At 72.4% G+C, this 53,723-nt stretch carries 56 protein-coding genes and 1 riboswitch (1 of these 57 running past the window's edge); of the genes, 28 read left to right on the forward strand and 28 right to left on the reverse strand.

Translation table 11 applies throughout. The features are described 5' to 3' along the window. Positions 1-84, forward strand: the final stretch of a protein-coding gene (locus tag ACIBF7_RS08285; RefSeq protein WP_148031817.1) for a hypothetical protein. The gene continues 657 nt to the left of window position 1, outside the view; the window shows 84 of its 741 coding nt (coding positions 658-741); its start codon lies beyond the left edge, outside the window; the stop codon is at positions 82-84. An 8-nt stretch (positions 85-92) separates the two neighbouring features. Here the strand turns inward: ACIBF7_RS08285 and ACIBF7_RS08290 are convergent, their stop codons facing one another. Beyond that, positions 93-980, reverse strand: coding sequence for a LysR family transcriptional regulator (locus ACIBF7_RS08290; protein WP_397196748.1), 888 nt, complete (start codon positions 978-980; stop codon positions 93-95). A gap of 72 nt (positions 981-1,052) precedes the next feature. Between ACIBF7_RS08290 and ACIBF7_RS08295 the strand changes: the two genes are divergently transcribed. The 3 genes from ACIBF7_RS08295 to ACIBF7_RS08305 all read left to right on the forward strand — a co-directional run bounded on the left by ACIBF7_RS08295 (position 1,053) and on the right by ACIBF7_RS08305 (position 2,946). Next, positions 1,053-1,439, forward strand: a complete 387-nt coding sequence (locus tag ACIBF7_RS08295) for a RidA family protein (protein WP_148031819.1) — start codon at positions 1,053-1,055, stop codon at positions 1,437-1,439. Between the two features lie 43 nt (positions 1,440-1,482). Further along, on the forward strand, positions 1,483-1,869 hold the full coding sequence (locus ACIBF7_RS08300) for a VOC family protein (protein ID WP_271280548.1): 387 nt from the start codon (positions 1,483-1,485) through the stop codon (positions 1,867-1,869). Between the two features lie 72 nt (positions 1,870-1,941). After that, the gene (locus ACIBF7_RS08305; protein WP_397196749.1) at positions 1,942-2,946 is read left to right on the forward strand and encodes a LacI family DNA-binding transcriptional regulator; all 1,005 of its coding nucleotides are present in this window, start codon (positions 1,942-1,944) and stop codon (positions 2,944-2,946) included. Between the two features lie 21 nt (positions 2,947-2,967). Here the strand turns inward: ACIBF7_RS08305 and ACIBF7_RS08310 are convergent, their stop codons facing one another. The 3 genes from ACIBF7_RS08310 to ACIBF7_RS08320 form a co-directional block, all read right to left on the reverse strand. Beyond that, positions 2,968-3,342, reverse strand: a complete 375-nt coding sequence (locus ACIBF7_RS08310; protein WP_271280550.1) for a DoxX family protein — start codon at positions 3,340-3,342, stop codon at positions 2,968-2,970. 105 nt (positions 3,343-3,447) lie between these two features. Next, positions 3,448-4,341, reverse strand: coding sequence for a D-alanyl-D-alanine carboxypeptidase family protein (locus ACIBF7_RS08315; RefSeq protein WP_397196750.1), 894 nt, complete (start codon positions 4,339-4,341; stop codon positions 3,448-3,450). 12 nt (positions 4,342-4,353) lie between these two features. Beyond that, a riboswitch (cyclic di-AMP (ydaO/yuaA leader) is annotated at positions 4,354-4,487 on the reverse strand. 108 nt (positions 4,488-4,595) lie between these two features. Beyond that, positions 4,596-5,036, reverse strand: coding sequence for a hypothetical protein (locus ACIBF7_RS08320; RefSeq protein WP_271279139.1), 441 nt, complete (start codon positions 5,034-5,036; stop codon positions 4,596-4,598). A gap of 220 nt (positions 5,037-5,256) precedes the next feature. Between ACIBF7_RS08320 and ACIBF7_RS08325 the strand changes: the two genes are divergently transcribed. Continuing rightward, on the forward strand, positions 5,257-6,708 hold the full coding sequence (locus tag ACIBF7_RS08325; protein ID WP_397196751.1) for a family 43 glycosylhydrolase: 1,452 nt from the start codon (positions 5,257-5,259) through the stop codon (positions 6,706-6,708). Between the two features lie 13 nt (positions 6,709-6,721). Here the strand turns inward: ACIBF7_RS08325 and ACIBF7_RS08330 are convergent, their stop codons facing one another. Next, positions 6,722-7,306, reverse strand: a complete 585-nt coding sequence (locus tag ACIBF7_RS08330) for a TetR/AcrR family transcriptional regulator (protein WP_397196752.1) — start codon at positions 7,304-7,306, stop codon at positions 6,722-6,724. Positions 7,307-7,451: 145 nt separating this feature from the next. Here ACIBF7_RS08330 and ACIBF7_RS08335 point away from each other — a divergent pair, with 145 nt between their 5' ends. The 4 genes from ACIBF7_RS08335 to ACIBF7_RS08350 all read left to right on the forward strand — a co-directional run bounded on the left by ACIBF7_RS08335 (position 7,452) and on the right by ACIBF7_RS08350 (position 10,812). Further along, positions 7,452-8,396, forward strand: coding sequence for a chlorophyllase (locus tag ACIBF7_RS08335; RefSeq protein ID WP_271279136.1), 945 nt, complete (start codon positions 7,452-7,454; stop codon positions 8,394-8,396). 143 nt (positions 8,397-8,539) lie between these two features. Beyond that, complete coding sequence (locus tag ACIBF7_RS08340) at positions 8,540-9,034, forward strand: signal peptidase II (RefSeq protein WP_148031827.1); 495 nt, start codon at positions 8,540-8,542, stop codon at positions 9,032-9,034. Between the two features lie 75 nt (positions 9,035-9,109). Continuing rightward, entirely contained in the window at positions 9,110-10,054 is a 945-nt protein-coding gene (locus ACIBF7_RS08345; protein ID WP_397196753.1) for an ATP-binding cassette domain-containing protein, read from the forward strand. Further along, positions 10,051-10,812, forward strand: a complete 762-nt coding sequence (locus ACIBF7_RS08350) for an ABC transporter permease (RefSeq protein ID WP_219545854.1) — start codon at positions 10,051-10,053, stop codon at positions 10,810-10,812. The genes ACIBF7_RS08345 and ACIBF7_RS08350 overlap by 4 nt, the downstream gene beginning before the upstream one ends. On the opposite strand, the gene ACIBF7_RS08355 is transcribed toward ACIBF7_RS08350, so the two are convergent. Beyond that, positions 10,796-13,954, reverse strand: a complete 3,159-nt coding sequence (locus tag ACIBF7_RS08355) for a BTAD domain-containing putative transcriptional regulator (RefSeq protein WP_397196754.1) — start codon at positions 13,952-13,954, stop codon at positions 10,796-10,798. The genes ACIBF7_RS08350 and ACIBF7_RS08355 overlap by 17 nt on opposite strands. A 152-nt stretch (positions 13,955-14,106) precedes the next feature. Between ACIBF7_RS08355 and ACIBF7_RS08360 the strand changes: the two genes are divergently transcribed. Beyond that, on the forward strand, positions 14,107-15,303 hold the full coding sequence (locus ACIBF7_RS08360) for a cytochrome P450 (RefSeq protein WP_397196755.1): 1,197 nt from the start codon (positions 14,107-14,109) through the stop codon (positions 15,301-15,303). 15 nt (positions 15,304-15,318) lie between these two features. Here ACIBF7_RS08360 and ACIBF7_RS08365 read toward each other — a convergent pair whose 3' ends face one another. From ACIBF7_RS08365 to ACIBF7_RS08380, 4 genes are all read right to left on the reverse strand, one after another. Next, positions 15,319-15,957 (reverse strand): GNAT family N-acetyltransferase, encoded by a 639-nt coding sequence (locus ACIBF7_RS08365; RefSeq protein ID WP_271279132.1) that lies wholly within the window; start codon positions 15,955-15,957, stop codon positions 15,319-15,321. Positions 15,958-16,020: 63 nt separating this feature from the next. Beyond that, on the reverse strand, positions 16,021-16,782 hold the full coding sequence (locus tag ACIBF7_RS08370; RefSeq protein WP_397196756.1) for an ABC transporter permease: 762 nt from the start codon (positions 16,780-16,782) through the stop codon (positions 16,021-16,023). Then, complete coding sequence (locus ACIBF7_RS08375; protein ID WP_397196757.1) at positions 16,779-18,305, reverse strand: ABC transporter permease subunit; 1,527 nt, start codon at positions 18,303-18,305, stop codon at positions 16,779-16,781. Before ACIBF7_RS08375 ends, ACIBF7_RS08370 begins: the two co-directional genes overlap by 4 nt. Further along, complete coding sequence (locus tag ACIBF7_RS08380; RefSeq protein WP_271279129.1) at positions 18,302-19,225, reverse strand: ATP-binding cassette domain-containing protein; 924 nt, start codon at positions 19,223-19,225, stop codon at positions 18,302-18,304. Before ACIBF7_RS08380 ends, ACIBF7_RS08375 begins: the two co-directional genes overlap by 4 nt. A gap of 388 nt (positions 19,226-19,613) precedes the next feature. Here ACIBF7_RS08380 and ACIBF7_RS08385 point away from each other — a divergent pair, with 388 nt between their 5' ends. Both ACIBF7_RS08385 and ACIBF7_RS08390 read left to right on the forward strand, forming a co-directional pair. Then, positions 19,614-21,104, forward strand: a complete 1,491-nt coding sequence (locus ACIBF7_RS08385) for a sensor histidine kinase (protein ID WP_397196758.1) — start codon at positions 19,614-19,616, stop codon at positions 21,102-21,104. A gap of 112 nt (positions 21,105-21,216) precedes the next feature. Further along, the gene (locus ACIBF7_RS08390) at positions 21,217-21,855 is read left to right on the forward strand and encodes a response regulator transcription factor (RefSeq protein WP_364236478.1); all 639 of its coding nucleotides are present in this window, start codon (positions 21,217-21,219) and stop codon (positions 21,853-21,855) included. A 7-nt stretch (positions 21,856-21,862) separates the two neighbouring features. Here ACIBF7_RS08390 and ACIBF7_RS08395 read toward each other — a convergent pair whose 3' ends face one another. Continuing rightward, entirely contained in the window at positions 21,863-22,837 is a 975-nt protein-coding gene (locus tag ACIBF7_RS08395) for an aldo/keto reductase (RefSeq protein WP_271279127.1), read from the reverse strand. Between the two features lie 90 nt (positions 22,838-22,927). Between ACIBF7_RS08395 and ACIBF7_RS08400 the strand changes: the two genes are divergently transcribed. From ACIBF7_RS08400 to ACIBF7_RS08410, 3 genes are all read left to right on the forward strand, one after another. Next, positions 22,928-23,560 carry a TetR/AcrR family transcriptional regulator gene (locus tag ACIBF7_RS08400; RefSeq protein ID WP_148031838.1) on the forward strand — a complete coding sequence of 211 codons (633 nt, stop codon included), beginning with the start codon at positions 22,928-22,930 and terminating at the stop codon, positions 23,558-23,560. Between the two features lie 94 nt (positions 23,561-23,654). Next, positions 23,655-24,551 (forward strand): alpha/beta hydrolase, encoded by an 897-nt coding sequence (locus ACIBF7_RS08405; protein ID WP_397196759.1) that lies wholly within the window; start codon positions 23,655-23,657, stop codon positions 24,549-24,551. Positions 24,552-24,605: 54 nt separating this feature from the next. Continuing rightward, positions 24,606-25,088 (forward strand): GNAT family N-acetyltransferase, encoded by a 483-nt coding sequence (locus tag ACIBF7_RS08410; RefSeq protein ID WP_219545843.1) that lies wholly within the window; start codon positions 24,606-24,608, stop codon positions 25,086-25,088. Here ACIBF7_RS08410 and ACIBF7_RS08415 read toward each other — a convergent pair. Then, entirely contained in the window at positions 25,069-26,241 is a 1,173-nt protein-coding gene (locus ACIBF7_RS08415) for a hypothetical protein (RefSeq protein ID WP_397196760.1), read from the reverse strand. The two genes, ACIBF7_RS08410 and ACIBF7_RS08415, sit on opposite strands and share 20 nt — an antisense overlap. A 50-nt stretch (positions 26,242-26,291) precedes the next feature. On the opposite strand from ACIBF7_RS08415, the gene ACIBF7_RS08420 reads away from it, so the two are divergent. Together ACIBF7_RS08420 and ACIBF7_RS08425 are read left to right on the forward strand one after the other, a co-directional pair. Further along, positions 26,292-26,855 (forward strand): TetR/AcrR family transcriptional regulator, encoded by a 564-nt coding sequence (locus ACIBF7_RS08420; RefSeq protein ID WP_219545841.1) that lies wholly within the window; start codon positions 26,292-26,294, stop codon positions 26,853-26,855. Between the two features lie 28 nt (positions 26,856-26,883). Beyond that, a complete protein-coding gene (locus ACIBF7_RS08425) occupies positions 26,884-27,780 on the forward strand; it encodes an SMP-30/gluconolactonase/LRE family protein (RefSeq protein WP_397196761.1) in 897 nt (298 codons plus the stop codon). A 4-nt stretch (positions 27,781-27,784) separates the two neighbouring features. Here ACIBF7_RS08425 and ACIBF7_RS08430 read toward each other — a convergent pair whose 3' ends face one another. Together ACIBF7_RS08430 and ACIBF7_RS08435 are read right to left on the reverse strand one after the other, a co-directional pair. Next, complete coding sequence (locus tag ACIBF7_RS08430; protein ID WP_397196762.1) at positions 27,785-28,516, reverse strand: TetR/AcrR family transcriptional regulator; 732 nt, start codon at positions 28,514-28,516, stop codon at positions 27,785-27,787. A gap of 38 nt (positions 28,517-28,554) precedes the next feature. Beyond that, positions 28,555-29,118: a GPP34 family phosphoprotein gene (locus ACIBF7_RS08435; protein WP_397196763.1), complete on the reverse strand. Its 564-nt coding sequence runs from the start codon at positions 29,116-29,118 to the stop codon at positions 28,555-28,557. 107 nt (positions 29,119-29,225) lie between these two features. On the opposite strand from ACIBF7_RS08435, the gene ACIBF7_RS08440 reads away from it, so the two are divergent. Together ACIBF7_RS08440 and ACIBF7_RS08445 are read left to right on the forward strand one after the other, a co-directional pair. Then, complete coding sequence (locus ACIBF7_RS08440) at positions 29,226-30,062, forward strand: alpha/beta fold hydrolase (protein WP_397196764.1); 837 nt, start codon at positions 29,226-29,228, stop codon at positions 30,060-30,062. Next, positions 30,055-30,618: a TetR-like C-terminal domain-containing protein gene (locus ACIBF7_RS08445; protein WP_271280327.1), complete on the forward strand. Its 564-nt coding sequence runs from the start codon at positions 30,055-30,057 to the stop codon at positions 30,616-30,618. The genes ACIBF7_RS08440 and ACIBF7_RS08445 overlap by 8 nt, the downstream gene beginning before the upstream one ends. Here ACIBF7_RS08445 and ACIBF7_RS08450 read toward each other — a convergent pair. Continuing rightward, positions 30,615-31,508 carry an NAD(P)-dependent oxidoreductase gene (locus ACIBF7_RS08450; RefSeq protein ID WP_397196765.1) on the reverse strand — a complete coding sequence of 298 codons (894 nt, stop codon included), beginning with the start codon at positions 31,506-31,508 and terminating at the stop codon, positions 30,615-30,617. The genes ACIBF7_RS08445 and ACIBF7_RS08450 overlap by 4 nt on opposite strands. Positions 31,509-31,585: 77 nt before the next feature. Here ACIBF7_RS08450 and ACIBF7_RS08455 point away from each other — a divergent pair, with 77 nt between their 5' ends. Continuing rightward, positions 31,586-31,939: a helix-turn-helix domain-containing protein gene (locus tag ACIBF7_RS08455; protein ID WP_219545834.1), complete on the forward strand. Its 354-nt coding sequence runs from the start codon at positions 31,586-31,588 to the stop codon at positions 31,937-31,939. Between the two features lie 283 nt (positions 31,940-32,222). Here ACIBF7_RS08455 and ACIBF7_RS08460 read toward each other — a convergent pair whose 3' ends face one another. Both ACIBF7_RS08460 and ACIBF7_RS08465 read right to left on the reverse strand, forming a co-directional pair. Further along, complete coding sequence (locus ACIBF7_RS08460) at positions 32,223-33,275, reverse strand: response regulator (protein ID WP_397196766.1); 1,053 nt, start codon at positions 33,273-33,275, stop codon at positions 32,223-32,225. After that, positions 33,272-34,591, reverse strand: a complete 1,320-nt coding sequence (locus tag ACIBF7_RS08465) for a sensor histidine kinase (protein WP_397196767.1) — start codon at positions 34,589-34,591, stop codon at positions 33,272-33,274. Before ACIBF7_RS08465 ends, ACIBF7_RS08460 begins: the two co-directional genes overlap by 4 nt. A gap of 111 nt (positions 34,592-34,702) precedes the next feature. On the opposite strand from ACIBF7_RS08465, the gene ACIBF7_RS08470 reads away from it, so the two are divergent. The 4 genes from ACIBF7_RS08470 (at position 34,703) to ACIBF7_RS08485 (ending at position 38,567) form a co-directional block, all read left to right on the forward strand. Next, positions 34,703-35,386, forward strand: coding sequence for an ABC transporter ATP-binding protein (locus ACIBF7_RS08470; RefSeq protein WP_397196768.1), 684 nt, complete (start codon positions 34,703-34,705; stop codon positions 35,384-35,386). Further along, entirely contained in the window at positions 35,383-36,111 is a 729-nt protein-coding gene (locus tag ACIBF7_RS08475) for an ABC transporter permease (RefSeq protein ID WP_397196769.1), read from the forward strand. The genes ACIBF7_RS08470 and ACIBF7_RS08475 overlap by 4 nt, the downstream gene beginning before the upstream one ends. A gap of 181 nt (positions 36,112-36,292) precedes the next feature. Continuing rightward, positions 36,293-36,766 carry a hypothetical protein gene (locus ACIBF7_RS08480; protein ID WP_364236503.1) on the forward strand — a complete coding sequence of 158 codons (474 nt, stop codon included), beginning with the start codon at positions 36,293-36,295 and terminating at the stop codon, positions 36,764-36,766. Between the two features lie 313 nt (positions 36,767-37,079). Then, the gene (locus ACIBF7_RS08485) at positions 37,080-38,567 is read left to right on the forward strand and encodes a serine/threonine-protein kinase (RefSeq protein WP_397196770.1); all 1,488 of its coding nucleotides are present in this window, start codon (positions 37,080-37,082) and stop codon (positions 38,565-38,567) included. A 4-nt stretch (positions 38,568-38,571) separates the two neighbouring features. Here ACIBF7_RS08485 and ACIBF7_RS08490 read toward each other — a convergent pair whose 3' ends face one another. The 4 genes from ACIBF7_RS08490 to ACIBF7_RS08505 form a co-directional block, all read right to left on the reverse strand. Continuing rightward, on the reverse strand, positions 38,572-39,444 hold the full coding sequence (locus tag ACIBF7_RS08490; protein WP_397196771.1) for a hypothetical protein: 873 nt from the start codon (positions 39,442-39,444) through the stop codon (positions 38,572-38,574). Positions 39,445-39,922: 478 nt separating this feature from the next. Further along, positions 39,923-41,026: a type IV toxin-antitoxin system AbiEi family antitoxin domain-containing protein gene (locus ACIBF7_RS08495; RefSeq protein WP_364236510.1), complete on the reverse strand. Its 1,104-nt coding sequence runs from the start codon at positions 41,024-41,026 to the stop codon at positions 39,923-39,925. 314 nt (positions 41,027-41,340) lie between these two features. Further along, the gene (locus ACIBF7_RS08500) at positions 41,341-41,934 is read right to left on the reverse strand and encodes a DUF6461 domain-containing protein (protein ID WP_397196772.1); all 594 of its coding nucleotides are present in this window, start codon (positions 41,932-41,934) and stop codon (positions 41,341-41,343) included. A gap of 604 nt (positions 41,935-42,538) precedes the next feature. Then, a complete protein-coding gene (locus ACIBF7_RS08505) occupies positions 42,539-43,738 on the reverse strand; it encodes an MFS transporter (protein ID WP_397196773.1) in 1,200 nt (399 codons plus the stop codon). Positions 43,739-43,942: 204 nt separating this feature from the next. On the opposite strand from ACIBF7_RS08505, the gene ACIBF7_RS08510 reads away from it, so the two are divergent. Both ACIBF7_RS08510 and ACIBF7_RS08515 read left to right on the forward strand, forming a co-directional pair. Continuing rightward, positions 43,943-44,434, forward strand: coding sequence for a hypothetical protein (locus ACIBF7_RS08510; protein WP_397196774.1), 492 nt, complete (start codon positions 43,943-43,945; stop codon positions 44,432-44,434). Positions 44,435-44,453: 19 nt separating this feature from the next. Then, positions 44,454-44,690, forward strand: a complete 237-nt coding sequence (locus ACIBF7_RS08515; protein WP_364236517.1) for a DUF4342 domain-containing protein — start codon at positions 44,454-44,456, stop codon at positions 44,688-44,690. Between the two features lie 12 nt (positions 44,691-44,702). Here ACIBF7_RS08515 and ACIBF7_RS08520 read toward each other — a convergent pair whose 3' ends face one another. Together ACIBF7_RS08520 and ACIBF7_RS08525 are read right to left on the reverse strand one after the other, a co-directional pair. After that, complete coding sequence (locus ACIBF7_RS08520) at positions 44,703-45,611, reverse strand: RNA polymerase sigma factor RpoD/SigA (protein WP_222708962.1); 909 nt, start codon at positions 45,609-45,611, stop codon at positions 44,703-44,705. Positions 45,612-45,706: 95 nt separating this feature from the next. Continuing rightward, positions 45,707-46,540, reverse strand: a complete 834-nt coding sequence (locus ACIBF7_RS08525; RefSeq protein ID WP_397196775.1) for a universal stress protein — start codon at positions 46,538-46,540, stop codon at positions 45,707-45,709. Positions 46,541-46,719: 179 nt separating this feature from the next. Here ACIBF7_RS08525 and ACIBF7_RS08530 point away from each other — a divergent pair, with 179 nt between their 5' ends. Together ACIBF7_RS08530 and ACIBF7_RS08535 are read left to right on the forward strand one after the other, a co-directional pair. Further along, complete coding sequence (locus ACIBF7_RS08530; protein ID WP_148031863.1) at positions 46,720-47,361, forward strand: response regulator transcription factor; 642 nt, start codon at positions 46,720-46,722, stop codon at positions 47,359-47,361. Between the two features lie 52 nt (positions 47,362-47,413). Beyond that, entirely contained in the window at positions 47,414-47,863 is a 450-nt protein-coding gene (locus ACIBF7_RS08535) for a pyridoxamine 5'-phosphate oxidase family protein (protein WP_148031864.1), read from the forward strand. Here ACIBF7_RS08535 and ACIBF7_RS08540 read toward each other — a convergent pair. The 5 genes from ACIBF7_RS08540 to ACIBF7_RS08560 form a co-directional block, all read right to left on the reverse strand. Next, a complete protein-coding gene (locus tag ACIBF7_RS08540; RefSeq protein WP_148031865.1) occupies positions 47,811-49,499 on the reverse strand; it encodes a GAF domain-containing sensor histidine kinase in 1,689 nt (562 codons plus the stop codon). The two genes, ACIBF7_RS08535 and ACIBF7_RS08540, sit on opposite strands and share 53 nt — an antisense overlap. A gap of 80 nt (positions 49,500-49,579) precedes the next feature. Next, the gene (locus ACIBF7_RS08545; RefSeq protein ID WP_219545820.1) at positions 49,580-50,107 is read right to left on the reverse strand and encodes a hypothetical protein; all 528 of its coding nucleotides are present in this window, start codon (positions 50,105-50,107) and stop codon (positions 49,580-49,582) included. A 127-nt stretch (positions 50,108-50,234) separates the two neighbouring features. Next, entirely contained in the window at positions 50,235-51,221 is a 987-nt protein-coding gene (locus ACIBF7_RS08550; protein ID WP_148031867.1) for an Acg family FMN-binding oxidoreductase, read from the reverse strand. Positions 51,222-51,307: 86 nt separating this feature from the next. Further along, positions 51,308-52,267 (reverse strand): cytochrome d ubiquinol oxidase subunit II, encoded by a 960-nt coding sequence (gene cydB, locus ACIBF7_RS08555; RefSeq protein ID WP_219545818.1) that lies wholly within the window; start codon positions 52,265-52,267, stop codon positions 51,308-51,310. A 10-nt stretch (positions 52,268-52,277) separates the two neighbouring features. Beyond that, positions 52,278-53,651 (reverse strand): cytochrome ubiquinol oxidase subunit I, encoded by a 1,374-nt coding sequence (locus ACIBF7_RS08560; RefSeq protein WP_271278798.1) that lies wholly within the window; start codon positions 53,649-53,651, stop codon positions 52,278-52,280. Between the last annotated feature and the right edge of the window lie 72 nt (positions 53,652-53,723).

A 53,723-nucleotide genomic window follows, 5' to 3' on the forward strand; every position in this document is an offset into this window, starting at 1 on the left:
GCTCACTGGGCCGGGCAGGGCCACAAGGCCGGCAAGCCGGGCGCGTGCAACACGTGGAAGGCGCCGTCCGCCAAGGTCGCGTGACCCCCTCGTCAGGGCAGCGTCGCCAGGAAATTGGCGACCACCGGGTTCGGGTCGTCACGGCGCCAGGCGGCGGCGACGCGGGTGCGGGCCGTGCCGGGCGTGATCGCGCGGAAGGCGACCCCGGCGAGCCGGACGCGCCGGATGCTCGCCGGGGCCAGCGACACGCCCAGCCCGGCCTCCACCAGGGCGCACACGGTCAGCCATTCCACCGCGTGCCGGCCGATCCGCGGGGTGAAGCCCGCGCCGGCGCACAGGTCCGTGATCTGGTCGTACAGGCCCGGCCCCGCCGCGCGGGGCAGGAGCACGAACGGCGAGTCCGCCAGCCGCGCCAGCGGGACGGACCGGAGGGACGCCAGCGGATGAGCGGACGGCAGGACGGCGACGAACGGCTCGGTCAGCACCGTCGCGAAGCCGAGCTCCGCCTCACCGGAGTGCGGCTCGCGCAGCAGGCCGACGTCGATCGTCCCGTCGTGCAGGGCGGCGAGCTGCGGGGCCGTGGTCATCTCGCGGATGTCGGGCCGCACCTCGGGGAACCGTTCCAGGAAGGCGCGCAACAGGCCGGGCAGCACGGTCAGCGCCAGTGAGGCGGCGAACCCGATCCGCAGCCGGCCGGTCCGCCCGCTTCCCGCGTCCCGCGCGGCGGCGAGCCCGGCCGCGACGCCGGCGAGGGCCCGCTGGGCGGCCGGCAGCAGCTCCCGGCCCGCGGCGGTGAGGGAGATCCGGCCCGGCTCGCGGTGGAAGAGCGGGTGGCCGACCCTCTCCTCCAGGCGGCGGATCTGCTGGCTCAGCGGCGGCTGCGCGATGCCGAGGCGGACGGCCGCGTGGCCGAAGTGGAGTTCCTCGGCGAGCACGGCGAACGCGTGCAGGTGGTGCAGCGGAAGCTCGGGACGGTCCATACGCCCAGAGATATCAGTCCATGGGTCCACGCGTCTTCGACGTATCGCCGCCGATCACCTATCGTGCCGCGCATGACAGAGCGACGCGCCATCCTCAGCGGTTCGGTCTTCGAGGAGCAGATCGGCTACGCCCGCGCCGTGGTGGACGGCGACTGGGTGCACGTGTCCGGGACGACCGGCTTCGACTACGCCACCATGACGATCTCCGGCGACGTGGTGGAGCAGGCCGAGCAGTGCCTGCGCAACATCGGGTCGGCGCTCGCCGAGGCGGGGTGCGGCTTCGGCGACGTGGTCAGGGTGCGTTACCTGCTGCCCGACCGCGCCGACTTCGAGCCCTGCTGGCCCGCGCTGCGCCGCTGTTTCGGCGAGGTCCGCCCGGCCGCGACGATGCTGGTCTGCGGGCTCGCCGACCCGCGCATGAAGATCGAGATCGAGGTGTACGCGCGCCGTCCGTCCTGAACGGCGGCGCCTGATCCGGCGCCGGCGGGGAACGGTCCGGGTCATGGAAGTGCTGAGCAGCCGCGTACTGCTGCGCCCCGGTGACCTGGAGCGCAGCCGCCGTTTCTACGCCGATACGCTCGGCCTGGCCGTCTACCGGGAGTTCGGCCCGCCGGACCATCCCGGCGTGGTCTTCTTCCTCGGGCAGGGGTTCCTCGAACTGTCGGGGCACTCCGGCGGACCGGCGGGCGAGCGCATGATGCTGTGGTTGCAGGTCCGCGACGTGGGCCGGGAGGAGGAGCGGCTGCGGCGGGCGGGCGTCACCGTGCTGCGCGAGGCCAGGCGGGAGCCGTGGGGGCTGGTCGAGCTCTGGATCGCCGACCCCGACGGGCACCGGATCGTGCTGGTGGAGGTGCCGCCCGAGCATCCGCTGCGGCGCGATCCGCGCTGAGACGCGGTCTCTCGGGGGCGCCCGTAGCATTGATACGGTTCAAGCGCCGCCGCACTTCATGACCGAGGAACGATGCCGAGCATCAAAGACGTCGCCCGACTCGCCGGGGTTTCCGTCGGCACCGTGAGCAACGTGCTCAACCGGCCCGAGATGGTGGCCAGGGAGACCCGCATGCGAGTGGAGGCGGCGGTGGCCCAGCTCGGCTACGTGCGCAACGGGTCCGCCCGCCAGCTACGGGCCGGGCGCAGCACGACGATCGCCGTGGTCGCGCTCGACCTGACCAACCCGTTCTTCATCGACGTGCTGAACGGCGTCGAGACCGCCGCGCAGGACGTCGACGTCAACGTGATGGTGGTCAACAGCAGCAAGGACGCCGCCCGGGAGGCGCGGCTGCTGCGCATGTTCGAGGAGGAGCGCCCGCTGGGCGTGCTGATCACCCCGGTGAACGCCTCGGGCCAGCGGGAGCGGCTGGGCGGGCTGATCTCCCGGGGCATCCCTGTGGTGACGTTCGACAGCTCGTCGCGCCACTCCTACGGGTGCGCCGTCTCGGTGGACGACGTGCTCGGCGGCCGGCTCGCCGGTCGGCACCTGCTCGACCGGGGTCACCGGCGGATCGCCTTCGCCGGCGGGCCGTTCCCCGTCCGCCAGGTGGAGGACCGCCACCACGGCCTGGCCGGCGTGCTGGGCCCGGACAGCGAGCTGACCGTGATCCCGCTGCCGGACCTCACCGTCGCCACCGGCCGCCAGGCCGGCAAGGAGCTGGCCAGCCTGCCCCGCGAGGAGCGGCCCACCGCCGTGTTCTGCGCGAACGACCTGGTGGCGATGGGCGTGCTGCAGGAGCTCACCCAGCGCGGCCTGCGGGTCCCCGCCGACGTGGCGATTCTCGGGTACGACGACATCGACTTCGCCGCGGCGGCGGCCGTGCCGCTGTCGTCGATCCGCCAGCCGCGCGAGCAGCTGGGCCGCACCGCGGCGCTGATGCTGCTGGAGGAGGCCAACAGCCCCGGCGGCCACGAGCACCGTCACGTGGTCTTCCAGCCTGACCTGGTGGAGCGGGTCTCGACGGCGCACCCGTGAATCCCGGGCCGAGCTGTCACGTCAGAAGGCATGGGGGCCGAAGCGGCCCCAGGCCACGAACGCGGCCAGGACGAGCAGCACCACGTTGACGGCGATCGCCGGATGCTCCCCGCGCCGGCCGTGCGTGACCGCGGCGCCGATCATGACGATGACCAGCCCGGCCGCCGCCAGCGGGGTGAGGATCGGGACGACGCCGAACGTCGCGGGCAGGATCAGCCCGAGCGCGGCCAGCACCTCCAGCCCGCCGATGGCCTTGACCGCGCCGGCGGAGAAGTCCTCCGTCCAGGCCAGGCCGGCGGCCGCGAGCCTCTCCTTGGGTTGCGCCAGCTTCATCAGCCCGGCCACACCGAACACGGCGGCCAGCAGGCCCGCGACGATCCACAGTGCGAGGTTCATGGGGGGTCCCGTTCTCACGCGGCTTGAAATGTTCAACAGGACCCTAGGGGGTGCGGCGGTCCGTCCGTGCGAGCGGCCCTGGCCGGGCCGCTCGTACGGAGACCGCTATCGCTGTGCGGCCGCGGCGCCGGCCCAGCCGAGCAGGGCCTCGGCGGTCTGGAAGCGGCGGCTGGAGCTGGTCTCGCCGAGGAGGACGCCGACGAGCCGGCTGCCGCCCCGATCGGCGGCGAAGGCGAGCGTGTAACCGGCGGCGCGGGTGTAGCCGGTCTTGACGCCGAGCGCGCCGGAGGTGCCGAGCAGGCGGTTGGTGTTGCGCCACGAGTACGAACGGCGCTCGGAGGTCGCGGGGACGGTGTGGTACTGGGTGGAGGTGACCTTCTCCAGGGTCGGGTTCTCCAGCACCTTCTGGGCCAGGCGGACCTGGTCGCGGGCGGTGGAGTGGCCACCGCCGCCGTAGGGCATGCCGTCCGCGTTGACGTACAGCGTGTCGTTCATGCCGAGCTGCCGGGCGGTGGCGTTCATCGCGGCCACGAACTCCTCGACGCCCGGCCCGTACGTGCGCGCGAGCGCGTGCGCGGCGTCGGCGCCGGAGGGCAGCATGAGCGCGTGCAGCATGTCCTCGACGGTCAGCGTGTCGCCGGCGCGCAGGTGGGCGACCGCGGCGCCGCCCCTGGCGGCGTAGCCGACGTCGGCGGTGGTGACCTCGACCTTGTCGGTGGGCTCGGCCCGCTGGAGCACCACGTACGCGGTCATCATCTTGGTGAGGCTGGCGACCGGCCTGCGCAGGTCGGCCTCCTTGCTGAAGTGGACCTGGCCGGTGGTGGCGTCGACCAGGTGGGCGGCCGTGGCCAGGACGGCGGGGGCGGCTTCGGCCTGCGCGGCGTCGACGGGGGTGGCGACCGGCGGGGCGGCGTGGGCGGCGGTGCTGCCGGCGGTCAACGCCGCGGCGGCGACGGCGAGGCTGATCAGCGCTCCGCCGAACCGGTGGGTGACGTTCATCTGAGGGCTTGCTCCTAGCTTCCATGCCGCCTACCGGGTTAGCTGACGGGTTCGGGCGTGGAAGTGCCCTACGGCGCGTGGTGCGCCGATTCACCCCAAGGGGAATGGGTCCCCGGCTCCGCGAACGGATTCGGCGGCCGTGCGCTCCCCGGGGGTGGGGCACGCACGGTCTGGGCAAATGAAGCCTCAACGTAATGCAATCTGACAAACGTCGCAACTCACCACAATTCGGATTTGACCGGCGCTATCGCCGGTCACGCTCCCGGCCGGACGACCATCAGCACGACCACGGCCGCCCAGACCAGGTTGTAGAAGCCGGCGAGCATGGACAGCGCGCGCAGCCGGCTCCCGTCGTCCGGGTCGCGCAGCGCGTCCCGCTGGCGCGGGTAGATCTGGGTGGCCAGCAGGACGGCCGCGACGCCGGTCAGCGCCATCGAGGCGACGATCCAGAGCTCCCCCATCCGGCCCTGCGCGAGGGCCATCACGATGCCGACGGCGGGCACCACCAGACCGAACAGGCTGTAGCCGCGGGTGATGCGGTGCAGGGCGGCGGCCACTGCCGGGCTGCGCTCGCCCTCGCCCGGCGGGCCCGCCACGGGGGCGTAGCGGGGAAACAGGCTCGCGGCCACGGCCGAGCCCCCGACGAACACGATGGCCGCCAGGACGTGCACGGACAGCAGGACGTGATCCCTCACGTTCGATCCTCCAACCTTCAGGGTTACTGAAGCTTAGCGGAAGCTTCAGTAACCCTGAAGGATGACCCTCGCTCCGGGCCGCCGGTGGAGGCGCCCTTGACGGTCGTGGTGTTGGCGTTAACACTTGGCACACACCTCTCCACCAGCAAGTGAGCACGACGAAGCAACCAGTTGTGTTAGCGCTAACACAACTGGTCGACCCCACCCCCGAGGAGTCCTCGTGTTGGCTTCCCTGCCGGGCACGCCGCGCCGGATCCTGACGCTCGCCGTCGTCACGATCGTCCTGTCAGCCCTGTTCACGACCGGCCGCGCCCAGGCGGCGCCCGGCCCGTCCTTCACCAACCCCGTCGTCCCGACGCCCAACAGCGCCGACCCGACGCTGGTCTTCCACAACGGCTTCTACTACTACGTCGCCACGACGTGGAACTCCGACGTGGTCATGCGCCGCTCGGCGACGATCGCCGGGCTGCGCAGCGCGCCCGAGCAGGTCGTCGTACGGACCGGCGGCAACACGATGTGGGCGCCGCACCTGGAGATGGTCGGGAGCCGCTGGTACCTGTACTACTCGGTGGAGCAGGGCAGCCTGCCCCGCCGCACCCATGTCGCCGAGAGCGCCGGGTCCGACCCGATGGGGCCCTACACCGTCCGCGGGGTCGTCAACCTGATGCCCGACAACGGATGGGCGATCGACGCCAGCCTGCTCAAGCTCGACGGCAACCTCTACATGACGTTCTCGGCGTTCGCGTCCGACGGCCTGCAGTCGCTGTTCATCGCGCCGATGTCGAACCCGTGGACGGCGAGCGCGTTCGGCAGGCGGATCTCGGCCCCGACCCTGGACTGGGAGCGTCAGAACGGCGCCGTCAACGAGGGCTCCTTCGCGCTGCAGCGGGGCGGCCGCACCTTCCTGACCTACTCGGCCAGCCACTGCAACGGCCCCAACTACAAGCTCGGCATGCTGGAGTACCGCGGCGGTGACCCGCTGTCGGCGGCGTCCTGGACCAAGTTCGCCAGCCCGATCTTCCAGCGCAACGACGCGAACGGCGTCTACGGCCCCGGTCACCATTCCTTCTTCACCTCGCCCGACGGCACCGAGACCTGGATCGCCTACCACGCCAACTCCTCGTCGAGCCAGGGCTGCGGCACCACCCGCACCACCCGGGTGCAGAAGATCTCCTGGAACGCCGACGGCACGCCCGACCTCGGCGTCCCCGTCTCGACCTCGACCGTGATCCCCGGCCCCTCGGGCGAGCCCACCCCTGCCACGGCGCGGATCCGCAACCGGCACAGCGGCCTCTGCCTGGACGACTACAACTGGGTGACCACGCCGGGCGCGGAGGTCCGCCAGTGGACCTGCAACGGCCTCGCCACGCAGGACTGGCAGATCACCCCGGCCGCCGACGGCTACTCCACGATCACCAACCGGCACAGCGGCCTGTGCCTGGACAACTACAACTTCGGCACCACCCCAGGTTCCGAGGTACGCCAGTGGACCTGCAACGGCCTGGCCGTCCAGCAATGGCGCGTCACGTCCGTGGGAGGCGGCTACTCCACCCTCACCAACCGGCACAGCGGCCTGTGCCTGGACAATTACAACTTCGGCACCGCCCCGGGCTCCGAGGTGCGGCAGTGGACCTGCAACGGCAACAACGCCCAGCAGTGGACCGTCTCCTGACCTGGAGAGGCCCTTAGTCGAGGCGCAGCCCCGCGACGAGGAGCCCGACCATGCGGCGGGCGTCGTAGCGGGGATCGCCGGCGCCGACGCAGAGGTTCCCGATGCCCCGCATGAGTTCGAGGGCGTCCTGGCCGGGGCGGATCTCGCCGGCGGCGGCCGCCGCTTCGAGCAACCGGGCGCACACGGGCACGAGCCGGTCGAGGAAGTAGGCGTGCAGGGCGTCGAAGCCGGCGTTGTCGGACTGGAGGACGGCGGCGAGCCCGTGCTTGGTGACCAGGAAGTCCACGAAGAGGTTGATCCAGCGCTCCAGGGCGGCGTACGGCGTGGCACTGGTCGCCAGCAGGGCCGGACCGGCCTCGGCGCAGGCCTCGACCTGGTGCCGGTAGACGGCGATGATCAGATCCGCCCGCGTCGGGAAGTGGCGGTAGATCGTGGCCGTGCCGACGCCCGCCTTGGCCGCGATGTCGCGTATCGGCGCGTCGACGCCCGACGTGACGAAGACCTCTCCGGCCGCGTCGAGCAGGTTCTTCTCGTTGCGCCGGGCGTCCGCCCGTTTGGGCCGGGCCGCGCGCCCCGCGCCCCGCTCGCCGTCGTTCATCGCGCCGTGCCTCCGGTGTTGCTAAACGGGACAGTGTCCCGTATCGTCAAACGGGACGCTGTCCCGCTTTCTTCATGATGCCAGAGCGGGCGCCCGCCGGCCAACCACGCCGGCCACTTCACCCACGAACGAGGAAGACCTTCTTATGAGCCGATCAGTCATCGCGCCCGCACACGCGGCCCAGGGCGCGCCCATCCCGGTCCTCTCGGCGCGGCCGGTGGTGCTGCCGGCCCCTGGCCGGGGTGAGGACCTCCAGGTGCGCGTGTCCGCGCCCGCCGCCGGGCGCGACCTGCCGATCATCGTCTTCTCGCACGGCTTCGGCTGGTCGATGGACGGGTACGACCCGCTGGCCGGCTTCTGGGCCGCCCACGGCTTCGCGGTGGTCCAGCCCACCCATCTCGACTCCAGGACGCTGAACCTTCCGCCCGACGATCCCCGTACACCGCTGATCTGGCGGTTCCGGGTCGAGGACCTGAAGCGCGTACTCGACCACCTCGACCTGGTCGAAGCCGCCGTCCCCGGCCTGAGCGGGCGTCTGGACCGGAGCCGCGTCGCCGTGGCCGGGCACTCCTGGGGCGCCCAGACGGCGAGCATGCTGCTGGGCGCGCGGATCGTCGATCCCGAAGGCGGGCCGGGACAGGACCTGTCCGACCCCAGGGTCAAGGCGGGTGTGCTGCTCGCGGCACCCGGCCGGGGCGGCGCCGACCTGACGCCGTTCGCCGCCGAGCACATGCCCTTCATGAACCCGGACTTCAGCCACATGACCACACCGGCCCTCGTGGTCGCGGGCGACCGGGACCAGTCCCATCTGAGCGTCCGGGGGCCGGACTGGTTCACCGACCCGTACACCTTGAGCCCGGGCGGCAAGAGCCTGCTCACGCTGTTCGGGGCCGAGCACGGGCTCGGCGGCATCGTCGGCCGCGACGTCACGGAGACGACGGACGAGAACCCCGAACGGGTCGCCCTGATCCAGCGGCTCACCACGGCCTACCTGCGCAGCGCGCTCGACCCGGAGGATTCCGGCTGGACGGCGGCGCGCGCGGCGTTGCTGGAGAGCGCCGACCCGCTGGGTCGCGTCGACTCCGACTGAAGCCCCGCCCGCCGGCCCTCCTCGTCACCCCGGCCGTATCGGGCGTCTCCCCCTCGCGTGGCCGCTAGATTGGGCGAAACGGTCATCGGATGGCGAGGTCGAAGGTGCCGATCGGACGAGGGTCCCGGGAGCCGGGACGGGGCATGCGGCCCTACGGATGGATGCTGGTGCTCGCCGCGGCGGTGCTCGCCGTGGACCAGGCGTCCAAGCTCTGGGCGGTCTCGGCGCTCTCCGGCGGCGAGCGCGTCACGGTGATCCCGGAGCTGATCCAGCTGCGGCTGCTGTTCAACCCCGGTGCCGCGTTCTCGATAGGGGCCGGCGCGACGTGGGTGTTCACCCTGACGGCGGCCGCCGCCGTCGCCGGCATCCTCTACACCGGGCGGCGGCTGCGCTCGCCCGCCTGGACCGTCGTGCTGGGCGCGCTGCTCGGCGGCGCCACCTCCCATCTGCTCGACCGCCTGTTCCGCCCGCCGGGCTTCGCTCAGGGTCATGTCGTCGACTTCATCGACTACGGCGGCCTGTTCGTCGGCAACGTCGCCGACATCGCGCTGACCGCCAGTTGCGTCGTCCTCATGGTGCTCACCGTGCGCGGCATCCCCCTGGCCGGCGCGGACGCCGGGGAGCGCCCGAGCTCGTAGCCGGGCGGGCCGTGTCAGCGGCCGCGTCAGCCCGGCGACGGCCCCGTGTCAGAGCGGCCGGCGATGGTGGGCGCCATGAACGATTCAGCCATCGCCGCCTCCGGGCTGCGCAAGGCGTACAAGGACAAGGTCGTGCTCGACGGCGTCGACCTGGACGTCCGGACCGGCACGGTCTTCGCCCTGCTGGGGCCCAACGGCGCCGGGAAGACCACGACGGTGCACGTGCTGACCACGCTGCTGGCCCCCGACGCCGGGAAGGCCGTCGTCGCCGGGCACGACGTGGCCACGGAGACCAAGGCGGTGCGCGCGGCCATCGGGGTCACCGGGCAGTTCGCCTCGGTCGACGACCTCCTCACCGGCGAGGAGAACCTGCTGATGACGGCGGACCTCCTGCACCTGCCCAGGGCGGAGGGCAGGAGGATCGCCGGCCGGTTGCTCGACCGGTTCGACCTGGCCGGATCGGCGGGCAAGCTGGTGGCGTCCTACTCGGGCGGCATGCGCCGCAAGCTGGACCTGGCCATGACGCTGGTCGGCAAGCCGCGGATCATCTTCCTGGACGAGCCCACCACGGGACTCGATCCGCGCAGCCGCCGCACCATGTGGCAGATCATCAGGGAACTCGTGGCCGACGGCACGACCATCTTCCTGACCACTCAGTATCTCCAGGAGGCCGACGAGCTCGCCGGCCGGATCGCCGTGCTCGACCAGGGCCGGCTGGTCGCCGAGGGCACGGCCGACGAGCTCAAGCGCCGGGTTCCGGGCGGTCATGTCCGGCTGCGGTTCACCAGCCGGGAGGAACTCGACGCCGCGGCGCGGGTCCTGCCCGGGTCCACGAGGGACGACGAGGAGCTGACCTTGCGGGTGCCCGGCGACGGCGGGGTGCGGTCGCTCCGGGCGCTGCTCGAACGGCTCTACACGCATGCGGTGGAGGTCGGCGAACTGTCGGTGCACACGCCGGATCTGGATGACGTCTTCTTCGCCCTCACCGGGCACGGGAACAAGGAGGTCAGTGCCCGATGAACGCCTTCTCGGCTTTCCTGGCGGACTCCGCCACCATGGTGCGGCGCGACTTCAGGCACACGATGCGCAATCCGCTGACGCTGTTCAACGCCGTGTTCGTGCCGGTGTTCGTGATGTTCCTCATGGTCCACGTGTTCGGCGGCGCTTTCGACGTCGGGGCCGACTACGTCGACTACGCGACGCCTGGATTGATCATCATGACCATCGGCTACGGCATCGGGCCCACCGCGACCGCGGTGAACTCGGACATGACGACCGGATTCATCAACCGGCTCCGCGTCATGGACGTGTCCAGGGCCGCGGTGCTGAACGCGCACGTGATCGCGATCATGCTGCGGACCATGGTGGCCATCGCGATCATCATCGGGGTGGCGGTGCTGCTGGGATTCCGGCCAGCGGCGAGTCTCCCGCAGTGGCTCGGCGCGATCGGCATCGTCGCCTTGACGGTGCTCGCGATCGGCTGGCTGACCGTCGCGTCCGGGCTCGCCGCTAAGACACCGGAAGGCGCGGGACTCGCCGGGGTCCCGCTGATGCTCCTTCCCTTCCTGAGCAGCGCCTTCGTGCCGGCCGAGACGATGGGGCCGGGTGCGCGGCAGTTCGCCGAGTACCAACCGTTCACCTCGATCATCGAGACCCTGCGCGGGCTGCTGTCCGGCACGCCGTCGGCGGGCCCGGCCATCACGGCGGTCGCCTGGTGCGCCGGGCTCACGCTGGTGGGCTACCTGTGGGCGCGCAGGACGTTCACGAAGCGAGCGTGATCCCGGCCAGCTCGCGCCAGTCCTGCCGCTGACCGGCACGGAACGCCTCGGCGAACACGGTCTCGCCGAGGCGGCTCCGCGTGGCCGCGGCGATCCTGGCGGCGTCCGGCTGCGAACGGTCCGGCGTGCCGCGCACGCCGTCGCTCGCCGCCAGCAGCCGCACGGCCTGTTCGTACTCCCCCTGGCGCAGCGCGAGGTCCGCGATCCCGATCAGCATCTCGGCGATCATCGGCGGGTGCGGGTGCTCCGTGGCCGCGGCCGCGCGGAACGCCTCCCTCCGGTGGGCGCGGGCCTCCTCGATGTCCTCGGTGAGGTAGCCGTACAGGTGCATGGTCATGGCGTGGACCGAGCCGGGCATGCCCGGCTCGCCCATCACCGCCCGCACCGTGGCCAGGTGCTCGTGCGCCTGGCCCGGCTCGCCGCGCCAGCGCGCCAGCTGCGCCTTCGACAGCGCCAGCTCGGCGAGGGCGTCCGGCCAGACGATCCCGCCCGCGCACCGCTGCGCCTCCGCCATGGCGGACGCGCTGGACCGCTCGTCGCCGAGCAGCCAGTACAGCTGGGCCTGCCGCGCCCGCACGCCGACCACGTCCTCGACGGCGCCCACCTCGGTCAGCGCCCCGACGACCTCCTCGTGATGCTCGCAGGCGCGGGCGAACTCGCCGCGGGTGGCGAGCCGGTCGGCCAGGAAGGTCAGCGCCAGCGCGATGCCCATCCGGTCGCCCAGCGCGCGGAACTCGGCGAGCGCGGTCTCGGCGTCGAGGTCCACGTCGGTCTCGTCGCCGCCGAGCGTGAGCCGGAACCGGCCCCGGGTGAGCCTGGCCTGCGCGCGCACCCACGGATCGGCGCCGGCGATGAGCGGCTCGAACGCGGGCATGAACTCCGCCGGGCCCCGCAGCGTCCGCTCCAGCAACTCGACGAAGCCGAGCAGCGGGCGGCGGGACCCGCTGCGCCGGGCCAACCGGTGCGCCTCCTGGATCCACTCCCGCGCCTGATACTGGTCACCGCCGATCCCGGCGGTCACGAACATGGTCACGATGAGGTACGCCATCGCCCGCACCTCGTCGGACACCTCGCCGGGCAGCGAGGCCGCCGCGACGCTCAGCTCGGCGCCCTCGGCTCGGTGCCCGCCGAGATACCAGAAGTAGCCCGCGGCCGCGACCAGCCGCATCGACTCCTGGGCCCATCCCCCGGCGATGGCCCGGCGCAGGGCCGCGGTGATGTTGTCGTGCTCGGCATCGAGCGTGGCCAGCCATTCCAGCTGCCCGGCCCGGCGCAGGTGCGGATCGGCCGTCTCGGCCAGCTCGGTGAAGTACGCGAGGTGCGCCCGCCGCGCCGGCTCGGTCTCCCCGGCTTCGGCCAGCCGGTAGGCCGCGTACTCCCTGATGGTGTCGAGCATCCGGTAGCGCATCGCGCCCCCGCCGTCGGCGAGCAGCAGCGACTTCTCGATCAACGCGGTCAGCACGTCGAACACCTGCTCCCCGCCGGACGCCTCGTCCCCGCACACCCGTACGGCCGCTTCCAGGCTCGCCCCGCCGGAGAACACCGAGAGGCGCCGGAGCACGCGTCGCTCGGCCTCGCTCAGCAGGTCCCAGCTCCAGTCGACGACCGCGCGCAGCGTCTTGTGCCGGGGGAGCGCCGTCCGGCTGCCGCTGGTCAGCAGCCGGAACCGATCGTCCAGCCCGCGTGCCAGCTGATCGACGGACATCGTGCGCAGCCGCGCCGCGGCGAGCTCGATCGCCAGCGGCATCCCGTCGAGCGCCCGGCAGATCCGCGCCATGGCCGGCAGGGCGGCCGCGTCGGCGCCGAGGTCCTGGCGCACCAGGCGCGCGCGGTCGCGCAGCAGCCGCACCGCGGGCGAGGACCCGATCTCGGCCGGGTCCGCCCGCTCGGCGGGCAGCGCGAGCGGCTCGACCTGCCACAGCACCTCCCCCGTGATCCCGAGCGGCTCCCTGCTCGTGGCCAGGATCCGCAGGCTCCGGCACTCCCCCAGCAGCCGATCGGCGAAGGCCGCGGCCTCCTCGATCACGTGCTCGCAGTTGTCCAGGATCAGCAGGATCGCGCGCTCCCGGACCGCGGCGATGAGCCGGTCCGTCCGGTCCCCGCCCCGCACGCCGCCGAGCAGGGCCTGTTCGCGCAGGCCGAGCGCGGTGAGCGCGGCCTGCGCCAGCTCACCGCCCGCCCGCACCGGGGCCAGCTCGACCAGCCACGCCCCGTCCGGCAGCTCGGCCAGCATCGTCCGCGCGGTCTCCGCGGCCAGCCTCGTCTTGCCCGAGCCGCCCGGCCCGGTCAAGGTGACCAGCCGGTGCCTGACGGCCAGGGCGGCGACCGCGGAGACGTCCTCGTCCTTGCCGACGAAGCTCGTCAGCTCGGCGCGCAGGTTGGTCCTGCGCTGCTCCGCCCGCTCGCCCACCTCGCCGCGGAGCAGCGCGACGTGCAGCGCGGACAGCTCGGCCGACGGGTCGGCGCCGAGTTCCTCGGCCAGCCGCTCACGCGTCCGCTGGTAGACGGTCAGCGCCTCGGGCGTGCGCCCCGCCTCGGCGAGCGCCCGCATCAACGCCGCCACGAACCCCTCGCGCAGCGGGTACGCGGCGACCAGGTCGGTCAGCTCGGAGACCAGCTCCGAGCCGCGGCCGAGGCGGATGTCCGCGTCCACCCGGTCCCCGAGCGCGGCCACGTGGAGCTCGTCCAGCCGCCTGACGGCGGCGTCGAACAGCTCGCTGTCCCGCAGCGCGAGGTCCGCCATCGCCGTGCCGCGCCACAAGGCCAGGGCCGTGCGCAGCAGCTCCGCCCGGGCCGCGGGCTCGGCGGCACGGGCCTGACCGGTCAGGCGCTCGAACCGGCACGCGTCCACAGCATCGGGGGCGACGGCCAGCCGGTAGCCGCCGGAATCCGCCTCGATCACCCCGTCGGGTAACACCCTGCGCAGCCGGGACACCAGCGCCTGCAGGGCGTTCACCGCGTCCGCGGGCGGTCGCCGCCCCCAGATCCAGTCGACCAGTCTCGTACGGGGGACGATCCGGCCGGGTTCGAGGGCGAGCGCGGCGAGCAACGCGCGCAGCCGGACCCCGGGGACCTCCACCAGGGCACCGTCGGGGTTGCGGACCTCGAACGGCCCGAGCAGTCCAACTCGCACAGGGGTCATTGTGCCGAACCCCGGCGGCGTCCCGGACCGCCGGGGCGACGGGACGCGGTGTCGTGTCAGCGGCGGCGTCAGCACGGTGACGGCCCGCTGTCAGGGCGCCCGGCGAAGGTGGACGCGTTGAGCGTTCGACCACGACACCAAGGCGGATGACCATGGAACACACCGTCACCACGATGCCGACCGCGCGCCGGCCCGGATGTCCCTTCGACCCGCCCGGCGAGCTGATCCAGGCCCGCGAGCACGGCCCGATCAGCCGCTTCACCTTCCCCGGGGGCAGGCCCGGCTGGCTGATCACCGGATACGACCTGGTCAGGTCGGTCCTGGCCGACGCGCGGTTCAGCTCACGCAAGGAGCTGATGCTCCACCCGTCCATCGACATCAGCGGCATGGAGATCCCTCCCGCGCCGCCCGGCGAGTTCCTCCTCATGGACGAGCCGCAGCACGGGCGCTACCGGAAACCGCTGGTGGGCAAGTTCACCGTGCGGCGCATGCGGCAGCTCACCGAGCGCGTCGAGCAGATCACCGCCGACCATCTGGACGCCATGGAGAAGGCCGGGCCGCCGGTGGACCTGGTGACGGCGTTCGCGAAGCCCATCCCCACCATCGTCATCTGCGAGCTGCTGGGCGTGCCGTACGAGGACCGGGGCTCCTTCCAGGAGCAGGTCGACTCGTTCCTCAGCGGGGAGACGAGCGACGAGGACATGATCGCCGCCTACACCGCGACCCAGCGCTATCTCGGGGAGCTGGTGGCCGCCAAGCGCGCGAACCCGACGGACGACGTGCTCAGCGACCTCACCGACGGCGACCTGACCGACGAGGAGCTGCGGGGCATCGCTCTCATCCTGCTCGCGGCCGGGCTCGACACCACCGTGAACATGCTGGCGCTGGGCACCTTCGCGCTGCTGCGCAACCCGGCGCAGCTGGCCGCGCTCCGCGCCGACCCCGCGCTCACCGACCGGGCCGTGGAGGAGCTGCTGCGGTATCTGAGCGTCGCCAAGACGTTCATGCGGACGGCGCTGGAGGACGTCGAGCTGGGCGGCCGGACCATCGAGGCCGGGACGACGGTCATCCTGTCGTACAACACCGCCAACCGCGACCCCGAGCGCTTCGCCGATCCCCACGTGCTGGACCTGGGGCGGGAGGCCCGCGGGCATCTGGCGTTCGGCCACGGCATCCACCAGTGCCTGGGTCAGCAGCTGGCCCGCGTCGAGATGCGGGTCGCCTTCCCCGCGCTGGTCACCCGCTTCCCCACGCTGCGCCTGGCCGTGCCGCCGGAGGAGGTCGGGCTGCGCCCGGAGACCGCGGACATCTACGGGCTGAAGAGCCTGCCGGTCGCCTGGGACGTGTGACCCGCGAGGCGCGCGTCAAGGGCTCCACACCATCGTCCGCTGGTGGACACGCGCGCCCCGGTGGCGCAGGCCCGGCACCAGGGGCGCGGGGCCGTGCGCGGTGAAACCGGCCCGCTCGAAGAACCGCACCGCCCGGGTGTTCTCCACCAGCGTCTGCAGGTGGCAGCCCGGCGATCCCGCCTCCTTGAGCCGCCGCTGCCACGACTCCATGAGCCCCTGGGCGGCGCCGGTGCCGCGGGCTTCAGGGGCGACGTTGATGTGCAGGTGGGAGGGCCAGCGCGGGTCCTCGAAGTCGCCAGGGGCCGGCTGCCGGCGGATCGCCGCCCCGGCCGCGTCGAGCATGGCGTGGGCGAAGAAGGCCGCCGGGCCGCGCCGCAGGTAGAGCCGGTGCCTTCTGATCGCCCGCGTCATCCGCTCGCTCTCGCCGGGGAACGCCGCGCCGTCCAGGCAACCGGTCAGGTAGCCGACGAGGACGCCCCGGTCGGCGGCGAGGAACAGCGAGTCCGGCTCCCGGTCCATGTAGGGCTCCAGGTAGATGTCACGCTCGGACTCCGCGTGCCCCCACAGCGAGCCGGTGGGCGACCCCTCCCCCGCGCGCGCGAACAGCTCGCGCAGCTCGGCTCGATCGTCTTCCCTGAACGTCCGGATCTCCATCGGCACTCCTCAAAACTGTGTATGCCGTACAGAGTAATCGATGGCGCCGGTCGGCGACGCGGATCACGACGCGTCGCGGGCCCGCAGCAGCAGCCCGCCGGCCAGCAGCGCCGCCGCCGACCAGGCCGCGAGCACGCCGAGACCCGCCCAGGGCGGGATCGGCAGGCTCGCCACGTTCACGGTGGTCTGCACGGCGAGGCCGGCGTTCATCGGCGCCAGGCTCCACAGGACCCGGTGCCAGCCCGGATCCGACACCATGTGCGCCAGCAGCGGGAACAGGTAGAGCAGCCCGAGCACGGCCGCGATCGACGCCGCCGGATCGCGGACGGCCATCGCGATCCCCACGCCGAGCAGCGCGACCAGCGCGAGGTAGAGCACCGAGCCGGCGGCCGCGCGCAGCGTCGGTCCGTCGGCGAGTGACAGTGCCGGGTAGCCGCGGCCGGGCAGGATGAGCCGCCCGGCCAGCGCCGACGCGAGGACGGCGACGGTCCCCGCGACCGCGGTCAGCCCGGCGACGACGGCCGCCTTGGCCGCCAGCACCCGCCCGCGGCGCGGTATCGCCGTCAGGGTGGTGCCGATCATGCCGGTGCCGTACTCGCCGCCGACGGCCAGCACCGCCAGCAGGGCGACGCATGCCTGGCTCGCCTGGAGTCCGCTGAACGTGAGCTTGACGGAGTCCTGCGCGCACCGTCCCCAGGGGCAGGTCAGCGTGGCGGCCAGGGCGGCGCCCACGGCCACCGTCAGCACGGCGGCGAGCAGCAGCAGCGGGCCGGTCCCCGCCACGGTGCGCAGCTTGGTCCACTCGGCATGCAGCGCCCGGTTCACGCATCCCTCCTGTTCAGCCTCACCACGGCCAGGCCGAGCGCGAGCGCGGCGTAGCAGCACAGCACGCCCAGCCCGGCCCACGGCGGCAGCGGGTAGTAGCCGCCCTGCGGCACGTAGAAGTCGAGCACCTGCGGATACTCGGGGATGCTCTGCTGGACGGCGAACGCGGCGGCGGGCGTGACCCGCAGCAGCCACAGCGACAGCTCGACGGGCAGCACGGAGGCGGTGGCCAGCACGTGCGGCAGCAGGATCATCGCCAGCGCGGTGACGACCGCCGCCGCGCTGCGCCTGAACAGCGTCCCGAGCGCCAGCGCCAGCACGGCGGACACGGCCAGCAGCGCGGCCACTCCCGCGATCACCCGCACCTCGGTGAGCGCGGGCACCGGCAGCACGTGGTTGCCGTTGCCCCGCAGCAGATGCTTGCCGACCGGCATCGCGACCGCGCTCGCGGCCAGCCCGGCGGCGAACACGACCGCGCCGATCACCAGAGCCTTGGCCGCGAGCACCCGGCCCCGGCGCGGCGAGGCCGCCAGGGTGACGCGGACGAGCCCGCGCCGGTACTCGGCGGTCACGAACAGCACCGCCACGACGACCACCACCACCAGCGCGAACAGCACCCCGGTCAGCGTCAGCTCCACCGCCATGCCGCCGTCGGTGCCGACCGGCGCGATGTCGCCGCTCCCGACCACGGTGAACGTGCCGCCCGACTCCACGGCGCTGCCCGGGTGGTGGACCTCTCCGGGGTTCGTGCCGGGCGTGGGGCTCACGTCGGTGTGCCGCCACGCCCCGGGCGCCGCGCCCTCGACCTTCACCTGGTCGAACACGGCGGTGGTCTCGGTGAAACGCATCTGCTCGATCAGCCCGCCCAGATCGGCCTGCTTCACGGTCAGGTCACCCGGCGAGGCGGCGAACATGCCGATCTCCACCTCGGCGGGCAGATCCGGCAGGCGGACGACGGCGACCTCGGCCCACTGCCGCCCGTCGGCGGACTCGTACCCGGTGAGGGTTTCTCCCGCGCGGGTCAGCCGCAGCCAGCGCGGCGCCCCGCCGGGCCGGCCCGCCACGTCCCCGGTGTAGTCGTGCTGCATCCGCACGCCGTGCTCGCCGGTGACCATGACCGCCGCGTAGGACGAGCCCGGCTCCATGCTCGCCTTGACGATCACTCCGGCCTTCGCCCACGGCACCAGCCCCGGCACGATCTCGTCGTGGTCCGGCGGCGGGTAGGTGATGATGCCGGACATCGACGTCAGCCGCACGGTGATGGAGCCGTCGCCGTCCAGCGTCCGGTGCACGAAGAAGAACTTGTCACGCACAGCGTGGCCGTCAGGGCCCAGCGGCGGCTCGGGACAGGCGGTCTCGACCCCGTTCCTGTCACACGAGGCGTGGCTGCCCGCCGCGGAGACCGCTGCGAGCAGCGGGACGAGCAGCGCCGCGACCACCGTGCCGAGCACCCAGCCGCGGACCGTGCGGAACTTCGTCCACTCCGCGCGCAGCGTCCGTGCGAACCCGGCCGCCGGGCTCATCGGGCCGCCCCGTCCGCGCGGAACTCGACGGCGTCCCTGGTCAGCTCCATGTACGCCTCCTCCAGCGTGGCCCGGTGGGCCGTCACCTCCGAGAACGGCACCCCGCCTCCGGTCAGCAGCTCCACCACCCGCTCGGCGGACGGCCCCGACGCGGTGACGGTGTCGCCGCCCGTGACGGCGACCGTGGCGCCCGCCCCCGCCAGGGTCTCCATCGCACGGGAGCGGGCCGTGGTGCGGATGGTCACCCGGTCGTGGGAGGCCGCCTCGATCAGCTCGGCCACGCCCATGTCGGCCACCACCCGGCCCCGCCCGGCCACGACGAGCTGACCGGCGGTCCCCTCCAGCTCGCTCATCAGATGGCTGGACACCAGCACCGCCCGGCCCTCGGCGGCCAGCGACCGCAGCAGGCCGCGGATCCACACGATGCCGTCCGGGTCGAGGCCGTTGAACGGCTCGTCCAGCATGAGCACCGGCGGGTCGCCGAGCAGCGCGGCGGCGATCCCGAGCCGCTGCCGCATGCCCAGCGAGTAGCCGCCCGCCCGCCTGCGCGCCTCCGCGCCCAGCCCCACCAGGCCGATCACCTCGTCCACCCGCGCCGCCCCGAGCCCCTGGGAGTGGGCCAGCCACAGCAGGTGGTCGCGGCCCGTACGGCTCGGCTGCAGCGCGCCCGCGTCCAGCAGCGCGCCCACGTGGGTGAGCGGCTCCTCCAGACTCCGGTACGGCACACCCCCGACCAGCGCCCGGCCCTCGTCGGGGGCGTCCAGGCCGAGGATCACCCGCATCGTGGTGGACTTGCCCGCGCCGTTCGGCCCCACGAACCCGGTGACCCGGCCCGGCGGCACCCTGAACGTCATCCCGTCCAGCGCCACGGTCCGGCCGAACCGCTTGCGCAGCCCGGCTACCTCGATCGTCGCTTCCATGCCGCGCAGCCTAGGCAGCGGCGGCACCCCGGGTCGTCACGCCGCCGAGCGATCCTCTCCCTCCCTGCCTCCAGCGACCCGGCCTCCCTCATACGGGGGACTCCGGCGTTTCCGGTCACCGACGTTCCCCACACTCCGGCACCTCCGGGCACCGACGTTCCCCACACGAGGGATTCCGGCGCCTCGACGTTTTGGGGCACCGGAGGGAGCCGCGCCCGCGTTCACTTCCCCGCGAGGCGGACGGTCGTGGATCTCTCATGCGGGGGATTCCCCGGCTCCTACCCACCCTTCTCCTCCGTGCGGGCTGAAGGTTCTGTCCCGCCGTACGCCCTCTTCGTCCCTCGTACGAGGGATGTCAGCCTTCTGGTGAGCCGAGAGAATGGCCGTCGTGGGTGGAGGAACGTACGGGCGATGGGTCATGGGGCACGCGCCCGTGGTGGCGGGGGTGTCGGCGGCGGTGCTGGCGGTCGGCGAGATCGCCCTGCGGGCGGAGGGAGCCCGGCCGCTCACCCTGGCGATGCTCTTCCTGGTGGGGCTGGCGACCACGGCCCCGCTGGCTCTGCTGCCCGGGCAACCGGCCGTGGCCGCCGCGGTGGTGACCGTGTCGGTGCTGCTGTCCCTGACGGCGTTCCAGACCCTGACCGTCGCGGGGGCGGCGGCCCAGCTCACCTGCGGGTACCGGCTCGGGCGGCACGGCTCCTGGCGACTCGCCGTACTGCTCGCGGCCCCCTTTCCCCTGCTGGCCCTGTTCCCTGCCCTGACCACGACCGACGTACGAGTCCCGGCACAAATCTTGACCCCAGCACCGTCGCAACCCCCGACCCCAGGGCTTTCACCATCAGGAGAGCCCACATCCACCACAGAACTGACACCACACGAAAGGCTCACGCCGTCACTCGGGCCGACCTCCACGGGAGCGCCGCACTCCACGGGAGCGCCCCACTTCACGGAAGCGCCCCACTCCGCGGGAGGGCCGGTCTCCGCGGAAGCGCCGCACTTCACGGGAGCGGCGGACTCCGCGGGAGGGCGACACTACGCGGAAGAAGCGGACTTCAGGCGGGGGTCGGCCTCTGCGGGAGGGGCGGACTTCAGGCGAGGATCGGACTCCGCTGGAGGGGCGGCGGGGTTGGTGTTGGTGCTGGGGTCGCTCGCTCCTGCGGCGGCGCTGGCGGGGACGGCGCGGCGGGCGCACGCGGACGCCGCGGCCGGGAGCGCGGCGCGTCAGGAGATCGCCGGGACCCTGCTGGAGCACACGGCCCGCGGCGAGCGCGCCCGCATCGCCCGTGAACTGCACGACGTGGTGGCCCACCATGTCTCCATGGTCGCCGTGCAAGCTGAGTCGGCAAGGCTGGCCGTCCCCGGGATGCCCGCCGCCGGCGCCGAACGGCTGTCCGCCATCGGCGACACGGCCCGTGCCGCGCTGACCGAGATGCGGCGGCTGCTCGGCGTGCTGCGCGAGGACACCGAGGCGGAGCGCCGCCCGCAGCCGGGGCTGACGCTGGAGGAGCTGATCGAACTGGTCGACGAGTCAAGGGACGCTTCCGGGTCCGCCACGAGGCTCATACTCAGCGGCACGCCGGTCCCGCTGGACCCGGGCGTCGAGCTGGCCGCGTACCGCATCGTGCAGGAGGCCCTCACCAACGCCCGCCGTCACGCCCCCGGCGCCGCGGTCGACGTGGAACTGCGCTACGGCGGCGACGGCCTGCGCCTCCTTGTCCGCGACAACGGCGGCACGCTCCCCACCGGCCCGGACGGCGGTTTCGGCCTGGCCGGCATGCGCGAGCGCGCCACCGCCGCCGGAGGCGACCTCCGAGCCGGCCCCGCCGAGGGCGGCGGATTCCTGGTGGAAGCCCACCTACCACGAGAGGCGACGGCATGAAGGCGACCGCGTTCCCGGTGAAACGCCGCCGACCGGAAAGTACGACGTGAGCGGCGAACACGCCCCCGGACCAGCACCCCCGGCCGGGAAAGGTGGCGGGCGGGTTCGGATCGTGGTGGCCGACGATCATCTGGTGGTGCGTACCGGGTTCGGGGAGTTGCTCGACACGCAGCCGGACTTCGAGGTGGCCGGCACCGCCGCCGACGGCGCGGAGGCGGTGCGGGTGTGCGGCGAGGTCCGGCCGGACGTGGTGCTCATGGACGTGCGCATGCCGCGCATGGACGGCATCGAGGCCACCAGGCGGCTGGCCGGCTCGGGCCCGAGGGTGCTCATCCTGACGACGTTCGACCTGGACGAGTACGTTTACGACGCGTTGCGGGCCGGGGCCAGCGGGTTCCTGCTCAAGGACGTCACCGCCGAGCGGCTGTTCGACGCGGTACGGGTGGTCGCCGCCGGGGACGCGCTGCTGGCCCCGGCCGTGACCAGGCGGCTGATCAGCGAGTTCGCCCGGCTGCGGCCGGAGACGGAGGCGGTGCCGATCGCCGCGCTCACCCCGCGCGAGACCCAGGTGCTGCGCCTGCTCGCCGAAGGGCTGTCGAACCCGGAGATCGCCGCCCGGCTCACGGTCACCGAGGAGACGGTGAAGACGCACGTCAGCCGGGTGCTGGCCAAGCTCGGGCTGCGCGACCGTACGCAGGCCGTGGTGGCCGCGTACGAGTCGGGCCTGGTGGTGCCGCGCACCCGCCGGTGACCCGAGGTCACTCCCAGACGGGGAGCATGCCCTGCGGGTAGCGGGCGCCGTAGCCGCCGGTCGGCAGGATCTCGGCGATCCGCGTAAGGTCGGCGTCGTCGAGGACGAGGTCGGCGGCGGCGACGTTCTCCGCCAGCCGCTCGGGGCTGCGGGTGCCGGGGATGGGCACGATGTCGTCGCCCTGGGCGAGGAGCCAGGCCAGGGCGAGCTGGGCCACGGTGGCCCCCTTGCCCGCGGCGAGCTCACCGAGCAGGCGGGTGGCCTCCAGGTTCTTCTCGTAGTTGCCCGGCTGGAAGCGGGCGTCCCAGCTGCGCATGTCGCTCTCGTCGTACTCGGCGCCGGGCTTGGCCTGGCCGGTGAGGAAGCCGCGGCCGAGCGGCGAGTAGGCGACGAACCCGATGCCGAGCTCGCGCAGGACCGGGAAGAGCGCCTCCACCTCCCGCTCGAACAGGGAGTATTCCGTCTGCAGGACCGAGACGGGCTGGACGGCGTGCGCCCGGCGGATGGTGCCGGCCCCGGCCTCGCTCAGCCCGAAGTAGCGGACCTTGCCGGCGTCGACCAGCTCCTTGACGGTGCCCGCCACGTCCTCGATCGGCACGCTGGGGTCGACGCGGTGCTGGTAGAGCACGTCGATGACGTCTACGCCGAGGTAGCGCAGGCTGTTGTCGACGACCTCGCGGATGTGCTCGGGCCTGCTGTCGACGCCGCCCTGTCTCGTACCGGTGAAGTCGAAGCCGAACTTGGTCGCGATGACCACCTCGTCGCGCACCGGCGCGAGCGCGGCGCCGACGATCCGCTCGTTCTCGCCCTGGCCGTAGAGCTCGGCGGTGTCGAAGAACGTCACGCCCAGCTCGTGGGCGCGGCGGATGGTGGCCTCGCCCTCCTTCTTGTCCGAGGGGCCGTAGGCGAAGGAGACGCCCATCGCTCCGTAGCCGATCGCCGAGACCGTCAGGCCCTGCCGTCCGAGGCTCCGCTGCCGCATGATGCTCACCTTCCCGTGGGTGAATGTAAGAGCACTCTAACATCAGAATGTGAGAGTACTCTAACATCCGGAAAGGGGGGATCGTCCACCGTGAGCAGTCCCACGACGCCGCGCCGCCGCTACCATCACGGCGACCTGCGCGCCGGGCTGGTCCGCGAAGGCATCGCGCTCCTGGCCGAGACCGGGGTCGCGGGCTTCTCCGTGGCCAAGGTCGCGGTGCGGGCGGGCGTGTCGTCGGCCGCGCCCTACCGCCACTTCCCCGACCGGGAGGCGCTGCTCGCCGCCTGCGCGGCCGCCGTCATCGGCGAGATCACCGACCTGCTCGCCGAGGCGGCCGAGCGTGCCGGGCCCGACCCGGCCGACCGGCTCGCCGCCACCGCGAGCGCCTATACCCGCTACGCGCTGGACCATCGCGCCGGCGTCGAACTCGTCTATACCCACGACTTCGCCGCCGAGCACTGCCAGACCGTCCACGAGCAGAGCCGCCGGCTCACCGACACGCTGACCCGGCTGGCCGCGGACGTGCTGCCCGCCGACACCCCGTGGGCCGAACTCCTGGACTTCGTGTACGTGCACCTGTCGGCCGCGCACGGCTACGCGACCCTGCTAACGAAGGGCGGCCGCCTGCCCCGCGACGCCGACGCGCACGCCGCGCGCGCCCGGACGGCGGCCCGTGACCACATCGCCGGCTACCTGGCGCGCCGCGCCGCCGGACAGCCCTGACCCGGGCGGGCCGCGCCGATCGGCGCACGATCCGGTCACGATGCCCGACGGTTGGCGGCTGATCCCCGGCGGCGGGGACGCGAGTATGGCTGGCATGGATCCCGAACTCGAAGCGTTCATCCCGCTGTTCCCCCGCGCCGACCTGACCGACCCGGTCGTCGAGCGCAAGAGCTTCGCCGAACTCGCCACCTCGGTCCCGGCGCCCGACACCTCGAACATGGACGTCGAGGACCACACGGTGCCCGCCGACCCCGGCGTGCCCGTACGGCTCTACCGCCCGCACGGGGCGCAGGGCGCGATCATCTGGCTGCACGGCGGCGGCTTCGTCATGGGCGACGTGGACACCGAGCACCCGTGGGCGGCCAGGCTCGCGGACGTCTCCGGCACGACGGTGATCTCGGTGGGCTATCGCCTGGCCCCCGAGAACCCCTTCCCCGCGGCCCTGGACGACGGCTACGCGGTGCTGGCCTGGGCGTCCGAGCACGCCGCCGAGCTGGGCTTCGACCCGGCCAGGATCGCGGTCGGCGGTCACAGCGCCGGGGCGGGGCTCGCGGCGGCGATGGCGCTGCGCTCACGTGACCAGCAGGGGCCGCCGATCCGCTTCCAGCTGCTCAACCAGCCCGGCCTCGACGACCGGCAGCAGACGTGGTCGGCGCGGAACTTCACCGACACGCCCTGGATGAACCGCGCCAAGGTCACCGCGGCGTGGGGACACTACCTGGGCTCCGCGCCCGCCACGCCGTACGCCGCACCGGCGCGGGCCACCGACCTGTCCGGCCTGCCGCCGGCCTACATCGCCACGGCGGAGCTCGACCCGAACCGCGACGAGGACATCGAGTACGCGCTGCGCCTGCTCCAGGCCGGCGTGTCGGTCGAGCTGCACCAGTGGTCCGGCACCTTCCACGGCTCGCAGGCCATCCTGTCGGCCGAGGTGTCACAGCGGCAGATCGCCGAACTCGGCGCCGCCCTGCGCCGCGCCCTGGCCGGGTGAGCCGCCTGTAAAGCCCGTTGCCCGGCGGCGAGCGGCCTCGCTAACGTCGGGGGGATGGTCAGAGCGCGCAAGGCGACGGCGGCGGACGCCGCGGAGCTGGTACGACTGCGAGCGGTGATGCTGGCGAGCATGACCGGCCGCGAACCGGCGGACGACGGGTGGCGCGAGGCCGCCGAGCGGAGGCTGCGGGCGCGGCTGGACGAGCCGGACCCGCGGATGCTCGCCTTCGTGGTGGACGCGCCGGGCGGCGGGCTGGCCGCGTGCGCTACCGGCACGGTCGAGGAGCGGCTCGGCGGGCCGGGCGCCCCCGAGGGCCTGGTCGGCTACGTCTTCAACGTCGCCACCCATCCGGAGCACCGGCGGCGCGGCTACTCGCGGGCCTGCGTGACCGCCCTGGTCGAGTGGTATCGCGAGCGCGGCATCGCCACGGTCGACCTGCGCAGCTCCGCGGAGGGCGAGCCGCTCTACGCCTCGCTGGGCTTCGTACGCACCCACGACCCGGCCATGCGGCTGCGGTTCACGGAGCCGCGCCCGTGATGAGCCGCCAGCCCTCAGGTTCGAGGGCGTACGCGGTCACGCTGCCCGAGGCGAACCACCGCCAGGCGGCCGGGCGCACCAGCGTGGCCCCGGCCGCGGCGGCCACGAGGGCCATGGCCCGCGGGTCGAAGCCCGGCGTGAGCTCCTCCGTGCCTCCCTCGTAGGGACCGCGGCGGAGCACGGCGCCCGCCAGCTCGGCCAGCACCGCGGCGCGGCCGCGCGAGGCCGCGCCCAGGACGGCGAGCAGCAGCTGGTGCGTCCGCACGCCCGGCACCGCGGCGGGCTGCGGCCGGGCCGCCCGCCCCAGCGCCAGGTCGAGCAGGGGCGTGATCAGGTCGACCCCCGACAGCAGGGCGTTGACCGGCTCGACCAGTCGCGGGTTGACGTCGATGAACGCCGGCCCGTCCGCGCCCAGCACCACGTCCGCCGACAGCGCGCCGTGCCAGCCGAGCCCTTCGCCCAGGGCCCGCAGGTGCTCGCGCACCTCCGGCAGCACCACCCCGCGCTTGTGCCCGGCGCCGCCCCTGGCGCCCTCCCGCACCCGCAGGCAGGCGTGGAAGGCCACGAGCGCCCCGGTGTCGAACACCGACTGCACCATGGCCAGCGGCCCTTGGACCTCCCGCTGCACCAGCAGCTCCGGCTCGCCGTCCCACGAGGGGCCGAGCGGCTCCCCCGGCCCGGCGAGCCGCCGCACGCCGCTGCCGGCGGTGCCGATCGGCCGTTTCACGTACGCGGGATAGCCGTCCCACCCGGCCAGGTCGCGTACGACGGCGGACGCCGGCTGCGGCAGCCCGAACCGGGCCAGCGTGGCATGTGCGGACACCTTGTCCTGCACCGCGGCGAGCGCCGCGAAGGGCGGCACGGCGGTGGCGGTGCCGGCTCCGCCTTCCCGCGACAGCACCGCGACCTGTTCCTGCGTCGGCAGCAGCACGTCGAACCCGCCCCGCCGGTAGACAGCTGTGGCGGCCTCCAGCCAGCCGTACGGGTCGGCGCCGTAGGAGGGCACCCGGTGCACGCGGCGGACATGCCGGGTGAACGCGCACAGGCAGCGCGGATCGGGCGAGAGCGCCTCGACGTGGTGCCCCGCCCGCGACAGCACGGTGGCGCACTGCCGCGAGGTGACGCCCGACCCGTCCGACAGCAGGATCCGCATGGCCGCCTCCCGTTTGTGTATGAGGTAAGCGTACGTCATATACTTACGCCATGGGCAGACCCGCGCAGATCAGTCGTCCCGCCGTCCTGGCCGCCGCGCTGGAGGTCGCCGACGAGCACGGCCTCGACGCGGTGACCATGCAGGCCGTCGCCGCCCGGCTCGGCGTCACCGCGATGGCCCTCTACCGGCACGTGCGAAGCAAGGACGACCTGCTCGACGGGCTGGTGGAGGCGCTGCTGACCGAGTTCCCGCCGCCGGACCCCGGCCTGCCGTGGCGGGAACGGCTGGCTCTGACGGCCACCGCGGTCAGGGCCTCGGCCGGCCGCCATCCGGCGGTGTTCCCGTTGCTGCTGCGGCGGCCCGCCGAGACGGACCAGGCGCGGCGGGTGCGCGACGGCGTGCTCGCGGCGCTGCGCGAAGCCGGGCTCGACGACGAGCGGGCCGCCCGCGCCGAGCGGCTGATCAGCACCGCCGTGCTCGGGTACGCCGCCAGTGAGGCCGCCGGCCGGTTCGGCCACCACGCGCGGGAGGTGCGGGACGCCGATTTCGAGATTCTCCTGGACGTCATCGGCGCGTGTGTCGATCCGGGCGGGAGCCGTTCGTGTAGGGAGTGAGACCCACGACCACGAGAGGGACGAGACCATGACGGCACCGCGCATCCTGATGGACGGCCTGGGCATCGGCGAGTCGCCGCGCTGGCACGACGGCCGGCTCTGGTTCTGCAACTGGGGGGACGACGAGGTGATCGCCCTGAGCCCGGACGGCCGGGCCGAGGTCGTGTTCTCCGAGCCCGGGGTCGGCGCCCACTCGATCGACTGGCTGCCCGACGGCCGGATGCTGATCGTGCCCAAGAACACCGACCGGGGCCGGCTGCTGCGCCGGGAGGCCGACGGCTCGCTGGTCCCGCACGCCGACCTGGGCGGCCTGCCCTCGGGCTTCAACGAGATCGTGGTCGACGGCCGCGGCAACGTCTACGTCAACGGCGCCGACTTCGACTTCCTCGCCTTCCTGGAGAAGGCCATGGCCGACGGCATGGACACGCCGCTGCACGAGCGACCGGACTTCGTGCCCGGCTACATCGCGCTGATCACCCCCGACGGGCGGGCCCGGCAGGTGGCCGGCGACATCGCGTTCCCCAACGGCATGGTCGTCTCGCCGGACGGCCGTACGCTGATCATCGCCGAGTCGTTCACCGGCACGCTCACGGCGTTCGACGTCGCGTCCGACGGAAGCCTGTCGAACCGCCGCACCTGGGCCGCCGGGCTGGGCCCCGACGGGATCTGCATGGACGCGGAAGGCGCGGTGTGGACCTCGACCGGAGGCAACGAGGTGGTGCGGGTGCGCGAGGGCGGCGAGGTGCTGGAGCGGGTCGAGCTGGACCGGGGCCCGTTCGCGTGCATGCTGGGCGGCCCGGACGGGCGGACGCTGTATGTCGTGGCCGCCGAGTGGAACCCGTCCGACCCGTTCGGCGGCCCGCGCACCGGCCAGGTGCTGGCCGTCGAGGCCCCGGCCCCGCGGGCGGGCTGGCCGGGACACTGACAGGTCAGCGGGCGCGGCGCGCGACGAGCGCCTCGACGCCGTCGAGCAGCAGGTCCAGGCCGAAGGTGAAGTCGGCGTCGTCCGTCCAGCCCTCCGCCCCGCGGAACGCGCCCTCCCGCACCGCCGCCGACAGCGCCGGGTAGGCCGCGGGGTCGAGCAGCGCGTCCAGCATCTGGCCGTAGTCTGCGGCCCCGGAGAGGCCGTCGTAGCCGTCCGGGGCGGGGGCGCGCATCGCGTACGTGAGCATGGCGTCGGAGGCCGCGTACCCGGAGAGCGTGGTGGCGGCGCGGACCCGCTCCCCCGCGTCCAGCCCGGCGTCGCCGAGCGCGGCCAGCGCCCGGTCCAGCCAGAGCATGGCGCGCGGGCCGGCGGGCGGGACGGACCGGTCGACGGAGAGCAGCCAGGGCCGGGCCAGCAGGAAGTCGCGGTTGGCACGGGCCCACCGAGCGAGGTAGTCGCGCCAGGGCAGGCCGTCACGCTCGGGAGGGTCGGGCGCGGCGCTGTCGGCCATGATCGTCAGCAGCTCGGCCTTGCTGCCGACGTAGCGGTAGAGCGCCATGGTGGCCACGCCGACGCGGGAGGCGACGGTGGCCATGGAGACGCCGCCCAGCCCTTCGGCGTCGGCGATCTCGATGCAGGCGGCCACGATGCGCGCCAGGTCGAGCCGCGGTTTCGGGCCGCGGCGCGGCACCGGCTCGCGCCCCCACATCCGCGCCACCACCGGCGGCAGTTCCATGCCGCCCAGCTTAGCCGCGGCTGATCAGCGGAGAGCCGCTAGAGCGTGCCGTTGGCGGCGGCGGGCCAGGCGAGCTCGGCGACGATCGCCGACTCGACGGCCACCCGCAGCCAGTGGTCCCTGGTGAGCCCGTCGATCTTGCGTGCCCGCTCCCGCCTGGGCAGGTCGCGGAACCACCGGCGGTGCAGGTCGCAGGCGCGCATGATGGCCAGCAGGGCCACCGTGTCGTCGTGCGCGGGCAGGCCGCGCAGGGCGGTGAGCAGACGGTCGACGATCGCGTACTCGGCTCCGTACTCGGGCGCCGAGAGCCGCGTCACCGTCCGGTCGTGGAAGAGCCCGCGCGCCGGCCGCTCGCAGACGACGACCCTGCCCTGCTCGCGCAGCGCCGCGATGCGCCGCAGGTGGGGGCGGCCCGCCGCGACGCTGACGATCCGCTGCGGCAGGCCCGGCTGCGGGCCGTGCCCGGCGAGCTCGGCCGCCGCCAGCCCGAGGTCGAGGTGCGGCGGCAGCCTGACCTTGCCGTCGCGACCGATGACCCATCCGTCGGCGGACGCGCACAGGGCCAGGATCAGCAGCTCGTCCGCCATCGCCAGCCGCGACATGCCCGTAGCCTACGCCGGGCCGGGCGGCCGAGACAGACCCGGATCCTTGACATCGCTGGCTAATGACATTAGCTTTCAAGCTATACATCGTAGCTGGAGGTGGGACCATGGCAGAGACACTGGAAGTGGAAGGCGGGCGGCTCGGATACGAGGTGTCCGGGGAGGGCCCGCTCGTCGTGCTGGCGCCCGGCATGGGCAACGACCGCGCCGCCTACCGGTTCCTGGCGCCGCGGCTGGCCGCCGCCGGATACCGGGTGGCGGTCACCGACCTGCGCGGCCACGGCGACTCGACGCTCGGCTGGTCCTCCTACTCGCGCACCGACACCGCGCACGACCTCCTGGCCCTGATCCGCCACCTGGGCGGGCCCGCCGTGATCGTGGGTCACTCGTTCTCCGGCGGGGCGGCCACCATCGCCGCCGCGCGGGAGCCCGAGCTGGTGCGCGCCGTGGTGGAGATCGCCCCGTTCACCCGCCCCCAGCAGCCGGACCTGGGCGGGCTCGTGCGCAACCCCGCCTACCGCAAGGGCATGTCGCTGCTGATGGCCACCGGGACGCTGCGCAGCCTCGGCCTGTGGAAGCGCTACCTGCACCACGCCTACCCGGGCCGCAAGCCCGCCGACTTCGCCGCTTATCTGGACGAGCTGGGCCGCGACCTGAGCAGGCCCGGCCGGATGGCGGTGATCAGCAAGATGGGCATGGCCGCGCCCAAGGACGCCGGCGCCGAGCTGGCCGGCGTCCGCTCCCCCGCGCTGGTCGTCATGGGCACGGCCGACCCCGACTGGAACGACCCGCGCGCCGAGGCCGAGGGGGTGGTCGCCGGGATGCCCGACGGGATCGGCCAGGTCGTGATGATCGAGGGCGCGGGCCACTACCCGCACGCGCAGTATCCCGACGAGGTCGCCGGGGCCATCCTGACCTTCCTGAAGGAGCGCCTGGATGGCTAGGGCCGCGCTCTCGTCCAAGGCGGTGGTCGGCCTCGCGCTGGAGATCGTGGACGAGTCGGGGCCGGCCGCGCTCACGCTCGCCGCGGTCGCCGCCCGCGCCGGGGTGGCGCCGCCGTCGCTCTACAAGCACGTGCGCAACCTCGCCGAGCTGCGGGTGCTGGTGTCCGGCCAGGTCATGGAGGAGTTCGCCGAGCACGGGAACGCGGCCGTGCTCGGCCGCTCGGGCGACGACGCGCTGCGGGCGCTCATGCGGGCCTGGCGCGCGTACGTGGTCCGCAACCCGCACCGCTACGCCGCCATCCTCCAGTCCCCGGAGCCCGCCACCGCCGCGATCGCCGAGCGGCTGGTGGACATCCTGCTGGCCGCGCTGCGCGCGTACGACCTGGAAGGGTCGCAGGCGATCCACGCCGCGCGCTGCCTGCGCGCCGCCGCCCACGGGTTCGCGGTGCTGGAGACCGGCGGTGCCTTCCAGCTGCCGGAGGACCTGGACGAAAGCTACGAGCTGCTCATCGACATGGTCATCGCGGGCCTCCGGCGAGAGCCGCCCCGCTCCTAGTGAGCCGCCGGAAGCAGGGACACCAGGCCCGCCAGGCCCTCGTCGCCGTGCCCCTGGGCCACCCGATGGCGCATCAGCTCCATGTACGGGACGAGCAGCCGGGAATCCACGCCCTGATCCCGCGCCGTGGCCAGGAGCGCGTCGTTGCCCGCCGTCATCATGGCGAGGTTGGAGGTGACGCCCTCGGTGTAGTCGCCGCTCACCAGCTGCGCGGCCATCTCCTGGCTGCTGCCCGCCATCGCGCCGAGCCACTCCGCGAGCAGCCCGGCGAACCTGGCCAGGTCGAGGTCCTTCTCCCGGCTCACCAGGGCGAAGGCGTGGGTGATGCCCGCGAGCATGCCGGTCATCGCGCTGAGCAGGGCGATGTCGTGCAGCGCCGCGTGGCCGGGGTCCTCGCCGACGAACTCCGCCCCGGCCGGGACCTCCAGCGCCTCGCGGTGGCGGTCGAACAGCTCCCGGTCGCCGCTGTAGAACACGTAGCCGCCGGTCTCCGGACGGCCGATCATCGGGGGGACGGCCATGATCCCGCCGTCCAGGAAACGGGCCCCGCGCTCGCTCACCCAGTGGGCACGCCGCCCGGCCTGGGCGGGGGTGCCGGTGGTCAGGTTGACGACGTCCTTGCCGTTCAGGTCGGCGCCGTCCAGGGTCTCGCCCACGGAGTCGTCGTCCAGCAGGCAGAGGACGACGGGACCGGCGGCCGACGCGATCGCCTCCGCCGCCGTGTCCGCCGCCCGCGCGCCGTCCCGTGCGAGCGGTTCGGCCTTCTCCCGGGTACGGTTCCACACGGTCAGCGGATGCCCCGCGGCGAGCCAGGAGTGGGCGAGCGCGGTCCCCATGTCGCCGAGGCCCAGGAGAGTGATGGGAGTCTTCGAGGTGATGCCGGTATCCATGTCCACCAGGTTCGGGCACGCCCTGGACCATGATCAAGTACGCACTCTTTTGTGAGTGGTTACCTTAAGGTAAGTGCATGACCAGGCGAGACACGTACGTGTGCGGCATCGACGCGGCCATCGACGTGGTCGGCGGCAAGTGGAAGGTGCTCATCCTCTGGGCCCTGGACGAAGGCCCGCTCCGGTTCGGCGAGCTGCGCCGCGGCATCCCCGGCGTCACCGAGAAAGTCCTCACCACCCATCTGCGCGAGCTGGAGAACGACGGCATCGTCTCTCGCGACGAGGCCTTCGAAGGAGCGGTGCGCCGGGTCGCCTACACCCTCACCCCGCTCGGCGTCTCCCTCAACGAAGCGCTGGCACCGCTCGGCGACTGGGGCCGGAAGCACCTCCTCAGCGAACATCACGAACCCGGCGAAGTGTCCCCGCGCTGAACTCCTCCCGCTTCACAGTCGGGCCACCCGCGAGCGGAACCGACACCTCGTCCCACCGCATCGCCAGACCACTGGCCTGACAGCGGTACGGCGCCCGCACCCGACATCCCGTCCCCATGCAGGACCAGAGCACCGCCCTACCAGCGGTACGGCGCTCGCTGACGTCCCGCCCTCATGGCAGGACCAGACCATCGACCCACCAGCAGTACGACGCCCGCACCTGATGTCCCGTCCCCATAGCGGGATCAAGCACTGACCTACCAGCGGTATTGAACTCCGGTCCTCATGGCGGGGCCAGACCTTGACGGAAGGCGTAGGTGACGGCTTGGGCGCGGTCGCGGACCCGGGTTTTGGCGAACAGGTTGTTGATGTGGGTCTTCACGGTGGCTTCGGAGATGTGGAGTTGCCCAGCGATCTCCGCATTGGACCGGCCCTGGGCGATCAGCCCGAGCACCTCCACCTCCCTCTGCGTCAGCCCGTCAGGCCGCCTCGGCTGAACATTCCCCGGCCCGGCCTGGTCACCCCGCCCCGCTGCACCCCTCCGCCGCCCGTTGATGTCCCGGCCCCTGCTGAAGCCCTGTCCGACATCAGCGCCCCCGCCTTTGTCGACACCTCGTCTGACATCAAAGCCCCCACCCGCACCGGATCCCTGTCCGGCGTCAGTGCCCCCACCCGCGCCGAAGCCCCGTCCGACGTCAGCGCCCGCGCCCCCGCCCGCGCCCGCGCCCTCGCCGAACCCCCGTCCAACATCAGCGCCCCGGCCAGTGCCGAATCCCCGTCCAATATCAACACCCCCACCCGCGCCGAATCCCCGCCCATCCCCACCAGCGTGGGCGTTCCCAGGCGCCGCGTACCCCCACCTCTCCTCGATACCTGGTCCCGCTCCAGAGCTCAGGACCTCGCCATCCCCGGGACCGCCCGCCACGGTCTCCGCCAGGCGGCGTTGCACAGGAGGCGCGAAGTGTGCTTCGCCCTCAGCCACCACCGAGATGGCCCTGGCCAGGGACTCGGCGTCGGTGTCCTTCGTCAGGTAACCCCGGGCCCCGGCCCTCAGAGCCGCGAAGACAGACTCGTCGTCGGAGTACGTCGACAGCACCACGACCTCCGTACAGGGGTGCTCCCGTCGGATGATCCGCGTCGCCGCGACCCCGTCCATGCGAGGCATGCGCAGGTCCATCAGCACGACGTCCGGGGCCAGTTGGGCCACCAGCCTGACCGCCTCCTCGCCGTCACCGGCGGCGCCCACCACCTCGGTGTCCGGGAGCAACCCCAGGAGCAGCACCAATCCTTCGCGCACGACGGTCTGATCGTCGGCCACGAGCACGCGCACCGTCATGCCGGCACCCGCAGCACCACCGCGAACCCTCCGTCGTCGGCCCCCGCCGTCAGCGACCCCCCGATCAGCTCTGCCCGCTCACGCATGCCGATCAGCCCGTAACCCGCACCGCTTCCCGCGGCCATCCGCCCGCCCGGCTCCGCGGCTCCTTCACCAACCCCATCCCTGACACCCCCGATGTCGGCGTCGCCTGACGAACATGTGTCATCACTGCCTGACGGGTGGAGCCAGTCAGTCGTGTGCCCGATGCCGTTCCCCTGCTGAGCGCTGTCGTTGCTCAGGGCAGGACCGTTGCCCGGAGGGCTTCCCGTATCAGAGAGGCCGGGACCGGGCGGGCGGGCCGCAGGGGCGCCGCCGTCGCGGATCTCCAGCTCGCACCAGCGGCCGAGCAGTCGCAGCGACACCTCGGCCGGCGCGCCGGGAGCGTGCTTACGGACGTTGGTGAGCGCCTCCTGGGCGGTGCGGGCGACGGCGAGCTTGGCCTCCGCCGACAGCCCGGCTGCCCCAGAGTCGACGGTGAGCACGCACGACGCCCCGGTGGTCGCGCGGAACTCGGCGGCGAGCCGTTCGAGGCGCTCCGGCAGCGGCAGGTCCCTGCCACGCAGCGTGTCGAGAGCGCGACGGGTCTCCTCCAGGCCCACCCTGGCCAGGTGGACGGCCCGCTCCACCCGGTCGAGTGCCAGCGCCGGGTCGGCGCCCGTCCTGAGCAGGACACGGGCACCTTCCAGGTGGACGATCTGCGCGGACTGCGCGTGGGCCAGGATGTCGTGGACCTCACGGGCCAGGCGGGCACGCTCCTGCAGCACCGCCTCGCCCGCGCGGGCCTCGGCCACCTCGACCGCCTGCCGCTTGGTCGTGGACACGTGCCAGATCAGGAACGAGAACACCACCGTGTAGGCCATCCCCGCCGTCATCCCCCACGCCGCCGCCATGTCGAACCCGGTCAGGTAGGACACCAGCGGCAGGGCGGCCAGCAGGAGCGCGGTCAGCGGGACGGCGGCGCGCAGCCGTACCCTGTGCGGCGCGGCGATGGCGGCGAAGAAGGCGAAGCCCAGACCGGTGTAGGGCTCGATCGCCTGCATCGCCGCCGCCCCCACGACGGTGACCAGGAGCGGTGGCACGTTGTGGCCGGAGACGGCGCGGGAGCGGAGCAGCCAGATCGCGCAGCCCCAAGTGGTGACGCCGACGAGCAGCGCGAGCAGCGTCTCCTGAGCCGTCGCCCTGGAGTGCGCGATCGCGAAGGGCCCCCAGAGCAGGTAGAGGGCCACGAGGGCGAACCCCGTGACGCGGGCCGCCCGGCTGCGGAGAAATGCCACGTCCCCCAAGGTAATCGGGGGCCGCGCACCGCACATCAACCCGTGGTTGGAGAACGGAAATCAACCCCTGCTCCCATGCGCGACGACCCCGCGATCACCGATCGTAGGCGCATGACCTCGATCCGCGTCCATCGTCTGCGCAAGTCGTTCGGCAAGGTCCTGGCCGTCGACGACCTGTCCTTCACCGTGCCCGAGGGCACGATCACCGCCTTCCTAGGCCCCAACGGCGCCGGCAAGACCACCACCCTGCGCATGCTCCTCGGGCTGGTCAGGCCGACGTCCGGCGAGGCCGTCCTCGGCGGCGTGCCCTACCACGAGCTCGACCGTCCGCTGGAGCGGGTGGGCGCGGTCCTGGAGGCCACGTCCTTCCATCCCGGCCTCACCGCCGCCACCCACCTGGAGGCCGTACGGATCGCGGCCGCCCTTCCTGCGGGCCGGGTCGCCCGGGTGCTGGAGCAGGTCGGCCTCGAAGCGGCCGCTCACCGGAGGGTCGGCGGCTTCTCGCTGGGCATGCGCCAGCGGCTCGCCCTGGCCACGGCCCTGCTCGGCGAGCCTGACACGCTCATCCTGGACGAGCCGGCCAACGGGCTCGACCCGGCCGGCATGCGCTGGCTGCGCGGCTTCCTGCGGGCGTACGCCCACGAGGGCCACACGGTGCTGATCTCCACCCACGTGCTGGCCGAGGTCGAGCAGATCGCCGACCACGTCGTCATCATCGCCGCCGGGCGGTTGCGCTGGAGCGGCCCCTTGGCCGGCGCCGGTCTGGAAGACCTCTACCTGGAGGTGGCGGAATGATCCCCCTCATCAGGGCCGAGCTGCTCAAGGCCCGCGCGAGCCGCACGACCAGGGTGCTGGTGGCGGTCACGCCGTTGTTCTGCGCGCTGTGGGCCTGCCTGCCCGCGCTGATGCCGGCCGCGTCCGACGCCGTCCGGATGGCCAACGTCTACAACATGGCGCAGCAGGCGTACGTGTTCACGATGATCATCGGCATCCTGGGGATGTGCGGCGAGTTCCGTCACGGGACGATCACCTGGAGCTTCCTCGCCAGCCCCCGCCGGGGCCGGGTGGTGCTGGCCAAGCTGGCCGTCTACGGGCTGGTGGGGCTGGTCGTCTCGGCGCTGTCGGCGCTCGCGACGCTGGTGGCGGGTGCGGCGCTCCTGTCGTCGCAGGGGCATCCCGCGCTGAGCTCCGACGTGCCGTGGGTGCTGACCGGCGCGGTGCTGGGCAGCACCCTGTACGCGCTGCTCGGGGTCGGGCTCGGCGCGCTGATCCGCCACCAGGTGGGCGCGATCGCCCTGGCCTGCCTGCTGTTCATGTACGGTGACGCGTTCCTGGCCTGGCTGGTGCCCGACGTGTTCCGGTGGCTGCCGACCGGGGCGGCCAGGGCGCTCGGCGGCATGCGGCTCGACTCGGGCGGCGAGCTGTTGCCGGCCTGGGGAGGCGGCCTGCTGTTCGCCGGTTACATCGCCGCCGCGGTGCTCGCCGCCCGGTTCATCACTCTGCGGCGTGACATCACTTGACCACTTTTCTCAGATGGTCTTCATGTTCCACAGAGGTCGTCTTCAGGCGGCCCGGCGAACATGGGTTGCGCAGGCCTCTGACGTGGAAAGACGGTTTCACGATGAAAACGGTGAGAATGAACGCGCCTCTCATGGCTCACACGGCCGGTGCGAGCCTCGTCACGGCGTCGGCGGGTGCGCGGTGAACCCGACGCTCGTGCGGCGCGCCCTGGCCGCGCTGACCGTCATCGCCATCTTCGGCGCCGGCTTCGAGCTCGCCGTGGAGCGCCACTGGCGCAGCGTCCAGCAGCTCGTGCCGTGGGCGGCGCTGGCGCTGCTCGCCGTCGGCGTTCTCCTGCTGCTGGCCACCCGGCTCTCCGGCACGGTGCGGGTGATCGCCGCCGTGGTGCTGCTCGCCTCGGCCTTCGGCGTGTTCGCGCACGTGTCGGCCAACATGACGGTGGGGTCCTTCTCGGGCGCGCTCGACGGAGTGTCCATGATCGGGCAATGGTGGCACGCGTTCACCAAGTCTGTCGGTGACGCCCCGCCGCTGGCCCCCGGCATGCTCGCCCAGGCGGCCCTCCTGCTCCTGCTGGCCACCTACGTCACCGGCCGCACCTCGGCGGGCAGGCACGCCGAGGCTCCGGTGGCGGTCAAGGAGCCGGCCGAGCGATGACAGGGCTGACCGGCTTCGGACGAGGGTGAAGCCGGTCGGCGAGTCACCGGAGGTGTCCGGCGATCAACCTCGGCGAGGGTCGGTGAATCTGAGTCTTCCCACCTCCATCAGGCTCGACCGCTGAGGAGCTCACTGATCTCGGACCGGCAGCCCTCAGGTGGGACACAGGGAAGCACTGCGGCGTGCCTGCCCTGACTCCCGGGCGGGCCGCCGGCGTTTCTGCTTGATCCACGAATCGTCACTAAAATCTGACATGATCCTGGAGAATCCCGGCGTGCCGGTGGCAGCTCGCCCAACGTGCGTGGAGGAGATCATGTCCGCTGGCCCGTTGGAGCCGGGAGACCCACGTGTGCTCGGGGCGTTCCAGGTGGTCGCACGCTTGGGCGAGGGCGGCCAGGGGGTCGTCTACGAAGGGCGGAGCGCGTCCGGCGGTCGCGTTGCGATCAAGGTTCTCAGGGGTGGAAACGATCCCGACACCCGCCGCCGGCTGGCCAGGGAGCTGGAGTCGGCCCGCCGGGTGGCCCCCTTCTGCACGGCCCGCGTGCTGGAGGCCGAGCCTGACGGGCCGGTGCCGTATGTGGTGAGCGAATTCGTCGCGGGCCCGTCACTACAGGAGCGGGTACGCGCGGGCGGTCCCTTGCGGGACGGCGACCTGGAGCGGCTGGCGGTCGGCACGGCCAGCGCCCTCGCGGCCATCCACGGTGCCGGGGTCGTCCATCGGGACTTCAAACCCGCGAACGTACTGCTCGGTCCCGACGGGCCACGCGTGGTCGACTTCGGCATCGCCCGGCCGCTCGGCGACGGCACGGCGTCCTCGACGATGTCGGGGACGCCACCGTACATGGCGCCTGAGCAGCTCAAGGGAGAGCACGGGTCTTCAGCGGCCGATGTCTTCGCCTGGGCCGCGACCATGGTCTATGCGGCGACCGGGCGGGCGCCGTTCGGCAGCGACACCGTTGCCGCCGTCTTCCACCGCATTCTCACCCTGGAGCCTGACCTTTCCGGCATTTCGCAGAGCCTGCGCGAGACCCTGGCCGCTTGCCTGTCGAAGGATCCCCGGGCCCGCCCTTCTGCCCGGTCGCTGCTGATCCGCCTGGTCGACCCCGGGGCCTCCACCGTCACGGTTCCCGACGTCGGCCCGGTTCCCAGCGCGTACGTCCCCCCGGACTGGCCGGCCCCGAGCCCGACCAAGGTGCTGCCGGCCGTCGACGGATCGACGGTGCGGGGGCAGGGCGACTTCTCGTACGGCGAGACGGTCACCCGGCGGAGGACGCGGCCGGCCCTGCCGTTGATCGCCGTCACCCTGGCGGCTCTCGCGACGGCCGGTGTGCTGTACGCGACGGGGACGATCGGCGTCCCGGCCGAGGGCGGCGAGGCGACGACGCAGACGGCGTCCGATCCGCCCGCTGACCGGGAATCGGCCTCCGGGCGGACACCGACGTCATCTCCGGAATCGTCGTCCAGATCGGCTACGGCCGGGACGGGCGGGATCCCCGAAGCCTTCGCGGGGACTTGGACGGGACAGGTCATCTCGCAGGACGACCGTAAGAAGAGCGTCGAGGTCACGGTCACCCTGCCGGGCGGGCAGAGCGCCGGGACGTGGGCCGCCGGCGACTGTGACCAGCAGGCCACGCTGACTCGCGTCAGGAGCGACACCGTGCTCGACATGGCCGTGGCGCAGCGGGATCGGTGCGTGGGCGGAGACATGACGCTCACGCTGAACGCCGCCGGGACACTGGACCTCGTACGGCAGGAGGGCGCGGGCTCGCTGGAGTACCGCGGGAGCCTGCGCCGTTCCTGACCGTTCAGCCGGCGCGCGCGATCTGGAAGGAGTACGCCCCGGTCTTGGCCTCACCCGACCTGACGACCAGCGCATAGCGCCCGTCCCCGCCCGACAGTGGGATGTCGAACTCGTAGCCGCACAGCGGGATAGGCTGCCGGGCTTCGGCGACGCTCTTCTCCGCGGCGTCGTACAGTTCCAGCTGGATGGCCGTGCACGCCCCCGCGCCCCCGAGGACCTTGACAGCCGTCGCGCCGTCGGAGTCGAACTCGAAGCGGTCGATCTGTCCGGGAACGTCCAGCCGCCCGGCCCCGTCGGGGCTGCCCTCACCGATCTGCAGGCCGACCGCCACGGGGAAGGTGCGGACCTTGACGGTCGCGATCCGGAAGCTGTACGCGCCTATGACGTTCGTGTTCCCCCAGACCTCCAGCCGGTGCCCGCCCACCTTGGTCAGTTTGAAGAGCGAGGTGCCGAAGCTCATCGCGACGCTGGACGGGCCCAGCGGTTCGCCGTCGACTTCGGAGAACACCTGTAACTGGATGTCGGCACCCTGCATGTCGGCGACGTAGAACTCCTTGGCGTCGCCCAGGTCCAGGGTGAACTTGTCCTTCTGCCCCGCCCGGGTCAGTTCGGCCGAGACCGTGCTGCCGTCGGTCAGGGTGCCGCCCGGCTCGACCGCCGTCGAAGGCTCGTCATTCGCTTCCTGGGCCGGCGCGCTCTCCGCCTGAGCGGGTGCGCTTTCCCTGGTCGTATGGCTGGTCACGGGTGCTGGAGCGGTCTCAGCGCCCCCGGTCTCGCCACCGGCGAAGCCGCATCCCGAGAGCACAAGCAGGATGAGTACGAGGACGGCACTGGTGCGGCCGGGGGCGACTCTGCGCACCACAGAGAAATCTGTCATGTCACCCATTCTTCGGAGCCCGCTTACAAGCCGATTGCCCGCAACTATCCTCGCGCCGGAAGGCCGTGGGAAAGGCCGTTTCCCATCACCTCTCGGCGTCCTGGACCCCGGCCTCTACCGAGACCCGGAGATCCCCAACAACACGCTCGTGCATCCGTACTTCACCTTGCACACCGACCGCGGCGTACCGTCCGAGGCCGACCTCCTCGTGCGGGCCTACGCGGCGGCGCCCGAGGAGCGCGGCGCGGCGGTGGTGGCGGCGCTTGAGGGTTTGTGCGGCGACCCGGGACTGCGCGAGCGGTCCGCGGCCGGGACGAGTTGCTCTTCCAGCTCAGTGCGGCCGAGCCGGCTGACCTTCGCGAGTCAGTCGCCCGCGTCATCGCAGCGAGCGGCCGGTCGGCGTGCGGTAGCGGTGGCGACGGAGCGGCACGGGCAGACTCAGAGAGTTGAGTCTGCCTCGCCTTTCAGGGAGTCGACGCTACCGGGACCGGCGCAGCCGCCCGACGATCTCGGCGGCGATCTGCCGGCTCAGCCCGTCGTCGGCAGGGTGCTGAGCACCGGTCGGATAACGCAGCTCGGCCAACAGGACGGCGACCCGGCTCTGCGCTTCAGCGACGCTGTCGGCAGCCGTCAGCTCTGCATAGGCCCGCAAGTTTCTCGGCGTCAGTCCGGACGGGTCGAGGTCCGGCAGGAAGTAGGCGACGAAATCCGGTCCGGCGGTCGGGAAACTGTGGGCCGGAGCGAGTGGCAGCATGGCGTCATGGACCTCCTGAAGGTCCACCAGATCGCGCCGGACGGCTTCCTGGAGCGCGCGCCCGAAGTCGTCGTGGTCGGTGCCGCCCCGCATCAGATCCAGGATCGTCCGGAACGGCGTGGTCACCGGAATGCCTTCGACGACGGTGACGTCCGCCGCCGCCAGCCGTTCGACATGGATGATCGTGGCCCGTGGCGCGGGCAGCTCGGCCGGCGCGGTGAAGATCGTCCGCGGCACGGCGAGCGCCCCGAGGCCGAGCAGCCGGGCCGCCGACTCGTGCGACAGCACGGCGTCGTCGGTCGCGGTCTGCGGCCGCTCCCAGCTGAACCGGTCGGGAGCCAGCGCCAGCCACGCGGCGTAGGAATAGCCGTATTTGAGTGCCACCGAGCTGGCGGCGTGCTGGTAGACGCCGTGGTCGAGCTCGGTCAGCAGCCCGGCTTCCCGGAGACGGTCCAGCTCGCCGTCGTCGACCCCGAGCCGGGCCAGTTGGGCACGGGTCAGGAAACCCTGCTGCCGCGCCGCCGCGATCGACAGCTCGTAGTACCGCTCGTGCGACATGCGCCCTCCCGTGGCGTCCGTTGCCGCCGCGGTATTCAAGGCGTAGTCGACGGGCACACCAGCCTCCGGCTCGAAGTCGAAGTCGATGATGTCCTCGGGAACCGCGAACGGCTGCCGGTCGCCGAACAATCGCCGACGGCGCTCCGCCTCCTGGCGGCGAATCTCCTCGTGGGCTCGCTCGACCACCTCGGGGCTGAAGGTCCGCTGCCTCCAGCGCTGCCCGTCGGTGTCGTCTGCGCCGGGGTTCGCCTGGTCGCTCTTGTCGATCATGTCGTCCTCCTTCCCCAGAGTAGACCCGAACGTCGACCCTCGGGCCTGACACAGACTGCGGTCGGCGTGATGCGCCAGATGGCGGATTTGGCAGAACGCGGCGTGGTGCGGCTCCTCAGAGGTTCGTCGGGAGGTCGGGGAAAACTGACCGGGAGCATGGCGAACGCGGCACCTGCCCCATCTCCCCTCTCGCTCGTCCCCGGCGAGCAATCGTCATGTCGCCCGGTCGGGGCTAATGGCACGCTCATGGCACGGATGACACCTTCTCATTGACCTGCCACCGCGACCGACTGTAGGGGCGTTGGATCCGGTCATCAGTCACGGATCGCGGCACCGAGAAATGGTGTGCTGAGCGTGTCCTCCGAGAAAGAAATCCCCGTGATCTTCTTCGCCAGGGCGAAAGACCGGGAGAAGGGGGCGTCGATGCCGGGCCCCTCCCAGGACAGGCCGACTTCGCACATCTCGCTGACCAGGCGGTCGGGATCACTGCCCCAGCGTGTATCAGGAACCAATTGATCGAAGCTCGTGACCTCTTCACTGTCGACCGCGTAGACGAAATAGTCCGTGGCATGGAGGTTGCGATAAATCGACACCACCTCAGTCGCCTGAGAGAGGCTGCGGAGTAGGCGCCTGTTGAGGCCGATCGATCCAGTCCAGAGCTGGATCAGAACGGTCCAGCCGTTCATCTCCAGCGCGCCCACATAGCTGGTGCGCATGTTGTCCGAGTCGATGTACCTCATCGTTAGTTCTTGGTGCTCTTCGAAGGTCACCTCTCCGATCCCGTTGCAGTCTGCACCGAGACGCGTCAACGCCTCACGAGGGCTGAGGGATCGGGCGAAGGTGACACAGGAGACGTCATAGAACGGGCCATGCTTTGCGAGCCAGCCAAATTCTTCGTGTACGTCCATCACCGTAACTCCCGTGATCAGTCACATGCATGATGGCAGCCGTCACCGACAGGGGCAGCACCTCGACGACATGCGCCTGAGCGACAATAGGCACGGACGGAGTTGGAGCCACGTTCTCCGGTGAGCCAGGGTGAGAAAACGAACCCTGGATCGTCGACCGCCCCCAAGCACGTACGGGGTTCAGCCATGCAGTGGCGATCGTAGGGCTGCATCTGTGCGGCGGCGCGGCAACCCCGGTCCGAGCGTTCGACGGGTACGGCGGGGCAGGCGTGCGGTGCCCGGCCCGGTGTCCCGCCGCGATCCGGAGGGCGCGGCGAACGTGCTGGCAGAGTACGTCGCCCGGTGAAGGCCGGCACGGCTATCAAGTTCAGCCGCCCGGCGTCAGCGGCACGACGTCGGATGACGCACCCGTCATCGCGCCGAGTCAAGGAATTCGAGCCATCCGTCCCGGCTGGGCGAAGCCCGGCACCAAAGAACGCCCGAGCACGGCGAGGCCCTTCGTGGACGGGCGGGCGCGCGGGGTCAACGGAAGCCCGGGGCAACGGGTGGGTGCGGAGAATATCCAGGGTGTACAGCACCGGGTTCGAACCAGTGAGGCGAGGGGTCACCGGATCCGGCGGACGGATGGGGCGGCCGTGGCGGTGATGGCCAGGAGGAGGAGCCAGGCCGCCAGGGTCAGGGTGGCGGGCTTGGGTCCCCAGGCGGCGATCATGGCGCCGCCCGCCATCGTGCCCGCCGACAGGGCGCCCATGGTGAGCGTCTCCAGGGCGGCCGAGGTGCGGCCGCGCAGGTGGTCGGGGGTGATGGCGAGGCGGTGGCTGGTCATGGCCACCGAGTAGACGGGTGGCAGCACCGATTCAGCGAAGGCGACGAGGCCGAGGAGCAGGGCGTCGGGCGCGGCCGCGTACAAGGGGAAGACGAGGGCCTCCACCCACAGCATGGCCGCGGCGAGGCGGCCGATCGGGAAGCGGCCGGCGAGCCGGGCCGCCAGCAGTGAGCCGAGCAGCGACCCGGCGGCGGCCGCGCTGAAGATCAGCCCGATCTGCTGGGGTGAGGCGCCCACGCCCTGTGCCAAGGTGATGATGACCAGGTAGCCGGCCCCGTACCTGAGCATGTCGCCGGTCTGGAGCAGGCCGAACAGGCGGATCACCGGCTGCCGCCACAGCCAGGTCAGCCCTTCGCGGATCTCCGCGACGAGGCGGCCGGGTCCCGGCGGGCGGGTCTCCTCCTGGAAGGACGCCCGCATGAGCCGCAGGCTGGCGGCCGAGGCGACGAACGAGACGGCGTTCACGGCGAACGGCACGGTCCGGCCCAGCCCGTGGACGGCCGCGGCGAGGGTGGCGCCGCTGACCCGCAGCGTGTTGAGCGTCCCCTGGGTGACGGCGAGGGCGCGGGCGAGCTGGGCGGGGCCGACGATGGTGGGCAGCGCGGCCGTGCTCGCCGACTGGAAGAGCGCGTGCAGCACGCCTGCGAGCGCCGCGACCGCGTACAGGTGGGGCAGGGTGAGCCGGTCCAGCCAGAGCGCGGCGGCGACGCCGGCGGCGAGGGCGGCGCGGCCGAGCTCGCACCAGATCATGGTGCGCCGGCGGTCCCACCGGTCCACGAGCGCGCCGGCGGCCAGCCCGACGAGCAGGTAGGCGGCGGTGTTGACGCCGAGGACGAGCCCGCTCTGCGCGGCCGACCCGGTCATGGCCAGCACGAGGAGGAGGAAGGCGAAGTCCTGGATGTGGTCGCCGGCGTTGGAGACGATCTGGCCGGACAGGAGCAGGGCGAAGTTCTTGTTCCGCCTGAGGGCGGTGTTCATGTGGTGACACTCCGTTAGCGCGTACGGACACAAGGCGGCTGAAACCTCGTGCCGGGCGCTATTCGATCGGAGCGGTACGCATGCCGCGGAGGCTAGCAATGACCCGTGGCGGGCCGCACCGGGTTTTCCGGCCGAAGAAGGGACGGAAGGCCCTGCAGCTCGGCCTCCCGCGCCTGATGGAATGGAGGCATGAGGACGAATGCCATGAGGTGGACGGTTCTGACGCTCGCCGGGCTGGCGGCCTTCCGGCTGCTGGTCCGTCCGCGGCTGCTGCGCTGGGGGGCCACCGCCGGAGAGGCGCGCGCCCCGATGCCGGGCGACGCCGTCATCCCGCGCCCGCACGTCATCGCCACCCGGGCCGTCACCATCGCCGCCGCGCCCGAGGACGTCTGGCCCCTGCTGCCGGAGCTGGCCGGGCGGGGCGCCGAGGTCGTGGAGGAGGAGCACGGCCGGACGCTGGTGATGGCCGTGCACGCCTTCCACGTCACCGTGACCTGGGCCGTGGAGCTGCGGGAACAGGACGGCCACACGCGGCTGGTCCTGCGGCAGCGGATCCTGTGCCGTCCGGGGGTGCTCGGGCTGATCTACCTGCTGCTGTCCGATACGTCGGACTTCTTGGCCGTCCGAGGACAGCTCGCCACGGTCAAGGCTCTCGCCGAGGGGAAGCCTCACCGTGCGGCGATCGCCGTACCGTGAGTGGGAGGAGCCACGGCGCATGAGCGTCACCGAGGAGAAGCCGGAGCTGACCGACCGGATCAAGAACGTGATCCACGAGGGCAACACCCGCATGATCATCGTCAGGGACACGCGCGGTCACACCGTCATGCAGGTGCCGGTGACGGTCGGCGTGGGGGCGCTGGTCCTCGCTCCCGTCGTGACCGCGCTGAGCGCGATGGGCGCGCTCGCCGCCCAGTGGACCATCAAGATCGAACGATCTGACGAGGACGACTGAGCCGGCCCTTCCTCAGTGCGTCCAGCGGTGCCGCATGGAGCGGCGCAGCCTGGTGAGCGACTCCTTCTCCAGCCGGCGCACCCAGTGAGAGGTGAGCCCCATCCGCGCGGCGATCTGCCGGGTGGTGTGCTCCTCGTACCCGTCGAGCCCGTACCGGAGCCTGAGGATCAGCTGCTGGCGGGGCGCGAGCCCGCCGAGGGCGGCGGCGAGCACCCGCTTGAGCTCCGCGCGCTCGACCGCCTGCTCGGCCCGCTCGCCGTCGGGGTCCTCGATCATGTCGCCGAGGGTCATCGCGTGCTGGCCGTCCTGGACGACCAGGTCGAGGCTGACGCAGTCCTGCGGGGTGCGCCGCAGGGCCGCCAGCCTGGCGGTCTCCTCGCCGGCGCGGGCGGCCACCTCGGCCTCGGTGGGCAGGCGGCCCAGCTGGTGGGTGGCCTCGATCTCGGCCCGGGTGACGGCGATCAGGCGGTCCTGCAGGCCGATGGGCAGCCGCACCGTGTGGGCGTGCTCGATGCCCTGCTGGATGGCCTTGCGGATCCACCAGGCGGCGATGGTGGAGAACCGGTAGCCCTTGGTGTGGTCGTACCGTTCGACGGCGCGGATCAGGCCCAGGTTGCCGTCCTGGATGACGTCGGCGAACGACAACCCGCGGTGGGCGTACCGTTTGGCGATGGCGACGACCAGCCGCAGGTTGGCGCGGATCATGTGGTCGCGGGCGGCCCAGCCGTCGGCGGCCACGGCCGCGAGCTCGGGGTCGGGGCCGCGCTCGGCGACCAGGTGGGCGGCGTAGGCGCCCGCCTCCATCCGTCTGGCCAGCTCGACCTCCTCCGAGGCGGTCAGCAGCGGGGTGCCGCCGATCCCGGCCAGGTAGCCGCTGAGCTGGTCGTGATGGTCCGGCCCGGCCTTCGCCTGCGCTGACACCGCCGCTCCCCCGTCCTCGGAGTCCTGAGATCACCTCCACCTTGACGGGCGGCGGCCTCCGGCGGTGGTGGCCAAGGTCCTCAGGGGCGGGGACCTTAGGCCTCGGTGCGGCACCGGACCACGGCCAGCGGGGCCGGGGAGTGCTGGAGCATCGCCTGGCTGACCGAGCCGAGCACCATGCCGGCGAACGTGCCGTAGCCGTGGGTGCCGACGACGAGCAGTCCGGCGCCGGTCGCGGCCTCCCTGAGCACCTCGACGGGGTGTCCCTGGACGATCTCCTCGATGACGTGCACGCCGGGGTGGTTCTCGCGGTGGCCGGCGAGCGCGTCGCGCAGCACGGCCCGTTCGGGTCCCTCGCCGTCGGACGGCTCGAGGCCGGTCCAGGACCAGGCGTGCACGACGCGCAGGGCGTGGCCGCGCAGCTCCGCCTCGGCGAAGGCGAAAGCGAGAACGCGGCTGGAGGCGGGCGAGCCGTCGACGCCGGCCACGACCTCGTCGCGCGGCTGCGCGGGCAGCTCGCGGACGACGACGACGTCGCAGGTGGCCTGGCCGGCCACGCCGTGCGCGACCGAGCCGACCAGCAGGCCGCGCACGGCGCCGAGCCCGTGACTGCCGACGACGAGCAGCTGGGCCTCGCGCGCGGCGTCGATGAGGGCGCCGCGCGGGTCGCCGGGCAGCAGGACGGTCTTCACGGAGATGCCCGGCCGTTCGCGCCGGGCCCGCTCGGCGGCCGTGGCCAGCACGGACTCGCCGCCCTGCCGCATCCACGCCGCGACCTCGGCGTAGCGGCCGCCGGCGCCGGTCTCGACCGCCCAGCCGGCGATGGCGTGCCCGATCGTCAGCGGCACCTCGCGCAGCGCCGCCTCCCTGGCGGCCCACGCCGTGGCTTCCAGCCCGGCCCTCGACCCGTCGACCCCCACGATGATCATGTACGTGTCCTTCCTCTCCCCTGGTCCCGACCTTATCCCCGGCAAGATCCTCAGCCGGGACGCGGGCCCTTGCTTTCATGGTCCGACGGGGTCCGGAGCGATGGACAGGGCCGTACTGCCTGGGTCGAAGGGGACCTAAGCCTCTTTCGGTCCAGGGTGAGGGTGCTAACGTCGGAGGCATGATTCGCGTGTTCCTCGTCGACGATCACGAGGTGGTCCGGCGCGGTGTCGCCGCCCTGCTCGATTCGGAGGACGACATCGAGGTCATCGGCGAGGCGGGCACCGCCGAGTCGGCGGTGGCCAGGATCCCGGCGCTCCGGCCGGACGTGGCCGTGCTCGACGTGCGCCTGCCCGACGGCAACGGCGTCGACGTGTGCCGCGAGGTCCGCTCCAAGGTGCCCGGCCTGGCGTGCCTGATGCTGACGTCGTACGCCGACGACGAGGCGCTGTTCAACGCGGTCATGGCGGGAGCCGCCGGTTACGTGCTCAAGCAGATCCACGGCTCCGACCTGGTGGGCGCGGTGCGCACGGTGGCCTCCGGCCAGTCGCTGCTGGACCCGCAGACCACCGCGGCGATGCTGCAGCGGCTGCGCGACCAGGCCGCCAAGCAGGACCCGCTGGCCGCCCTGTCGGAGCAGGAACGCCACATCCTCGACCTGATCGGCGAGGGGATGACCAACCGGCAGATCGGCGAGCGGCTGTTCCTGGCCGAGAAGACGGTCAAGAACTACGTGTCCAACCTGCTGTCCAAGCTCAACATGCAGCGGCGCACCCAGGCCGCGGCGCTGGCGGCACGCCTTCGTGCCGGTCGGGGCGAATGAAGGGACCTTCGCCCCTAATGACGTGCGTTCCTGATGGGGAATGCTGGGTCCCATGCAACTCGATTCGTCCGGCCTGCAGGTGCTCTCCCGGGAGGAGTGCCTGCGTTTGATGTCGTCGACGCCCATCGGGCGGATCGTCTTCACCGATCGCGCCCTTCCCGCGGTGCAGCCCGTGGCGTTCCTGCTGGACGGCGAGCGGATCGTCATCCGTACCGGCATCGGCTCCAAGCTGGCCGCCGCCACCCGGCAGGCCGTCGTGGCCTTCGAGGTCGACGAGTTCGACCCGGAGCTGCGCACCGGCTGGTCCGTGACCGCCGTCGGGCACGCGCGCGCCGTGACCGACCCCGGCGAGATGTCGCGCCTGGCCTCGCTGCCGCTGACCCCGTGGGCGCCCGGCAGCAAGGACCACTACATCGTGGTCGAGGCCGAGCGGATCAGCGGCCGGCGCATCATAGGGGGACACGCCAGCGCAGCGACGACCCTCCCTCGTCCGGAGAGCTGATCTCGAACGTGCCGCCCAGCCGGGTGGCGCGCTCCTCCAGGTTGCGCAGGCCGCTGCGGCGGCCCTCGGCGGGGATGCCGACCCCGTTGTCGTGCACGGTCAGCGTCAGCCCGTCGCCCGTGACCTCCACCGCCACGCCTGCCCTGCTGGCCTTGGCGTGCCTGACGATGTTGGAGAGCATCTCGCGCAGCACGGCGAGCACCTGCTCGGCGACCTCCTCCGGCACCTGGTTGTCGATCTGGCCCTCCATCCGCAGGCCGGGCATGAAGCCGAGGTGGCCGCGGGCCGACTCGACCAGGTCGACGATCCGGCCGCGCAGGGTGGGCCCGGTGGTCTCGGGGGTGGCCTGGAGGGCGAAGATGGTGGAGCGGATCTGGCGGATGGTCTCGTCCAGCTCGTTGACGGCCTGCTGGAGCCGGTTGGACGCCTCGGGCCGGTCGACCAGGCGGACGGTGCTCATGAGCGTCATCGCGATCGCGAACAGCCGCTGGATGACGACGTCGTGCAGGTCCTTGGCGATGCGGTCGCGGTCTTCGAGCAGGCCGAGCCGCTCGGCGTGGCGTCGCGTCTCGGCCAGTTCCAGCGCGATGGCGGCCTGGCCGGCGAACGCCTCCAGCATGCGCAGGTCTGCGGCGCTGAAGGGCAGCCGCCCGCTCCACTTGGCCAGGGCCAGCACGCCGCGCACCGTCTGGCCGGAACCGAGCGGGATCAGCAGCTCGGGGCCGTAGCCCAGCTCGCGCAGCTCGGAGTCGCGGTCGTGCAGGTCGTCGGCGGTGGCGGCGTGGCCGGTGCGGAACACCTGGCCGGCCGGGCTGTCGTCGAGGCCGAAGGTGATGCCGGTGGTCTCCTGGCCGCCGTCGCCCTCGGCGTACTCGACGTGCAGCCGCTTCCCGTCGGGACCCGGCAGCAGGACCTGGACGAGGTCGGCGCCGGTCATCTGATGGGCGCGGGTCGCCATCATGCTGAGCACCTCGTGCGGGGCGGCGCCGGACAGCAGGCGGGTGGTGATCTCGGAGGAGGCCTGCAGCCAGGTCTCGCGCCGGCGCGTCTCCTCGTACAGGCGGGCGTTCTCGACGGCGACGCCGGCCGCGGTGGCCAGCGCGATGACGATGGCCTCGTCCTCCTCGTCGAACTCGCCGCCGCCGCGCTTCTCCGTCAGGTAGAGGTTGCCGAACACCTCGTCGCGCACCCGTACGGGCACGCCCAGGAAGGTGCCCATGGGCGGGTGGCCGGGCGGGAAGCCGTAGGACTCGGGATGGTCGGAGATGCGGCCCAGCCGCAGCGGCCTGGCGTCCTTGATGAGCAGGCCCAGCAGGCCGAGCCCGTGGGGCCAGTGCTCGATCTTGGCGATCTCCTCCTCGCTCAGCCCGACCGGGATGAACTGGATGAGAGTGCTCTCCTGGCCGACCACGCCCAGCGCCCCGTAGGTGGCGTCGACGAGCCTGGTGGCGGTCTCCACGATGCGCCGCAGCACGGTCTCCAGGTCGAGGTCGCTGCCCACCGAGACGACCGCTTCCATCAGGGCGTGCACCCGGTCGCGGGTGGCCAGCACCGCCTGCAGGCGCACCTGCAGCTCCGCCAGGAGGTCGTCGAGACGCATGCTGGGCAGCAACGGGCTCTGCTCACTCTCCCTCATAAGGGTCAGTCTCGCACCCGCACACGACGGGCGCCCACCCCCGGTGGGGGCGGGCGCGGCGGTGCTGATGAGGCGGGAGGTCAGCGCAGGTACGGGTTCCGCTGGATGATCGGCAGGTTGCCCAGGCCGAGGGTGGTGCCGGCGTTGGCCAGGGCCAGACCGGCGAGGACGATCGTGTAGATGATGTGGTCGTCCATGAACGGGTTGGTGGTCAGGGGCAGCGCGGCCGCCCACATGAGCATCAGCATCAGACCGCCGGCGACGGCGGCCACTCGCAGGCCCACGCCCAGCATGAGCGCGGCGCCGACGCCGAGCAGTCCGGCCATGAACAGCCAGTCGACCCAGGGCTGACCGGCGAGTGCGGTGAAGAAGCCGCCGAGCGCGTTCTCCTCGGTGCCCTTCAGGAAGCCGGTGGTGGGGCTGCCGCCCGCCAGCCACGCCTTCTCGGCGGTGGTGGCGAAGCCGAGACCGAAGGTCTTGTCGAGGAACGCCCACAGGAAGGTCCAGCCCAGCGCGATCCTGGCGATGGCCCAGACGTAGTCGACGGGGCGTCTGCCGTCGGCGGTCAGGGTCGTGTGGACGGGCTTGGCGGGGGTGGTGGTGGCCATGACGGGCCCCTTTCAGGTCGGGCTGGGTCTTTCCCTCACATCCCCATCACACCGTTTCGAACCCTTTCCCAGGCAGTGCCGGACGGCCTCCCGCGTGGTGACCTTGGTCCCCCGCCCGGCGGGCACTTCAGCCCAGCAGGTCCTCCACCGGGCGCCGTACGGCGTCCTTGTCGTCGAAGGTGATGCCCAGCCGCATGATCATCTGCGGGTACTCGCCGGAGCACAGCTCCTCGCGCAGGAACTCGCGCAGGTGGCGCATCTCCAGCACCTGGGTGTGGAAGGCGGCGCTGACCCCGTACGCGGAGGCGTGCAGGAGGACGCGCTGCAGCGACTGGCCCGCGGCCAACCAGTCCTCGCGGGTGTCGCCCGGCGTGGTCAGCAGGGCCACGACGCCGGTGCCGGTGGCGCCGGGGTCGCCGGTCTCGCTGCCCCACTGGTGGCGCCAGGAGTAGTCGCGCTGGGCGAAGTGCGGCTGCGTGCGGACCGGATCGCGGGGGTAGGCGCCCGCGGGCACGCCGTCCGTGCGGGTGCTGCCCGGCGGGCGGGCCCAGCGGATCAGCTCCAGGGTGAAGCGCCGGTCCTGCGCCTGCACGCCCTGCGCGGCCTGGGTGAGCGCGGCGACCACGGTGACCGCGTCGGGCGCGACCACGGGGGTGAGCCGGGCGCCCTCCGCGGCAGCGCTCTTGACCAGCGCCTCGACCAGCCGGTCGGGCACCGGCAGGCCGGTGAACCCGGCCCGGTGGGTGCGCCGCCGCTCGATCTCGGCGGCGAGGACCGAGGTGCGCTCGTCGGGGTCGGACTCGGCGCCGACCCGGACCACGGCCAGCAGCGCGGGCCGGTCGGGGTCGGGCATGACCCGCACGTCCGGCTCGTACCCGGCCCGGCGCATCGCGGTCCGCATGGTGAACAGGGCCGCGCCGCAGCTGACGATCATCTCGCGGCCCTCGGCGTCGCCGAAGCGCAGCCGGCGCTCGGCGTCGGCGCGCAGGCTGATCTCCTCACCGGTGACGGCGAAGGTCCACGGCTGGGTGTTGTGCACCGACGGCGCCCAGCGGGCGGCCTCGACCGCGGCTTCCACGGCCGCCTTGGGCGAGCGGCTGGCCGGACGGTTCATGACTCCACCTCCAACTGACGATAACCCAGCGCATCACACCGGGAGGCGGCCGGGCAGGGCCTGAGGTCCCGCCGTTGCGCACCGTCTCACGCCCCGGTCAGCCTGCGGCGGAAGACCCAGTACGTCCAGCCCTGGTAGACGAGCACCACCGGGGTGAAGATGACCGCCACCCAGGTCATCACGGTGAGGGTGTAGGGGCTGGAGGCGGCGTTGGTGATGGTGAGGCTGTTGGCCGGGTCGAGCGCGGGCATGACGTTCGGGAACAGCGCGGTGAACAGGGCCGCCACCAGGGCGGCGATGGCCAGCGCGCTGCCGGTGAACGCCCAGCCGTCCCGGCCGCGCACGGTGGCCAGGAGCGACGCGACGAGCGCGGCGGCGGCCACGCCGGTGATCACCCAGTAGGCCGGCTTGTCGCTGCCGAGCAGCACCAGGAACGCGGCCGCGGCCACGACGGTGAGCGGGCCGAGCACACGGGCGATCCTCCTGGCCCGCTCGCGCAGCTCGCCCGTGGTGCGCAGGGCCAGGAACACGGCGCCGTGCTGGGCGAACAGCAGCAGCGTGGCCAGCCCGCCGAGCAGCGCGAACGGGTTCAGCAGGGTGAACAGGGTGCCGGTGTACTCGTGGTCGGCGTCCAGCGGCACCCCGGCGGCGATGTTGGCGAACGCCACGCCCCACAGCACGGCCGGGCCGAGCGAGCCCCAGAAGAAGGCCCGGTCCCACCCTTTCTGGCTGTCGCTCTTGTTCCGGTACTCCAGCGCCACACCGCGCAGGATCAGCGCCAGCAGGATGAGGAACAGCGGCAGGTAGAAACCGGAGAACAGGGTGGCGTACCACTCGGGGAAGGCGGCGAAGGTGGCGCCGCCGGCCACGAGCAGCCACACCTCGTTGCCGTCCCAGACGGGCCCGATGGTCCGCACGACGGTGCGCCGCTGAGCCTCGCCGCGGGCCACGAACGGCATCAGGATGCCGACCCCGAAGTCGAAGCCCTCCAGGACGAAGTAGCCCGTCCACAGAACGGCGATGAGCAGGAACCAGAACGTTTCCATGGGGTGATCCTCAGTAGCTCAGGGTGGGGGCCGCGGGCTCGGCTTCCGGCTGTTCCTCGGCGCCGAGCTTGATGTACTTGACCAGCAGCCGGACCTCGATGACGGCGAGGACCGCGTACACCAGGGTGAAGCCGACCAGCGTGATGGCGACGGAGGTGACGTCGACGCCGGGCGAGACGGCGGCGGCGGTGCGCATGAGGCCGAACACCGTCCACGGCTGGCGGCCCATCTCGGTGAAGATCCAGCCCATGGTGTTGGCCAGGAACGGCAGCCCGATGCCGAGGACGGCCAGCCGGTACAACCACGGCCGTTCGGGCAGCCGTCCCTTCCTGGTCAGCCAGAGCCCGAGCAGGGCGAGCCCGGCGGCCAGCATGCCGAACCCGATCATGAGCCTGAAGGACCAGTACGCGATCCCGACCGCGGGCACGTAGTCGCCGGGCCCGTACATGGCCTCGTAGCGCTTCTGGATGTCGTTGATGCCCTCGACCTCGCCGTCGGGGGTGTTGGTGGCCAGGATGCTCAGCCCGTACGGGATCTGCAGGTTGACGTGGTTGCGGCCGTTCTCCACGTCGCCGACGGCGAACAGGGAGAAGCCGGCGGCCTTCTCGTCCTCCCACAGCGCCTCGGCGGCGGCCATCTTCATCGGCTGCTGCTCGGTCATCAGCTGGGCCTGCCAGTGTCCGGTGAAGGACACGCCGGCGGCCGAGACCAGGGCGACGGCCATCCCCAGGCGCATGGCCGGACGGAACAGGGAGGTCTCCCTCTTGCGCAGCAGGAACCAGGCGCTGACGCCGAGCACGAACGCGGCGGCGGTGAGGAACGCGCCGAAGATCACGTGCGGGAACGTCACCAGCGTGGTCGGGTTGGTGAGCACGGCCCAGATGTCGGTGAGCTCGGCGCGGCCGTTGTTGATCGTGTAGCCGACCGGGTGCTGCATCCAGGAGTTGGCCGCCAGGATGAAGTAGGCGGAGATGTTGGTGCCGATGGCGGCCGTCCAGATCGTGGCCAGGTGGACCTTCGGCGGCAGTTTGTCCCAGCCGAAGATCCACAGCCCGAGGAAGGTCGACTCCAGGAAGAACGCCATGAGCCCTTCCATCGCCAGCGGCGCCCCGAAGACGTCCCCGACAAACCTGGAGTAGTCACTCCAGTTCATGCCGAACTGGAACTCCTGCACGATGCCGGTGACCACGCCCATGGCGAAGTTGATCAGAAAGAGGCGCCCGAAGAACTTGGTGAGGCGCAGGTACTCCGGCTTCTTCGTGCGGTACCACGCGGTCTGCCATCCCGCCACGAGGATCGACAGACCGATGGTGAGCGGCACGAACAGGAAGTGGTAGACGGTCGTGATGCCGAACTGCCACCGGGAGAGATCGAGCACATCCATGCGGGCCAGCATCGCGGCAGGTCAGAGGCGCTGTGTAGGGTCCGCCGGCCTCGCCCGCGAGGACCTTCGGCC

This window comes from Nonomuraea sp. NPDC050478, assembly GCF_044458265.1.
GTDB lineage: Bacteria > Actinomycetota > Actinomycetes > Streptosporangiales > Streptosporangiaceae > Nonomuraea > Nonomuraea ferruginea.

What these genes read in the sequence shown, in the direction of transcription:
- ACIBF7_RS08290 (WP_397196748.1), bottom strand. Translation starts at nt 980, where the DNA reads ATGGACCGTCCCGAGCTTCCGCTGCACCACCTGCACGCGTTCGCCGTG.
- ACIBF7_RS08295 (WP_148031819.1), top strand. Translation starts at nt 1,053, where the DNA reads ATGACAGAGCGACGCGCCATCCTCAGCGGTTCGGTCTTCGAGGAGCAG.
- ACIBF7_RS08300 (WP_271280548.1), top strand. Translation starts at nt 1,483, where the DNA reads ATGGAAGTGCTGAGCAGCCGCGTACTGCTGCGCCCCGGTGACCTGGAG.
- ACIBF7_RS08305 (WP_397196749.1), top strand. Translation starts at nt 1,942, where the DNA reads ATGCCGAGCATCAAAGACGTCGCCCGACTCGCCGGGGTTTCCGTCGGC.
- ACIBF7_RS08310 (WP_271280550.1), bottom strand. Translation starts at nt 3,342, where the DNA reads ATGAACCTCGCACTGTGGATCGTCGCGGGCCTGCTGGCCGCCGTGTTC.
- ACIBF7_RS08315 (WP_397196750.1), bottom strand. Translation starts at nt 4,341, where the DNA reads ATGAACGTCACCCACCGGTTCGGCGGAGCGCTGATCAGCCTCGCCGTC.
- ACIBF7_RS08330 (WP_397196752.1), bottom strand. Translation starts at nt 7,306, where the DNA reads ATGAACGACGGCGAGCGGGGCGCGGGGCGCGCGGCCCGGCCCAAACGG.
- ACIBF7_RS08335 (WP_271279136.1), top strand. Translation starts at nt 7,452, where the DNA reads ATGAGCCGATCAGTCATCGCGCCCGCACACGCGGCCCAGGGCGCGCCC.
- ACIBF7_RS08340 (WP_148031827.1), top strand. Translation starts at nt 8,540, where the DNA reads ATGCGGCCCTACGGATGGATGCTGGTGCTCGCCGCGGCGGTGCTCGCC.
- ACIBF7_RS08345 (WP_397196753.1), top strand. Translation starts at nt 9,110, where the DNA reads ATGAACGATTCAGCCATCGCCGCCTCCGGGCTGCGCAAGGCGTACAAG.
- ACIBF7_RS08350 (WP_219545854.1), top strand. Translation starts at nt 10,051, where the DNA reads ATGAACGCCTTCTCGGCTTTCCTGGCGGACTCCGCCACCATGGTGCGG.
- ACIBF7_RS08355 (WP_397196754.1), bottom strand. Translation starts at nt 13,954, where the DNA reads ATGACCCCTGTGCGAGTTGGACTGCTCGGGCCGTTCGAGGTCCGCAAC.
- ACIBF7_RS08360 (WP_397196755.1), top strand. Translation starts at nt 14,107, where the DNA reads ATGGAACACACCGTCACCACGATGCCGACCGCGCGCCGGCCCGGATGT.
- ACIBF7_RS08365 (WP_271279132.1), bottom strand. Translation starts at nt 15,957, where the DNA reads ATGGAGATCCGGACGTTCAGGGAAGACGATCGAGCCGAGCTGCGCGAG.
- ACIBF7_RS08375 (WP_397196757.1), bottom strand. Translation starts at nt 18,305, where the DNA reads ATGAGCCCGGCGGCCGGGTTCGCACGGACGCTGCGCGCGGAGTGGACG.
- ACIBF7_RS08380 (WP_271279129.1), bottom strand. Translation starts at nt 19,225, where the DNA reads ATGGAAGCGACGATCGAGGTAGCCGGGCTGCGCAAGCGGTTCGGCCGG.
- ACIBF7_RS08395 (WP_271279127.1), bottom strand. Translation starts at nt 22,837, where the DNA reads ATGCGGCAGCGGAGCCTCGGACGGCAGGGCCTGACGGTCTCGGCGATC.
- ACIBF7_RS08405 (WP_397196759.1), top strand. Translation starts at nt 23,655, where the DNA reads ATGGATCCCGAACTCGAAGCGTTCATCCCGCTGTTCCCCCGCGCCGAC.
- ACIBF7_RS08410 (WP_219545843.1), top strand. Translation starts at nt 24,606, where the DNA reads ATGGTCAGAGCGCGCAAGGCGACGGCGGCGGACGCCGCGGAGCTGGTA.
- ACIBF7_RS08415 (WP_397196760.1), bottom strand. Translation starts at nt 26,241, where the DNA reads ATGCGGATCCTGCTGTCGGACGGGTCGGGCGTCACCTCGCGGCAGTGC.
- ACIBF7_RS08420 (WP_219545841.1), top strand. Translation starts at nt 26,292, where the DNA reads ATGGGCAGACCCGCGCAGATCAGTCGTCCCGCCGTCCTGGCCGCCGCG.
- ACIBF7_RS08425 (WP_397196761.1), top strand. Translation starts at nt 26,884, where the DNA reads ATGACGGCACCGCGCATCCTGATGGACGGCCTGGGCATCGGCGAGTCG.
- ACIBF7_RS08430 (WP_397196762.1), bottom strand. Translation starts at nt 28,516, where the DNA reads ATGGAACTGCCGCCGGTGGTGGCGCGGATGTGGGGGCGCGAGCCGGTG.
- ACIBF7_RS08435 (WP_397196763.1), bottom strand. Translation starts at nt 29,118, where the DNA reads ATGTCGCGGCTGGCGATGGCGGACGAGCTGCTGATCCTGGCCCTGTGC.
- ACIBF7_RS08440 (WP_397196764.1), top strand. Translation starts at nt 29,226, where the DNA reads ATGGCAGAGACACTGGAAGTGGAAGGCGGGCGGCTCGGATACGAGGTG.
- ACIBF7_RS08445 (WP_271280327.1), top strand. Translation starts at nt 30,055, where the DNA reads ATGGCTAGGGCCGCGCTCTCGTCCAAGGCGGTGGTCGGCCTCGCGCTG.
- ACIBF7_RS08450 (WP_397196765.1), bottom strand. Translation starts at nt 31,508, where the DNA reads ATGGATACCGGCATCACCTCGAAGACTCCCATCACTCTCCTGGGCCTC.
- ACIBF7_RS08455 (WP_219545834.1), top strand. Translation starts at nt 31,586, where the DNA reads ATGACCAGGCGAGACACGTACGTGTGCGGCATCGACGCGGCCATCGAC.
- ACIBF7_RS08460 (WP_397196766.1), bottom strand. Translation starts at nt 33,275, where the DNA reads ATGACGGTGCGCGTGCTCGTGGCCGACGATCAGACCGTCGTGCGCGAA.
- ACIBF7_RS08470 (WP_397196768.1), top strand. Translation starts at nt 34,703, where the DNA reads ATGACCTCGATCCGCGTCCATCGTCTGCGCAAGTCGTTCGGCAAGGTC.
- ACIBF7_RS08475 (WP_397196769.1), top strand. Translation starts at nt 35,383, where the DNA reads ATGATCCCCCTCATCAGGGCCGAGCTGCTCAAGGCCCGCGCGAGCCGC.
- ACIBF7_RS08485 (WP_397196770.1), top strand. Translation starts at nt 37,080, where the DNA reads ATGTCCGCTGGCCCGTTGGAGCCGGGAGACCCACGTGTGCTCGGGGCG.
- ACIBF7_RS08490 (WP_397196771.1), bottom strand. Translation starts at nt 39,444, where the DNA reads ATGACAGATTTCTCTGTGGTGCGCAGAGTCGCCCCCGGCCGCACCAGT.
- ACIBF7_RS08495 (WP_364236510.1), bottom strand. Translation starts at nt 41,026, where the DNA reads ATGATCGACAAGAGCGACCAGGCGAACCCCGGCGCAGACGACACCGAC.
- ACIBF7_RS08500 (WP_397196772.1), bottom strand. Translation starts at nt 41,934, where the DNA reads ATGGACGTACACGAAGAATTTGGCTGGCTCGCAAAGCATGGCCCGTTC.
- ACIBF7_RS08505 (WP_397196773.1), bottom strand. Translation starts at nt 43,738, where the DNA reads ATGAACACCGCCCTCAGGCGGAACAAGAACTTCGCCCTGCTCCTGTCC.
- ACIBF7_RS08510 (WP_397196774.1), top strand. Translation starts at nt 43,943, where the DNA reads ATGAGGTGGACGGTTCTGACGCTCGCCGGGCTGGCGGCCTTCCGGCTG.
- ACIBF7_RS08515 (WP_364236517.1), top strand. Translation starts at nt 44,454, where the DNA reads ATGAGCGTCACCGAGGAGAAGCCGGAGCTGACCGACCGGATCAAGAAC.
- ACIBF7_RS08525 (WP_397196775.1), bottom strand. Translation starts at nt 46,540, where the DNA reads ATGATCATCGTGGGGGTCGACGGGTCGAGGGCCGGGCTGGAAGCCACG.
- ACIBF7_RS08530 (WP_148031863.1), top strand. Translation starts at nt 46,720, where the DNA reads ATGATTCGCGTGTTCCTCGTCGACGATCACGAGGTGGTCCGGCGCGGT.
- ACIBF7_RS08535 (WP_148031864.1), top strand. Translation starts at nt 47,414, where the DNA reads ATGCAACTCGATTCGTCCGGCCTGCAGGTGCTCTCCCGGGAGGAGTGC.
- ACIBF7_RS08540 (WP_148031865.1), bottom strand. Translation starts at nt 49,499, where the DNA reads ATGAGGGAGAGTGAGCAGAGCCCGTTGCTGCCCAGCATGCGTCTCGAC.
- ACIBF7_RS08545 (WP_219545820.1), bottom strand. Translation starts at nt 50,107, where the DNA reads ATGGCCACCACCACCCCCGCCAAGCCCGTCCACACGACCCTGACCGCC.
- ACIBF7_RS08550 (WP_148031867.1), bottom strand. Translation starts at nt 51,221, where the DNA reads ATGAACCGTCCGGCCAGCCGCTCGCCCAAGGCGGCCGTGGAAGCCGCG.
- cydB (WP_219545818.1), bottom strand. Translation starts at nt 52,267, where the DNA reads ATGGAAACGTTCTGGTTCCTGCTCATCGCCGTTCTGTGGACGGGCTAC.
- ACIBF7_RS08560 (WP_271278798.1), bottom strand. Translation starts at nt 53,651, where the DNA reads ATGGATGTGCTCGATCTCTCCCGGTGGCAGTTCGGCATCACGACCGTC.